The following is a 57671-nucleotide window of genomic DNA, read 5'->3' on the forward strand; positions in this document are numbered from 1 at the left end:
AGTAGGGCTTCAATTTCTCCTAATTCAATTCGGAAACCGCGAATTTTTACTTGATTGTCAATCCGTCCCAAGTATTCGATCTTACCATCGGGTAAATATCGACACAAATCACCAGTTTTATATAATTTACTTTTTCCTATTTTGTCAAACGGGTTGGGGATAAATTTTTCTTGGGTTAATTCTGGGCGGTTCAAATAACCCCGCGCTAATCCCATACCGCCAATATGTAATTCTCCTGGAACACCAATCGGGACAGATTGTAAATGGGAGTCTAAGATATAAACTTGTGTGTTGGCAATGGGACAACCAATAGTGATTGTTTCCGTCTCATCTGTCCATTTTTCTACTGTTGCACAAACGCTGGTTTCTGTCGGCCCATAAGCATTAAAGAAATTTCGACCCGTAGCCCATTGCTTGATCAATTCTTCTGAACAAGCTTCTCCTGCGACAATAATGGTTTGTAACTCTGGGATTTCTTCAAGGGGCAAAGCGGCTAAGGCTGAGGGCGGTAAAGTAATCTGGGTAATCCCATAATTTTTTAATAGCTCTGTTAATGGCAACCCAGGCATTAAAGCGTCTTTTTTGCTTAAATAAAGGGTTGCGCCTGCTCCCATTGCCATGATAATTTCCCAGATAGAAGCATCAAAATTCAGGGAGGCAAACTGGAGAATGCGAGAGTCGGAATCTAAGTTAAATGTTTTAATTTGTGCTTGGGCTAGGTTAAATAATCCCCGATGTTCCACCATCACCCCCTTGGGTTTTCCTGTTGAACCAGAGGTATAAATGAGATTAGCTAAATTATTAGCCGTTACTACTCCTGTTAGGTTATCTTGGCTATTTTGGTTAATTTCTTCCTTAACCTGCTCTAACAAGATTAGTCGTGCTTGACATTCAGGTAATTTATCTAGTAATCGCTCTTGAGTTAGCAATAATGACAGTTGGGCATCAGCGATCGCAAATTGTAGCCGTTCTTGGGGATACTCAGGATCAAGCGGTAGATAAGCCCCGCCTGCCTTGAGAATACCTAATAATCCCACCATCATCTCTAAAGAACGCTCAACACAAATTCCGACTAAAGTATCAGCTTTTACGCCTAATTTCTGTAAATAATGGGCTAATTGATTAGCACGACCATTTAACTCAGCATAGGTTAATGGTTGATTTTCAAACACCACCGCGATCGCATCGGGTGTACGTTCTGCCTGTTCCTCAAATAACTGATGAATACATTTAATTTGAGGATAATCAACTTGAGTATTATTCCACTCAATTAATAATTGCTGTTGTTCACCTTCTGTTAATAAGGGTAATTGGGAAATCTGAGCTTGGGGATTGGCCACAATTCCCCCTAATAAATTAAGAAAATGCTCTGACAATCGCTCAATAGTGACACTCTCAAACAAATCAGTATTATATTCCCAGACACCTTTTAAGCCATCATCCGTGTTAACCATCGCTAAGGTTAAATCAAACTTAGCAGTTGTATTTTCCAAGGGCAAATCTGTCACCGTTAACCCTGTCATTCCAATCTCAGACTTGGGTGTATTTTGTAGGACAAAAGCGACTTGAAAGAGAGGAGAATGGCTTAAATCTCGTTCGGGTTGCAACGCTTCGACTAACATTTCAAAGGGCAAATCTTGATGAGCATAGGCATCCATTGCCACTTCCCGAACACGGGTTAATAACTGACTAAAACTTGGATTATCGGCTAAATCCGCCCGCATTACTAAAGTATTGACAAAAAAGCCGATTAAACCCTCAATTTCACCGCGATTACGGTTAGCAATGGGAGTTCCCACCAAAATATCACTAGACCCTGTATAACGATAAAGCAACGCATCAAAAGCAGCCAATAGCGTCATAAATAATGTCGCCCCTTGTTGGCGGCTCAATTCAGTCAAGGCTTTGCTGAGTACGGGGGACAGGGAAAATTCTTGATAGGCTCCGACAAAACTCTGCACCGCAGGTCGGGGGTGGTCTGTGGGCAGAGATAATAAAGCAGGGGCATCGGCTAGTTGATTTTGCCAGTAATTTAATTGAGTTTGCAGTACATCCCCTTGTAACCATTGTCTTTGCCAGAGTGCAAAATCTGCATACTGAATCGGTAAGGGAGCTAAATTTGCGGGCTGATTTTGAGCATAGGCATTGTATAGGGTGGTCAGTTCGTGGATAAATACTTCTATTGACCAACCATCACTGATGATGTGGTGCATACACACTAGCAAGAGGTGTTCTGTCTCGGATAGCACCACTAAAGTCGCTCGGATTAAGGATTCCTGGGCTAAATCAAAGGGTTGATTGGCTTGTGTTTGCCGTAATTGCTGTGTTCTTTCTGCTTGCTCATTTAGGCTTAAATGTTGCAACTCAACTACTGATATTTTCTCTTTTGTTGTTTGAATAACCTGAGTCGGTTGTCCATCAATCGTGACAAAATTAGTCCGCAATACCTCATGGCGATCGCAAATTGACCATAAACTTCGTTCCAAGGCCCCTTGGTTGAGGTTTCCTTGTAAACGCAATACCATCGGTATATTGTACAAAGCACTATTGGGTTGCAACTGGTCTAAAAACCACAAACGCTGTTGAGCAAAGGATAGGGGCAATTCTCCATCCTTCGTTCGGGGTAAAATGGGGGGAACAGCTAAGGTGAGGTTTTGTTGCTGTAATTGTCCAATGAGATGGGCTAATTCCGCCACCGTCGCCGCCGCAAATAAGCTCCGCAAAGGCAGTTCTATTTTAAATAAACTACGAATACGGGACACCAATTGAGTTGCCAGTAAGGAATGTCCCCCAATTTCAAAGAAGTTATCATAAATTCCCACTTGCCCTACCTTTAGTACCTCTGTCCAAATTTGCACCAACATCTCTTCGATGCCATTGCGGGGTGCGACATATTGATCACGGCGATTGCCTTCTAAATTCGGTGCAGGTAAGGCACGGCGATCGACCTTGCGATTAGGGGTAAGGGGTAAGGATTCCAGAAAAACGAAAGCTTGAGGAACCATGTAAAGAGGCAAATTACCCGCCAGGAACTGACGTAGTTCACTAATCATCGGTATCCGTTCATAATGAGACACGATGTAGGCAACTAAATACTTTTGTCCTGGAAGGTCTTCCCGAATCATCACACAGGATGTCTGCACATCAAGATGTTGGTTGAGTATCGCCTCAATTTCTCCTAATTCGATACGAAAACCGCGAATTTTAACCTGATTATCAATCCGCCCAAAACATTCAATGCTACCATTCGGCAGATAACGGGCTAGGTCTCCCGTCTTATACAAACGATTGAAAGGTGCATCAGCAAAGGGATTGTCAATAAATTTTTCAGCCGTCAATTCTGGACGATTCAGATAACCCCGCGCTAAACGAAGACCGCAGAGATGCAGTTCTCCCTTAACTCCAATGGGTGCAGGTTGCAGATTTTGATCCAGTATATAAGCCTTTGTATTGGCAATGGGACGACCAATCAGAACTGAATTCATTTTTTCTGACTGAGAATCCAGCAAATCGTGAACAATCGCTGTTACAGACGCTTCTGTGGGGCCATAGACGTTAATGCATTGAACCCGTTTTCCGACCCATTGCCGCCAAATATTGACGGTTTCGGGTAACACGGCATCTCCTCCCACTGCGACGACCCGCAGACTGGATGGCACGGTTGCAGAAGATTGTGAAATGGCGATCGCCCATTCATGCCAATAGGCGGGAGTAATATTTAAGAGCGTTAGGCTTTCTTGTTCGATAAAATCGGCAAAATCTGTCAAGGTTGGGAACATTTGCGAGGGTCTTAGGACGACTGTGCCACCTTTTAACCAGGTGGGAAAAATTTCTTCCGCCGCGACATCAAAACCAAAGGACGCAAACTGTAAAACGCGATCGCTTGCCGTTAAACCAAATACTTCGCTAATGCCCCAACTATGGTTAACTAAGGCTTCGTGGGTTAACATCACTCCTTTCGGTTTACCCGTTGAACCAGAAGTGTATAACACACAGAGTAAGTTTTCTGGTACTACTTCACTGACGGGATTTTCCAGACTTTGAACTGTCAGTATCTCGGCAGATTGATCTAATACAATTACCCCTACATCTTCTACGGGTAGAGAGCTGAGTAAACTTTGTTGGGTTAGCAGTAGGGAAATTTTGGCATCTTCGGCCATGTAGGATAACCGTTGCTGGGGATAATCGGGGTCTAAAGGGACATAGGCTCCCCCTGCTTTGAGAACGGCCAATAATCCGACAATTACTAACAGCGATCGCTCTAGATAAATGCCAACTAAAACTTCTGAACCTACCCCCAAAGATTGTAAATAATGGGCTAATTGATTGGCTTGAATATTTAACTGTTGATAGGTTAATTCTTGACCTGAACATACCACTGCTACGGCATTCGGTGTTCGTTCTGCTTGTTCTTCAAATAAATGATGAACACATTGATGGAAAGGATAATCTTTTTCCGTCCCATTCCAATCTTTTAATAATTGTTGTGACTCTACCTCTGTTAACAAGGGCAGTTGGGAAATTTGCTGTTGAGGGTTAGCAACAATGGCTTCTAGCAAGGTCACAAAATTCCCCGCTAATCGTTCAATGGTGCTACGCTCAAACAGGTCTGTATTATACTCCCACACTCCCCTTAATCCTGTATTGGTATTTTCCATTCCCAACGTTAAATCAAACTTAGCCGTTGCATTTTCTGTTAACAAGGGATTGGCAGTTAATCCGATTAATTCTAACTGAGATGGAGGTTCATTTTGCAGTAAAAAGTCCACTTGAAAGAGGGGAGCATGGCTTAAATCTCGTTCTGGTTGTAGGACTTCTACTAACATCTCAAAGGGCAAATCTTGATGAGTATAAGCATCCATTGCCATTTCTCGAACGCGAATTAATAACTCATTAAAACTAGGATTCCCTGACAAGTCAGTTCGTAAAACTAAAGTATTGACAAAAAAGCCGATTAATCCTTCCAATTCACTGCGATTACGGTTAGCAATAGGCGTTCCAATTAAGATGTCTTCCTGTTCCGTATAACGATAAAGTAAGACATCAAAAGCGGTTAACAGGGTCATAAATAAGGTGACACCCTGTTCTTGAGTCAGTTGGGTGAGCTTTTGGCTTAATTCCCAGGAAAGGGTAAAGGGAAGATGAGCACCAGCAAAACTCTGTACAGCAGGTCGAGGTCGGTCTGTGGGCAGGGATAATAAGGCGGGAGCCTCTGCTAACTGTTTTTGCCAGTAATCTAATTGACGTTGCAGAATATCTCCCTGTAACCACTGTTTTTGCCAAAGAGTGTAATCACCGTAATGGATCGGTAACGGCTTTAAAGATGAGGGCTGATTTTGAATGTATGCGTTATAGAGATCGGTTAATTCCTGAAGAAATATCCCCATTGACCAGCCATCACTGACAATGTGGTGCATACAGACTAGCAAGAGGTGTTCCGTTTCAGATAACACGACTAAATTGATTCTGATTAGGGGTTCACTAGCTAGGTCAAAGGGTTGAATGGCGTGGTTTTGGGTTAACTCCTGGGAGGCAATTCCCTGTTCGCTACTAGATAAATGCTGTAAATCAACAACCGTCACTGTCCAGCTTCGTGTTTGTATAACCTGGGTAGCGATACCATCAACGGTAATGAAGTTAGTGCGTAAGGCTTCATGGCGATCGCAAATTTCCTCTAAACTCTGGATCAAAACGTCTTGATTAAGGTTTCCCTCTAAACGCAATGCTAGGGGAATATTATAAAAAGAACTATTGGACTCAAATTGATCTAAAAACCAAAGACGAGTCTGGGCAAAAGATAAAGGTAATTCTGCATCTTTTTCCCTGGGTAAAATAGGGAGTTCTGTTCGTTCTTCCTGTTCCGAAACTCGTCTTATGACCTGAGCTAATGCGGCGACGGTCGGGGCAACAAACAACTCGCGTAGGGGCATTTCTACCTGAAAAGCCTTACGGATGTGCGAAATCAGTTGAGTTGCTAATAATGAATGTCCGCCCAATTCAAAAAAGTTATCGTGAATACCCACCTGTTCAACTTTTAGGACTTTTACCCAAATAGCGGACAAAATCTCTTCAATGGGATTACGCGGCGCAACGTATTGTTCTTCGCTTTGGAAGTCTGGAGCAGGTAAAGCACGGCGATCAACTTTACCATTCGGCGTTAAGGGTAGGGATTCCAAAATGACAAAGGCACTAGGAATCATATACTCTGGTAACTGAGTTTTCAGAAACTGCCGCAATTCATTAACAGCAAGCAAACTTTGCTCTTGTTGGGCAGAAATTCCCTCTGCTTGGGGGACAATGTAGGCAACTAAACGTTTTTGCTCTGTCTCATCTTCCCTCGCAATAACAATAGCAGTTTTGACTGTGCTGTGCTGACTAAGAACGGTTTCAATTTCTCCTAATTCAATGCGGAAACCCCGAATTTTTACCTGATTATCAATCCGTCCTAAATACTCAATATTGCCATCAGGTAAATACCGACATAAATCCCCCGTTTTATACAATTTACTCCCTTTTGCCTTATCAAAGGGATTGGGAATAAATTTTTCAGCGTTCAACTGCGGACGGTTGAGATAACCTCGTGCTAAACCTGCACCACCTATGTGTAACTCCCCTTGTACACCGATTGGTACGGGTTGCATCTGGTTGTCCAGCAGATAAATCTTGGTATTTTGTACTGGCTTACCAATTGGTGTATTTCCATTGCTGATCCTTTCAGTTTTAATCGAATACAATGTTGAACAAATCGTCGTTTCTGTCGGCCCGTAACCGTTAATGATTTGCAGTCCAGAAATCCTCTGACTTATTGATATTAACAACTTCTCGTTAATTGGTTCAACTCCTACTAGCAATCTCCGTAAAGAAATATGGTTAACTGCTTGCTCTAAATAATCTGAAAAATTGTTTAGCATAAAAGGTGGAATGTAAGCACTAGAAATTTGCTCAGAATACAACCAATTAATAAATTTAAAAGCATCAGAACGAATAAATTCTGGAGTAATGTGTAGTGTAGCTCCTGATAATAATGCTGAAAAGACTTCATAGACTGAGACATCGAAATTTAAGCTAGTCCATAAACTACAGCGATCGCCAACACATAAAGGTTTTTTTGTTTGAAAATCCGTATATAGATTAACAACACCAAGATGATTACAATAAACTCCTTTAGGCTGCCCCGTAGAACCAGAGGTATAAATCACATAAGCTAAGTTGTTGGGAGTGACCGTAATGTTAAGATTATTCTCATCGGCTTGACTAATATTCTGCCAATCACTATCTAAACAGACAATATACTCCTGGTTTTGTGCTAGAAGCTTGACCAATTTATTTTGAGTCAGCAACACTTCCACCTGAGAATCTTCTAACATAAAGCTCAGGCGTTCTTGGGGATACTCAGGATCAAGCGGTACATAAGCCCCGCCTGCCTTGAGAATACCTAATAATCCCACCATCATCTCTAAAGAACGCTCAACACAAATTCCGACTAAAGTATCAGCTTTTACGCCTAGTTTTTGCAAATAATGTGCTAGTTGATTAGCACGACAATTTAACTCAGAATAGGTTAATTGTTGATTTTCAAACACCACCGCTACAGCATTAGGAGTTCGTTCAACTTGTTCCTCAAATAACTGATGAATACACTTATCAACTGGATAATCTACCTCAGTATTATGACCGTCAATCAATAACTGTTGTTGTTCAGATTTAGTTAACAAAGGTAATTGAGAAATCCGCTCACTCGGATTAGCAATAATTCCCTCAAGTAAAGTCAGAAAATGACCGTTCATTCTTTCAATAGTCTCACCATTAAATAGGTCAGTATTATATTCCCAATCTGCAGTCATTCCAGCTTCTTTTACCCGTATAAACAAACTTAGATCAAACTTAGTCTTTTTAAATTCCAAAGGCTGAGGGGTGGCTTTTATTCCCTCTAAATCCATTTCATTTAGAACTTCATTATCTAGTCCAAACATCACCTGAAATAGAGGAGTATAACCCATATTTCTTTCAGGTTGTAATGCTTCTACTAACATTTCAAAGGGTAAATCTTGATGGTCGTAAGCATCCGTTGCCGTCTTTCGTACCTGTTTTAATGCCTCGCTAAAACTGGGATTTCCTGCTAAATCTGTTCTTAAGACTAGGGTGTTGACAAAAAAGCCGATTAACCCAGCTAATTCGCTACGAGTACGGTTAGCTATGGGAGTACCAACTAAAATGTCTGTTTGTCCCGTATAGCGATAGAGTAGAACCTTAAATGCGGTCAAGAGGGTCATAAATAAGGTGACACCTTGTTCACGACTCAGCCTATTTAACCCCTGACTAAGTTCTGGGGAAAGAATACCATTGATTCGATCTCCCTCAAAACGTTGTTCTGGCGGCCTTGGACGATCTGTCGGTAGATGCAATAAGGCAGGTGCTGCTGCTAACTGTTTTTGCCAGTAATTTAACTGATTTTGGCGAATTTCTCCCTGTAAATACTCCCTCTGCCAAATTGCAAAGTCGGCATACTGGATCGGTAACTCTGGTAAATGAGGCTCTAAACCTTTAGTATAGGCATTATAAAGAGTTGTCAATTCCTGAATAAATACCCCCATTGACCAACCATCAGAGACAATATGGTGCAGACAAATCAGCAAGAAATGTTCTGTGTCTGATAACTTAAGTAGGGTTGCTCTAATTAGGGGGTCATTGGCTAAATCGAAGGGTTGATGGCTGTGAATTTCTAGCCATTTTTTGAGCGCATTATCTTCTTGATAGTTTTGGCTTTCTTTCCCGTTGACGATTGTTAATTTCCAATTGCTTTCAGGTTTGATTATTTGGACAGGGTTTCCGTCAATGGTGAGGAAATTGGTGCGGAGGGCTTCGTGACGCTGAATAATTTCTTGTAAACTTTTTTCTAGGATATCTACTTTGAGTTGTCCTTCTAAATGCAGGGCTAAGGGAATGTTATAAAAAGGACTGTTTGGTTCTAATTGATCTAAAAACCATAAACGTTGTTGGGCATAGGATAGGGGTAGTTCTTCGTAATTCATTTTCTTTTCCTCGGTAAAATAGCTGGAACGATGGGGGCTGATTTTTTCTGTTTTAATTGTTCAATCTCCTGGGCTAATTCAGCTAGGGTTGCTGAGTTGAATAACTGACGTAGGGGAAGTTCAATTTCCAAGCGATCGCGTATCTGTGCTACTAATTGAGTCGCCAGCAGGGAATGTCCTCCCAGTTCAAAGAAGTTATCATTGATGCCTACTTTCTCTACCTTTAGAACTTCTGACCAAATTGTTGCCAGTATTTCCTCCATAGGGGTACGAGGAGCAACATATTTGTCTGATGCTTCACTACCTGATTCAGGTGGCGGTAAAGCCCGACGGTCTATTTTACCATTAGCAGTGAGGGGTAAGGCTGCTAAGATAACGAAAGCATTAGGAACCATGTAATCAGGTAATTTAGCTTTCAGAAATTGGCGGATTTCGTCAATTATGATGGTTATTTCGGGCTGGGGCACGATATAGGCGACAAGACGCTTATCCCCCGTCGTATCATCCCAAACTAGCACCACCGTCTCCCAAATCTGGGGATGAGATGCCAATAATGCCTCAATTTCCCCTAATTCAATACGGAATCCTCGAATCTTAACCTGATTATCAATGCGCCCTAAATATTCTAACTCGCCATTAGGCAAATAACGGGCTAAATCCCCCGTTTTATACAATTTTGCTCCTCCTTGAGTCTTTCCCTGATTAAGGCTTGCCCCCGCCTGAGTTCCCCCCTTATCAAGGGGGGGTAGGGGGGGATCAAAAGGAATAGAAATAAACCTTTCTGTGGTCAATTCAGGACGATTGAGATAACCCCTTGTCACTCCTGCACCGCCTACATACATCTCCCCAGGCACACCAACGGGTACGGGTTGTAAATATTGATCGAGTAAATACACCTGTAAATCGGGAAGAGGGCGACCAATGACACTGGCGGTACTATTGACATCAGCCATGCTTAAGGGGCGATAGGTAACATGGACAGTAGTTTCCGTAATCCCATACATATTAACCAATTGGGGAAATTGGTCGCCGTGTCGGTCAAACCAAGGCTGTAAACTGTTGATTTCTAAAGATTCTCCCCCAAAAATCACCAAACGTAAACCTAAATCATCATCTGTGGCTGAATCCTCCCCAACCTCCCTTAATAAGGATTCTTCAGCTTGAATTAACTGACGGAAAGCGGTAGGGGTTTGATTGAGAATCGTTACTTTTTCTTGACACAATAACTCATAAAATGATTCGGGAGAACGAGTCACTAAGTAAGGGACTATTACCAGCCGTCCACCATAGAGTAAAGCCCCCCACATTTCCCACACGGAAAAGTCAAAAGCGTAAGAATGGAATAGAGTCCAGACATCTTGGGAATTGAAATGATACCAGGAGTCTGTTGCGGCAAACAGTCGCACGACATTAGCGTGATTAACTAAAACCCCTTTCGGTTTACCCGTAGAACCTGATGTATAGATTGTATAGGTTAAATTCTCTGGTTCTGACTTATTTTCAGGGTTTGACGTGATATTTTGAGCGATTTTTTCCAATTCTGTATCTAAACAGATAAGTTGTGCTTGATGTTCAGGAATAGACTCGGCTAATTTTGCTTGAGTTATTAATATTTTCACTTGAGAGTCTTCTAACATAAAGCTTAGACGTTCCTGGGGATAATCAGGGTCAAGAGAAACATAAGCACCACCTGCTTTTAATATCCCCAATAATCCTACAATCATCTCTAAAGAACGTTCAACACAAATCCCCACCAATTCATCGGGTTTAACCCCCAAAGAAAGCAAATAATGCGCTAACTGATTAGCTCGACAATTTAACTCACCATAGGTTAATTGTTGACCTTCAAATACCACCGCTACAGCATTAGGAGTCTGTTCAACCTGCTCCTCAAATAACTGATGAATACACTTATCAGCAGGATAATCTACTTGAGTATTATTCCAGTCAATTAATAACTGTTGTTGTTCAATTTTTGTTAATAAAGGTAATTGAGAAACTCGCTCCCTCGGATTAGCAATAATCCCCTCAAGTAAAGTCACAAAATGACTCAGCATCCTGTTAATTGTATCCTGCTCAAAGCGACTCCCATCATAATTCAACCTTACCGACAATTGCTCACCAGGAATAACTACAACTGTCAGAGGATAATTAGTCTGTTCAACTCCGCGAAAATTAGAAATTGTCAAATTACTATTATCTTCTAAAACTTGAGTGTCCACTGGATAATTCTCGAACACAACAATACTGTCAAATAAAGACATACCTCTCGGAATATCACTTAATCCCTGAATCTCTACCAAAGGACTATAGGCAAATTGTTCAGACTCGACCTGTTGCGTCTGTAAATCCTTCAATAAACCTAACAATTCAGTCTCAGAAGACATTTGAACTCGAACTGGCAAAGTATTAATAAACAAACCTACCATTGATTCTACACCAACCAGTTTTGAAGGACGACCAGAAACGGTTGCACCGAAAACCACATCGGCTTCCCCACTGTAGCGAGACAGTAATAATCCCCAAGTTACTTGCACCAAATTATTCAGGGTCAATTGATGCTTTTTCACAAAAGATTGAGCGGCAGCAGTTGCTGCTACTGTTAACCTAATCTCCTCTTCTCCGTAGCTAATTTCACCTCTTTCTCCTTGAGGTGAAAGTCGGTCTATCCTTAAAGGAGTTGGTGCGGTAAAACCTTGTAGTTTTTGTCGCCAAAATTCCTTAGCTGTATCTTGATTTTGCTGCTGTAGCCAAGCAATATAATGACGATAGTTAACAGTTGGTTGATAACTTAAACTGTTTCCCTGAGCTAGTGTTTGATAAAATTCTAACAGGTCTTTAAACACTAAAGGTGACGACCAACCATCAATCAATAAATGATGATGACTCCAAACAAACTGATAACTATTCCCCCCCAATCGGAAGAGATTCAAACGCATTAACGGTACTTGAGAAAGTGAGAATCCCTGTTGTCTATCAGCAGCTAGAAAATTCTCTAATTCCTGTTGTTGTTCTTCTTCAGATAACGAACACCAATCATCAATTTTAAGCGTAACATTAACCTGTTTATATACCACTTGAAGCGGCTGACTTAAAGACTCCCAGAGGAAACCAGTGCGAAAGATTGAATATTTTGTTATTATTTGTTGCCAAGATTGCTCGAAGATTGACACCTCCAGATTACCTGTAAGAGTACAAATCATTTGCTCAAAATAGACCCCTGAATCAGGCTTCAATAAACTCTCAAATAACATCCCCCCTTGCATGGGAGATAGGGGATAAATATCCTCAACATTTCGCCAGTTAGTTGTCCCCAATTCGGATTTGAGGGCTAGATTTGCTAACAATTTATCTAGTTCTAACTGGTGAATTTTTGTTAAGGGGAAATCTGTTGGTGTATAACCACCGCTTTTAGGTAATAAACAATGGGCAATTATTGCTCGCAAAGTTTCGACAAATTCTTGGGCAAGATTCTCAATAGTTTCTTGCCGATGAATATTCTTACTATATGTCCAATCTATTTGTAACTTTTCGTGAGTAATAACGGCGTTAATGTCTAATAATTGTGAACGTTCGCCCTGCAAACTACAAGTTTGACCACTGGATTCTGGAGCTAATTGTATCGCTGAAGATTGAGAAAAAACTTGATTAAATTGACCCAGATAATTGAAGCTAATTTCTGCTTCTTTCACTCTCCCTAGTTGCTGACAAATTTCCTCATCAACATTCAAATAACGCAATAAACCATAACCAATCCCTTTGTTAGGAATTGCCCGTAATTGTTCTTTAACAGCTTTTAAAATTTGACCTAAATTATCAGGAATTTGACTAAAATCATCAAGGCTATCTAGGTGAATAATTACGGGAAAAATAGTGGTAAACCAGCCAATAGTGCGGGATAAGTCCACACCTAAATCTACACCATTAATAATGTCTTCTCGCCCGTGCCCTTCTAAGTTAAATAAGACTGATTTCGAGTTAGTCCATTTGGCTAAAACTAGTACCAATGTTGTTAGTAAAACATCGTTAATCTGAGTTTTATAAGCTTGAGGAACATCTTGTAATAATGCCTGAGTTTCTGTTGCATTTAATGATACTACTATCTGAGATGCTGAGGCAATTGTGTTCACTCCTTCTGGATAGTCTACTGGTAAGCTAGGAATTGAGGAATTAGCGTTATTCAACCAATAACTTAGTTCGGATTTTAATTCCTCTGATTGAGCAAATTTTGTGAGTCGTTGTGACCAATCTTTGAAGGAGGTGGTTTTAGCTGGAAGTTGAAGGGTTTGTCCTTGATTAATAAGCTGGTAAGCTGTCTGTAAATCTTCTAATAAAATCCGCCAAGAAACACCGTCAACTACTAAGTGATGAATCACAATTAGTAACCGTGCTCCTAACTTACTTCCCAAGAAGAAATAGTCCACTTGTACCAGATTTTCTGAGAGATTTAAACTCGCTTGTAGTTGGTTAGCTGTGTTTTCAATTGCTGCTTGTTGTTCCCTTTCTGGGACTGTGCATAAGTCTATTAAGGAGAAAGCAATGCTGTCAGTTGGAGAGGAGTGAATCTGTTGCCAACCTGACTCAGTTTCCGTAAATCTTAAGCGTAAAGCATCGTGATGTTTTAGTAAGTGGCTAAAGACTTTTTCCAAGATTTCTGGTTGAAAGTGAGATGGTATTGAGAGCAAAAATGCTTGATTAAAGTGGTGTTTTGCTGCCAGTTTCTGCTCAAAAAACCAGTGTTGAATGGGGGTTAAGGGGACTGTACCTGTGACTAATCCTTGTTCTCCTCCGACGGCATTTGTTGTCCCTGTTACTGTTGCTAATTCGCCAATAGTTTGATGGGCAAATAATTGTTTAAGAGTGATTTCTAATCCAGCTTGTTTGGCTTTACTGATGATGGAAATACTGAGGATTGAATCTCCTCCTAGTTCAAAGAAGTTATCATTAATGCTTACTTGTTTGACCTTTAAAACCTCAGTCCAAATTGTTACCAGTATTTCTTCAATAGGGTTACGGGGTGCAATAAACTTATCCGTTCTTTCGTGATTTTGTTCGGGTGCAGGTAAGGCGCGACGGTCTATTTTACCATTAGGTGTTAAGGGTAATGATTCGAGCATTACGAAAGCACTGGGAATCATATATTCTGGCAGCTTTTCCTTGAGGAATTGCCGCATTTCATTGGGGGTAGGTGTTGCCTCTTTTTCGGGGAAAATATAGGCAACTAAACGTTTATTTCCTGGTGTATCTTCCCGGGCAATAATAACCGATGATTGTACTTGAGGATATTGAGTTAATACTGCTTCAATTTCCCCTAATTCAATACGGAATCCTCGTATTTTAACTTGGCTGTCAATGCGTCCTAAATATTCAATATTACCGTCAGGTAAATAACGCGCTAAGTCCCCAGTTTTGTATAATTTTGACTTTTGATTTTTGACTTTTGAATTGTCAAAAGGATTAGGAATAAATTTTTCTTGTGTTAATTCGGGACGGTTGAGATAACCTCTTGCTAATCCTGCTCCACCTATGTATAGTTCTCCTGGGATACCTATAGGTACTGGTTGTAAGTTTTGGTCTAGTATGTATAACTGTGTATTGGCAATAGGGCGACCGATAGGAATTGAACCGGAAATGTATTTCCCCATAGGTACTTGGTAAATACAACAACCTACAACTGTCTCTGTCGGTCCGTATTCATTGACTAGCAGGGTTTCTGGCGCAAATTCTTGCCAGAAAGCGATGTTTTCTCCTAACAAGTTTTCACCACCGATGATGAAGGCCATGGTTCGACTTGCTGCCTCTCGTGGCGATAATTGCTGATTAAGCAACTCTAGATGAGCAGGTGTGATTTTAACCAAGCTTAAGTGAGAATGGTGACGTAAAGAATTACTTAGAGTCTCAACATCTTGGTCTTCAGCCAGGATTTCTACTTGATTACCCACCAATAACGGCGAAAAAAGGCTAGTAATCGTCAGATCAAAACCTAGGGGAGAGTGAACGAGTGTCCCTGTTCCCTGTTCGACATTATACGCCTGCGTACACCAGCTAAGGTAGTTAACCAGTCCTTGGTGGGGAATCAAAGTCCCTTTGGGTAATCCTGTAGAACCTGAAGTATAGATTACATAGGCTAAATTTTCGGAGGTAACAGTATTAATTAAATTCGACTTACTTAACTTGGAAATAATAGTCCAGTCAGCATCTAAACAGATAAGTTGCGCTTGATGTTCAGGTAATTTATCAATCAATTCCTGTTGAGTTAGTAACACCTTAACAGCAGCATCTTCTAACATAAAACTCAAACGCTCAATCGGATAATCAGGGTCAAGAGGAACATAAGCACCACCCGCTTTTAATATCCCCAATAATCCCACAATCATCTCTAAAGAACGTTCAACACAAATCCCCACCAATTCATCAGGTTTTACTCCCAAAGATTGTAAATAATGCGCTAATTGATTAGCTCGACAATTTAACTCATTATAGGTTAATTGTTGCCCTTCAAATACTACCGCTACAGCATCAGGAGTCCGTTCAACTTGCTCCTCAAATAATTGATGAATACACTTATTTGAGGGATATTCAGCTTTAGTGTTGTTCCATTCGACTAATAGTTGATGTTGCTCTCGCTGTGTGAGTAAAGGTAACAATGACACTGGTTGCTGTGGATTTTCAACAATTGACTCTAGCAAAGTCACAAAATGCCCTGCCATGGGTGTGATGGTAGTATCCTCAAACAAGTCAGTATTGTATTGCCAGTTTAGTTGGAAGGTTTCTGCTGCTTCCATTACCATTAAACTTAGATCAAAGTCTGCACCGCGTTGATGTCCAAGTAAATAGGGAGCCATCTGTAGCATTGGTTCTTGACTGGGGGATAAGTTCTCCTTTTGTTCACACCAAGTTTGTGCTTGCCAAGTAAAACTGACTTGACAGAAAGGCGAACGGCTGGGATCGCGTTGTGGCTGGAGTTTTTCTACTAACAGAGAAAATGGGTAATCTTGATGCTTTTGAGCTTGCCTAACTATTTTGCTGACTTGAGCAAGAAGTTCCGTAAATGTGGCATTCTCCTCGACAAAAACTCTTAAAACGATCAGATTAGAAAAGTAGCCGACAATCTCTTTAAACTCTTTACCCGTCCGACCCCTCATCGGGCTGCCTATGAGGATGTCTGTTTGATTGGTATAACGATAAAGTTGGACGTAAAATGCTGTGAGCAGAACCTGATAAAGGCTGGTTCCAGATGCTAAAGCTAGATGCTTGAGTTTTTCAATTAACTGTTCATCCAGCTTAACAATGTATGAGGCTCCCTCATAAGTCTTGACTGGGGGGCGGGGTTTGTCTGGGAGCAAATTCAAAATTGGCAATTCGCCAGCTAATTGTTTTTGCCAATATTGCCACTGTTTTTCTCCTTTGGAACCCGATAGCATTTCTGACTGCCAGTGGACAAAATCTGCATAAGATTTTTTTTCACTGAGAGAATCTACTGTTTCTGGCTGCCCTTGACTAATTCGCTTGATTTCATTAGTGTATGCAGCTTGAAATTCACCCAGCAGTAAATTAAAAGACCACATATCACCAGCGATGTGGTGCATTGTGAGCAAGAGAATATGGTCTTCTGGTGAAAGAGTAAATAAATTCACCCTCAAAACTGAATCTTTTTCTAAGTTAAAAGGGGTGTCAGCTATAGCATAGATTTTCTCTCTTAAGTGGTCTTCGCTCCATTCGCTGGCATCTATTACCTCAACACTAAAATTCAGTTGTTGATTAACTTGTTGAACTGGTTTGCCTTCATGAGTGGTATATATGGTTCTCAGAATCGGGTGCTTTTCAATGATTTTTTGCCATACACGATTGACAACAGAAATCTCTAAATAAGAATAAATTTTTGCAGTAATAAATATATTATAAGCAACGTTTTCTGGAGCAATCTGGTAGATTAACCACATTGCTTCTTGACCCCGTGAAAGTCCAGATGAACTTGGGTAAATTGTTTCGATATTTCTACTCATTATTTCTACTCGTTTATGAATTGACTTTGTATTACTCAATAGGTTGGTCTAATTAATAATAAGATGTAGTGCGGGAATCTTGACTGTTACGGCTATCCACGAAATAACGTACATTACACATGAACGATCAGAAATAGCGGTTTCACGGAATTACTCTGACATCATAACCTGATGATGAGGGACAAAAAAGAAGTCAACGGGAGCAAAGAAATGGGATAATCATGGCACGCTGGTCATAGACGCACCTGCACCCAGTCATCTTATCATGGGAAAGTAGATTCGTCATCAGCAATTCCAAATTCAAAAATTCATGCCTCTGAAAGTCTTACACCAAGAGAACTTAACAATTCTTGATAATCTTGGCAATCGCTGAAACAACGCAAAATCGTTCTGAATTTATTTTTGCTGGAAATTTGGTAATCTGTGGTAGTTTGAGAAGCACACAATAGTTTTGGCTATCAAAACAACGGTTACTTGTAGTAAGATGACGACAGTTTAAAAAGCAGTAGCAGGGGTGGCGGAGAGAAACATCGCTCTATGCTAATAGATAAAGCGTAGAGAGTACCTTATCACAACTCAAGCATACGAACCTTAATCCAAAGCTTGTGGTGATTCTTTCCTTCGTCAGGATAAATTCCGCGAATCCAGCCAAAATCTAAAATTACTACCCTAAAATGCCCACAACTCAAATGTAAGTGCTATATGTCCGTCAAAGCCTCTCAAGATCACGCGACAACTAATTTTATCTCCAATGTTACCCAATTTTGGGCCAGTGTAAAGGCGATCGCGGCTCCCTATTGGTATCCGACTATGGCGGGGGGAAGAGCTTTTTCCGATGTGATTAAAGCTTGGGCGATGCTGATTTTACTCATCGAGGTAATTCTCGCCGTTGTGGGTTTAAATGCCTTCAATAGTTTTGTGAGTAATTATTTAGTTGATGTCATCATTGCCAAGGATGATTTTGATAAATTTGTCAAAACTTTGGTGGTTTTTGCTGTTGGACTGCTCTTGGTCACACTTTTGGTTGGATTGCTTAAATTTCTCAGGAAAAGAATCGCCCTGGATTGGTATGAATGGCTGAATGGCTGGATTCTAGCAAAATATTTCAGCGATCGCGCTTATTACAAAATTAATTTTAAATCCGATTTAGATAACCCAGATCAACGCCTATCCCAGGAAATTGAGCCAATTACCAGTAACGCCCTCAGTTTTTTTGCGGTTTGCCTAGAAAATGTTCTAGAGATGATCACTTTTTTAGCGATTCTCTGGTTAATTTCCCCTTTTGTTGCCATTCTTTTAGTCGTTTGGACAGTCATCGGTAACGCCATTGCTATCTATCTAAATCAAGCCTTAAATAAAATTACCCAAGAAGAATTAGAACTTAAAGCTAATTACAATTATGCTCTAACCCATGTTCGCACTCATGCGGAATCAATCGCTTTCTTTGATGGAGAAACCCAAGAATTAAGTATTATTCAGCGTAGATTTAATAATCTTTTGAACAGTGCTAAACGTAAAATTGATTGGGAGAGAGGCACAGAAATATTTAATCGGGGCTATCAGGCGGCGATCCAAGTATTTACCTTTGTCATTCTAGGGCCTTTGTATATGAATAGTGATGGCATTAGTTTCGGACAGGTCGGGCAAGCCTGTTTAGCGGCTAATTTGTTTGCTAGTGCGCTAGGGGAATTAATCAGTGAATTTGGGACTTCGGGACGATTTAGCAGTTATGTTGAACGTCTATCGGAATTTTCTCAAGCCCTAGAAGAAGTCGTTAAACAACCCGAAAATGTAAGCACGATTAAAACCATCGAAGAAAACCATTTTGCCTTTGAAAATGTAACTTTGCAAACTCCTGATTATGAACAGGTAATTGTTGAAAACCTTTCTCTTTCCGTTCAGCCTGGGCAAGGTCTATTGATTGTCGGGCCGAGTGGTCGGGGTAAAAGTTCCTTGCTTCGGGCGATCGCTGGTTTATGGAATGCAGGAACAGGCCGATTAGTGCGACCCCCCCTAGAAGAAGTATTATTTCTGCCCCAACGTCCCTATATAATATTAGGAAACTTGCGAGAACAGTTACTTTATCCCAATCGCAATCAAGAAAAAAGTGAGACAGAATTAAGAGAAGTTCTACAACAAGTCAATCTCCAAAATCTGCTCAATCGAATCAATGGTTTTGATACAGAAGAGTCTTGGGAAAACATTTTATCTCTAGGAGAGCAACAACGTTTGGCTTTTGCCAGGGTATTCATTACCCGTCCCAGTTTTACTATCCTAGATGAAGCCACCAGTGCTTTGGACTTTAAAAATGAGGGGAATTTATATCAGCAATTACAAAAAACTAACACAACTTTTATTAGTGTTGGACATCGGGAAAGTCTCTTTAACTATCATCAATGGGTTTTAGAACTCTCCGAGGATTCTCATTGGCAACTGCTCACAGTTCAGGACTATCGCCGACAAAAAGCTCAAGAAATTAGTAGTGTTCCTGACGATAATTCTCAGGCTAGAGTCGAAAACTTACTTCATCAGCAAGCCGCAATGAAACCTCAAATTAATTCTTCCAAAGAACTCCCTCTTGAATCTCCAACGACAACAATCCTGACAGAAGAAGGACTTTCCCACGCACAAATGACGAAATTAAGCAACTATTCCCTCAATAGTATTAGAAGCCTAGCCAGTCGAGGAAAAACCATTACAGGAAATGATGGACTGACCTATCACTATGATAAAGATCCTAAAATCTTAAAATGGCTAAGAGTTTAGCCGATCAGGGATAGGTAAAAACAACGTCAAACCACTACATTAATTTAGGAGCAAAAATGACTCTAACTTTGGTTAATGAAAAAGAATTATTACAAGAAGTCGTCCAAGATATTGAGCAAAATAAAATTATCGTCGCGGCCAAAAAACTGCGTCAACAGGCAGCCGATAGCCGTGAGATTCCTGCACCCTGGCTTCTGAAAACAGCAGAGGCTTTAGAAACCGATGATTGGAGCATTTTATCCGAAGATTTTATTAATCTGAATTTTATCGGCAAAAATAGTTATTTCCTAATGATTGCTCCCTATCGAATCAATCGTCAGGGAAAACAACAAGTCACTTTGAGTGCGATTTACGGAAAAATTCATGAAAATAGTGAACCTTCCATTGAACAATTAGAAAGTTTGAGTCTTGAAAAATTTGGCATTCTCAGACAACCTGTTCCTAGAAATTTGTCCTTTACTGAAATTGCTAGTTGTGGCACGGTTAGCGGTGAAAAGGGAGAGGCTTTTATCGTTCCCCATAGATGGACTTTTCCCCACAGTGTTCAGGGGCCAGCTTTAAATAATGCCAGTGAGCAAAAACGGCGGTTTACGGGTTCTAGTCACGAATGTATCCGCAAAATTTTTGAACCAAAAACGGCTAATTTACTATTAGCCCCCCTAGAGGATCAAGTTAATGGTGAACGCTATCGCCATCTTGATACGCAAGTCCACGAGGCGGGTCATGCTAACGGGGCAGGGTTTGACTTCAAACTCAAAAATAAACTGTTTCAAAACTATACCTATGCGGGAGTCGAGGAGTGGCGATCCGATAGTTTGGGCTTTGAATTTGCTTCCTGTACTTTACCTGCCGAAGAAGCGGGAAAATTGGTCGCTGTTAATTTTTGCATTCGCTTTGGTTTAGATGCTCACCGTTTAGGAGGTTTAGAAAAAGATGTGGATGTCCACGCTACTTTGATTAGTTTGGAATATCTCTTGCAAAATGATGCTATTTATCTCACTAAAAACGGTCAATTAGCTCTGCGGAATATCAGTTATTCAGGACTACTGAAAGCGGTGGAAATGCACCGAACCAAGGCTTTATCCCTAACTCGAAGGGAGTTAAATCTACATAGTCCTACAGGTCTTTTTGCTCTGTATAAAGTGGATATTCACCCCGCAACCCAATTGATTTTTCAAGGACTAATTGTGGATCGCTGTCGCGGAATTTGGTCAGAGTTACAATAGTGCCTGTACAGAATTATTTACACAAAAAAAAGTGAGTTTAAAAATGGATAAAAATGAATGGATTAGTCGGTTCGATGGTTTAATTCTGGAGCCTTCGATTCGAGAGTTTTACGGCCAAAAAGAGTTTTTTAATGTCGGTTATTGGCTTCCCCATACCTCAAATCAACAGGAAGCTTCTTCTAATCTGATGGAGAAACTTTTAGAATTTATTCCCGAAAAGCAAGGAACAATTCTTGATGTTGGCTGTGGTTTAGGCGCAACTACTCATTATCTGCTCAAATATTATCCATTGGAAGCTATTGTGGGGATTAACATTTCTCCCACACAAATTGCAAGAAGTCTCTTAAATTTTCCTGATGGTAAGTTTCTGTTAATGGATGCGGTAGAGATGAATTTTGAAGATAATTCTTTTGAGCAAATTATTTGTGTCGAGGCGGCTCTTTATTTTAATACCAGGCAAAAATTCTTACAAGAAGCGTGGCGAGTATTAAAACCAGGGGGAAAGTTAATTCTCTCAGATATGAGTTTTGCCACCACAGAACTTTTGGGAGATTGGACAGTTCCCCAGGCGAACACAGTCAAAGAGATTGCAGACTATCAAAATCTTTATCAACAGGCAGGATTTAAAGAGGTTGAATTTGTGGAGGTGACGGAGGAGTGTTGGTTCAGACATTTTCGCCATCTCAAGTCCTGGTTGACAGAGGAATTGCAATCAGAAAAATTAGACGAAGAAACCTATAATCTCAATATTACTGCTCTGGATGGTTTGCTAAGTTCCTCGGTAATAACTTATTGGTTAGTTTCTGCCCAAAAACCAGTCAATATACTGTAATCATTTAAAATTTTTCTTGAATTTTTGGAGACAAAAAAATGTTTGAGTCATTGTCAGGTAAAAAAGTCGTTATTATGGGTGCAAGCTCAGGGATTGACCTAGCGATCGCCGAAAAGATGTTGGCAGTGGGGGCAAAAGTGGTGCTTTCCCACGCTTCTCAAGAGCAATTAGATGCGGCCGTTGCCCTCATTTCAGGCGAGATTGAAGCCAAAACGGTTAATGTTTTACAAGAAGATTGTGTTAATGCTTTTTTTGAAGAAATTGGCAACTTTGACCATTTAGTGGTGACGGCTCTCGGTGACAGAAATATGCCGCGATCGCTATTAACCGAAATGACCCTAGAAACAGCCCAGGGAGGCATGGAGAAATTCTGGGGAACCTTTTTAGCGGTGCGTGGTGCGCTCAAAACTTTGGCAAAGGACGGTTCTATCACCCTGACATCCAGCGTCAGTATGTTTAAACATTCCAAAATGGGCGGAATTTCCGTCATCGCCGCCGCCAATAGTGCCGTAGCTGTATTTGGACGCGCTCTCGCCCTAGAACTCGCTCCTATTCGCGTTAATGTTGTTGCCCCTGGATTAATCGAGGACACCAGCATCTGGACTAGTCAAGGTGAGTCGGAACGCTCAGACCTTAGCAAATGGGCGATCGCTGCCTTGCCCGTCGAACATTTAGGACAACCCGAAGAAATCGCCCTGGCAGTATTGAGTTTGCTCACCAACCCCTATATGACAGGTGTAATTTTACCTGTGGAGGGTGGAGTTACCCTGATTTAATTGAGTTCGGACTTTTAGTTTAGCATTAGAACTCTTGTACAAGTCCGAAAAATTGGTAATGTTCTAGACCGATCGCCTTGATCTTTAATTCACAAAAATATCCTCAGAGGTTAGGGCTAAACCGACACTCAAGGTTGCAATTTGTTTGGCAGTTCCTAGTCCGTTTCCATCGGCATCAAATAATAAAGCTCCGTTGGTGGAGTTATAAATAAAACGCTGACTCGCGCTGGTCGCACTGGAACCAAGAATAAATTGGGTTTGGGTTAAGGGATTCCCTGCGATTAAACCACTGCCGAAGCCTTGAGCGGAGACAAAAATGGTGTCTTCGTTGGGGGTAAAGTCTGTGATGGTATCTATTCCGAGATTGGCATTAGCGAAGAAAAAGGTATCACCTCCGCTTCCTCCTGTGAGGGTATCATTTCCTGCTGCTCCTGTGAGGTAATCACTATTGCCTGCACCGTTGAGAATGTCATTACCTGTTCCTCCTGTGAGGTAGTCGCTATAGTTTTTTCCTAGTAAAACACTGTTGCCATTGGTTCCTTGTTGGTTACGAGTGTTGTCATCGTTAATGATCGTGGCGGTTTGGGTAGCTGTTGTACCGATTGTGTATTCTGTTCCACTGACGAGTTGTAGGATGACAGTTTCGTTGGGTTCTAGGGTGGTGTCCGCCGTTGGGTCAAGAGTTAATGTGGCGGTGGCTGAACCTGCCGCAAAGGTGATGGTTTTGCTTGTGCCTGGGGTTGCGCCTGTATAGTCGGTACTAAGGGCGGTTCCTGCGATGCTGTAGTTAACGGTTAGGGAATTGGTTGTGGCTCCTGTGCGGGTGAAGGTATAGATGAAATTACTGGGGCTATCTTCGCTGATGGCACTATAGTTTAATCCCAGGCTAATGGTAGGGCCATCGTCGTTGGTAATAGTTCCTGTGACGGCTGTTGTGGTTCCAATGGTGTAGCTTGTTCCTGTTGCTAGGGTTAGGACTGCGGTTTCGTTATTTTCTATTGTGGTATCGGCTGTGGGATTTACGGTAACGGTCGCTGTTGCAGAGTTGGCGGCAAAGGTAACACTGGTTCCAATCGTTGCGTAATCTGTGCCGTTGGTTGCAGTTCCTGTAATCCCGTAGTTAACGGTTAAGGCGTTGGTTGTTGCTCCTGTGCGGGTGAAGGTATAAATCAGGTTAGGGGTTCCGTCTTCTAATACACTTGTTGGGGTTATGGCTAAGGTAATACTCGGTAAGGTTGCAACATCATCGTTGGTGATGGTTCCTGTTACTGCTGTTGTGGTTCCAATGGTGTAGCCTATTCCTGTTGCTAGGGTTAGGGCTACGGTTTCGTTATTTTCGATGGTGGTATCAGCTGTGGGGTTTACGGTAACGGTTGCTATTGCAGAGTTGGCGGCAAAGGTAACACTTGTTCCAATGGTTGCATAATCTGTGCCATTGGTTGCGGTTCCTGTAATCCCATAGTTAACTGTTAGGGCGTTAGTTATTGGGCCCGTACGAGTGAAGGTATAAACTAGATTGTTGGTTCCGTCTTCTAATACACTTGTTGGTGCTACTGCTAGGGTAATACTTGGGTTTGGATTCGTAATATTGACTAAAGTTAGAGAATAGTTAGAGTTAACGTTGCTGTAGTATTGTGAAATCCCAACATAGTAGTTCCCTGCCCCTAATGTTGTGTTAATTTGAGCATTATAACCAGAGCCAGCGATATTAGAATAAAGTTCATCTCCACTATCAATCAAGCCATTATTATTGCTATCGTAATAAATTTTGGCATAAAGATAGTTTTGAGTAACTCCGCTCAACTGTAAGGTAATATCATTTGTGCCTGTCAGAGAGAATTTATAGTAATCAAAAAGATCTACACTTCCGACAAATTCTGTGATAGTTTGAGTTCCAGTCAGATTGCCAATATTGTATGCCGTGCTGAGTGTGTTACCAGGATTAGAAGCAATAGAAGCAGGTGCAGATGTGGCTGATAATTGTAGAGAATAGTTGGAGTTAACGTTGCTGTAGTATTGTGAAACGCCAATGTAGTAATTTCCTGCTCCTAATGTTGTGTTAATTTGAGCATTATAACCAGAGCCAGCGATATTAGAATAAAGTTCATCTCCACTATCAATCAAGCCATTATTATTGCTATCGTAATAAATTTTGGCATAAAGATAGTTTTGAGTAACTCCGCTCAACTGTAAGGTAATATCATTTGTGCCTGTCAGAGAGAATTTATAGTAATCAAAAAGATCTACACTTCCGACAAATTCTGTGATAGTTTGAGTTCCAGTCAGATTGCCAATATTGTATGCCGTGCTGAGTGTGTTACCAGGATTAGAAGCAATAGAAGCAGGTGCAGATGTGGCTGATAATTGTAGAGAATAGTTGGAGTTAACGTTGCTGTAGTATTGTGAAACGCCAATGTAGTAATTTCCTGCTCCTAATGTTGTGTTAATTTGAGCATTATAACCAGAGCCAGCGATATTAGAATAAAGTTCATCTCCACTATCAATCAAGCCATTATTATTGCTATCGTAATAAATTTTGGCATAAAGATAGTTTTGAGTAACTCCGCTCAACTGTAAGGTAATATCATTTGTGCCTGTCAGAGAGAATTTATAGTAATCAAAAAGATCTACACTTCCGACAAATTCTGTGATAGTTTGAGTTCCAGTCAGATTGCCAATATTGTATGCCGTGCTGAGTGTGTTACCAGGATTAGAAGCAATAGAAGCAGGTGCAGATGTGGCTGATAATTGTAGAGAATAGTTGGAGTTAACGTTGCTGTAGTATTGTGAAACGCCAATGTAGTAATTTCCTGCTCCTAATGTTGTGTTAATTTGAGCATTATAACCAGAGCCAGCGATATTAGAATAAAGTTCATCTCCACTATCAATCAAGCCATTATTATTGCTATCGTAATAAATTTTGGCATAAAGATAGTTTTGAGTAACTCCGCTCAACTGTAAGGTAATATCATTTGTGCCTGTCAGAGAGAATTTATAGTAATCAAAAAGATCTACACTTCCGACAAATTCTGTGATAGTTTGAGTTCCAGTCAGATTGCCAATATTGTATGCCGTGCTGAGTGTGTTACCAGGATTAGAAGCAATAGAAGCAGGTGCAGATGTGGCTGATAATTGTAGAGAATAGTTGGAGTTAACGTTGCTGTAGTATTGTGAAACGCCAATGTAGTAATTTCCTGCTCCTAATGTTGTGTTAATTTGAGCATTATAACCAGAGCCAGCGATATTAGAATAAAGTTCATCTCCACTATCAATCAAGCCATTATTATTGCTATCGTAATAAATTTTGGCATAAAGATAGTTTTGAGTAACTCCGCTCAACTGTAAGGTGATATTGTTTGTTCCTGTTAGGGAGAATTTGTAATAATCACTTATGTCTGTAGTGCTAATAGATTCAGTAAAAGTTCGAGTTCCCGCAAGATTCCCAATGTTATAAGCTGTGTTGAAGGTGCTGCCAGGATCAGGGGATAATGCTTGTTCGATCGCGACGTTTTTTCCCCCAATCACCACCACCGCATGATCATCTTCCGTTTTAATCCGACTCAACTCAGCCGAACTTAAACTAACTCCTCGCACCAAAGCCGAAAACAATTCCCCTTCATCCCCTGCCGTATCCGTTGCATTCACCTGAGCATCCACAAAATGCCCAAATTCCTCCAAAATCACCGCCTCCAAAGACTGCTGACTCGCCGAACTGATAAACGCATCCGACAAATAAATCTTATTCGTACTAATCGCATAAGCTCCATTCGCCGTACCCAGAACATCTCCACTGACAACTTCAATCTGGGGAAACAAACTAAAATCCCCACTTTGCCATTGCGAGCGGAAACTTGCCGCCTTTACCGAATCATAACTTGAGCCAAAAGCCGTATTAAAAAGACTCCAGAAATTGCTCAGATTAGCAAAATCCGTAAGTTGGGCATAAACAGACGCGAGACTTGAAACAGAAACGTTAGACATAAACTCCTCCTGTGTGTGAAAAATTACTTTACATTTTACAATACAACCAACTATTTTTTCAACATAGAAAAGTCATAGTTAGCACAAAATCCATCATACTGACAACCCAAATAAGCCCAAACCCCTTTCCATCAGAGGTTGTAGCGTTCTGCATCTCTCCTAATTCCAGACCCAATCGCTTGGAGAGTGAAGCATTAAGATTGCGGATTGAATCGTTCTTATTGGAAAATGCGACGTTATTATTGCAGAGTACAACATTAAGATTGCAGATTGAAACGTTCTTATTGGAGAACACCGCATTAAGATTGCGACTCGAAACATGATTATTGGAGAGTGCAACATCAAGATTGTGACTTGAAACATTCTTACTTGGCTCTAATTTTCCGTGATTGACAATTGGGCTTGTATTCTGCCGATAGACTGCTGAAAATCCTCCAGAGAATCAACCGTCACCGCCAACTTAAGCAACTCATCCAAAACCGATAAATCAGAAATTCCCATCAGATAAGTTTCTATTTCTAAGGTAAGTTCACCAAGACGAACTAGTAAAACCGCCTTAATATAGTCACGAGCTTTTTGCAATGCACCAATTTCCTTACCTCGTTCCATACCACGAAGTGACCTATTACTTAATAAAAGCATGGTTCTTTCCTCCTCAAATTGTTGACTGTATTCCTTCCAAAGACTGCCAGAAATCATCTGGAGAGTTAACAGTTGCCGCGATTGTTAGAATTTGATTTAAAATAAATAAATCGGAAATTTGGCTTAAATGACTTTCGACATCTGAAGTAACATTGCCAAGTCGAGCCTGTAAAACCGTTTTAATTGCAGCGCGAGAATTTTGTAAAGCCCCAATTTCCTTGCCAATTTCCTTGCCAATTTCCTTGCCAATTTCCTTGCCTCGTTCTAGACCACGAAGTTCCATATTACTTAATAAAGGCATGGTTCTTTCCTCCTCAAATTGTTGAATTTTAAAATCTAAACTTTCTTGTAAAAAACTAGGTAAAGTCATCATTCTGTCAATAATTTGAAACAGTTTGATAATCTTTTCCCTCGTTAAGCCCCGATCATACAACCCTCGAATCAAAGACCACTTCCAAACCTCCCTTTGTTCAGGATTGCCCGTCGTTGCCTTCGTTTTCAGGTGTGCCATCACAATCATAGCAAACGGATTCAAACTCGACTCTAATTCAGCCCAGCGTGACTCATAATCCAACAGTTTAGCGATCAAGAACTTGATTGTCACCTCAGAGCCAGCAAAACCATAACGAAAACGATTTGGTCGCCAATTAGTCCGCTCATCTCCCAGAATAGCTAAACTGACCACAGGCTTGTGATACAAATCAAAAGCACGGTAGTTGTAGATATACATTCGCCTAGAAAATTCAACATCATACTGACTTTGTACCTCGATATGAACGAGTATCCAAATGTCCTGGTTATCTAATAACCAAACTTGATAGAGCTTATCGGCAATACATTTTTCTGTATCCGAAGAAGCCGTAATTTGTTGCAACTCTTTATCTAACGATTGGGGAAGAATTGTCCAATCAATCTGTTGGTAAATTTCAGGAAAAAAGAAGAACAGAAAGTCGTCAAAATATTCGTTTAGTGCTTCTTTCCAAGATTCGTCATAGTTAGCAGTAACGGAGTTCATTAATTTCCCTTGATTGACGATTGAGCTTGTATTCTGCCGACAGACTGCCGAAAATCCTCGAGAGAATCAACCGTCACCGCCAACTTAAGCAACTCATCTAACACCGATAAATCAGAAACCTGCTCAAGCGAACTATCAACGCCGAAAGAAACCTCACCAAAGCGAACTTTTAAAACTGCCTTGATATAATCACGAGCATTTTGCAATGCACCAATTTCCTTACCAATCTCCTTACCAATCTCCTTACCAATTTCCATACCTCGTTCCATACCTCGTTCCATACCACGAAGTTCCATATTACTTAATAAAGGCATTGTTCTTTCCTCCTCAAATTGTTGAATTTTAAAATCTAAACTTTCTTGTAAAGGATTAGGTAAAGTCATCATTCTGTCAATAATTTGAAACAGCTTGATAATCTTTTCTCTCGTTAATCCCCGATCATACAACCCTCGAATTAAAGACCACTTCCAAACCTCCCGTTGCTCAGGATTTCCCGTCGTTGCCTTCGTCTTCAGGTGTGCCATCACAATCATAGCAAACGGATTCAGACTAGACTCCAATTCAGCCCAGCGCGACTCATAATCCAACAGTTTAGCGATCAAGAACTTGATTGTCACCTCAGAGCCAGCAAAACCATAGCGAAAACTATTCGGTCGCCAATTAGTCCGCTCATCTCCCAGAATAGCTAAACTGACCACAGGCTTGTGATACAAATCAAAAGCACGGTAATTGTAGATATACATTCGCCTAGAAAATTCAGCATCATACTGACTTTGTACCTCGATATGAACGAGTATCCAAATGTCCTGGTTATCTAATAACCAAACTTGATAGAGCTTATCGGCAATACATTTTTCTGTATCCGAAGAAGCCGTAATTTGTTGCAACTCTTTATCTAACGATTGGGGAAGAATTGTCCAATCAATCTGTTGGTAAATTTCAGGAAAAAAGAAGGACAGAAAGTCATCAAAATATTCGTTTAATGCTTCTTTCCATGATTCGTCATAGTTGGCAGTAAAGGAGTTCATTAATTTCCCGTGATTGACAATTGGGATTGTATCCCGCCGATAGATCGTCGAAAATCCTCTAGAGAGTTAACTGTTGCGGCTATTGTTAAGATTTGATTTAAAATAGACAAATCAGAAATTTCACTTAAAGAATTTTCAACATCTGAAGTAACACTGCCAAGTCGAGCCTGTAAAACCGTTTTAATCGCAGTGCGAGAATTTTGTAAAGCCCCAATTTCCTTACCAATTTCTTTACCTCGTTCTATACCACAAAGTGACCTATTACTTAATAAAAGCATAGTTCTTTCCTCCTCCCTAATTGATCGTAAACCGTCGTTAAAACCGTAGCAACAGAGGGGCTTGTCATGGTAAACCTGCATTCATGCGAATTTTCCGAGGATCGTAGCATAGAAACTCAGGGAAACAATACTAGATTCATTGAAAATTTGTAACGTTTGTTACTGGACAGTGCGAAGTTCTAGGAGAATCAACGAGTTTATTAGGGTTTCAGCCCCCAACGCTCCTTAAGTCCCACAATCGCTAAAACGCTTTTAAGACAAGGCTTTTAGGTGTTTTGTCAAAATGTCTGACGGAAAACTTCGCACTCACCAGTAAGTTGAAACTGTTAATTATTTAAAACGCATACAGGCAAGGAGATGATCGCCCCTTGTTACAAGACTTTCAGCAAAATCATTATGCAATCTAAATTCGTGACAGCTTAGTTGTAAAGAGTAGTTTAGACTTACTCCGTTGGTTTATCATTGTCGAGTAAATCCTGAAGAAAAGGTTCAAGATTTTTAGGGCGATAATCGGAACAAGCCTTCAATCGTTTGACCACACTATGATGAACAGTGACAACTTTGGTGTTAAAAGATCGCCATTCTTCACCCCCTAAAGCCGACAAGCCCTTAACACTGTTATCGAACTTAATTGTTGGGTCTAGTTTGATTTGGAATTCCTCACTTTCAGATTCCGTTGAGTCAAATTCCAATCCCAATTTTTTAGCCTGATTAATCATCCATTGTAACGGGTAATCGGAAAGTCCTTGATAGTCTTTTTTTCCGCCACCGATACAGCTATGTTCACCGGCAAATAAAACTTCTTTGACAACTTGCTCAGGATTTTGAGGATTGGTTTTTAGGGGAGTTGAAGGAAAGTTTTTGCGTTTTTCATCAATGGCCACAGCATGAAAGGCATTCTGAATAATGGGACTTAATTTTGTATCGCTAAATTCATATTTTTGATGATAAAACTTAGCGAGGGGAAACCAAGGGGTTAAATCAGGAATGCCAAAAGTTCCCACCGTATCCCAACAACCTAACATTTTAATGGGAATACGATGCTGAAGATATTCCTTTTCTGTATCTATTTTTTGAGCATTAGCTTCACGGAATTCCTGAGCTTTAGCACTATCAGAACGAACGGTATGGTCTCTATAAAGTTGATAAGCTTGGGGTATCTCTCCAACTTTGGAGCGTTTTAACAGTCCACATTTATCCATTAAACTGGCTAAACAACGAACGGCATAGGCTCCCCGACTAAAACCGAATAAATAGATTTCATCTTGGGTTTCAGGATTATAGTTAATGCAAAGAAAACGATAGGCATCTTGAATCATGCGATCAAGACCCCAACCAAAAGTTTCATTCTCTAAACATTTAATAAAATCATTATCTTCAGTTGTGCCATACCCTGATAAAAAGACGATTTGGGGAGTTTGATCTTCAGCAATATACTTGATAGATTGGGCAAATTTAACTACATTACTGGGATAAGTCCCCGCAGATTCCTGCCAAGAACCATCACAACAAATAATTAACCGTTTTTTCTGAATTGAGTCAGCCAGGGGAATGGATTCAGAAGTTGTAGTTTCAGGAATTGCAGTTTCAGAAATCTCCTCAATAGTTTCATTTGTTTGATCAGAAAAAGCAGTTTCTTCGGCAATGATAATTGGTTCTAAATTTTCTATGACAGAAGATTCTTGATTTTCGGGTTGAGAATCCTGCTCAAGCACTTCATCCAATTCAGTGAGCATTTCTGGTGTTTCCAAAATTAATACTTCTTGATGGTTAATGGTGATAGCCTCTGATTCAATCGGTAAGTCAGAATTTATCACCTCGGCAGCATTTTCATCGGTAGTAATAACTTCAGTCAATTCATCAGTTTCTAAAGGAGATTCTTCTTCAATGGAGTCAAAAATTTCGTTGATCATGGTTGTTCTTTTAGTCTTACTTTTAGCATGACTGTTGGTTCGAGTTTTGGATTTAGGGGCAAAGGATGATTTTGGAGGAAGACTATCTAGTTGCCAGCTTGTCCCATAGGGAATACCATTATTGTTATAGCTGGTTTGATCCTCCACATTACCATTGAGCGATAAATAAGTGACTAAGCCAATTTCATCTCCTAGAGGATATTGATACATATCTTTTTGGATTTCTTCTTGACTACGCGCTTGATTCCAAATAGACAGTTCGGTAAGATAACCTTGCCAATAATGAGAGAGCTTAACGGATGCTCCCAAGGTTATTTTTTCAATGCCTGTTAAGGTACGGTTATGACCGTTGCCACGATGCCAAATCAGACCGTTGCGATAGATCAACATTCGACCCGCGATCGCGTTTTTGACAAAGGCCCAATGAGTCCAATGATTATAATCCTTGAGCTTAACTTTTTTTTCAATCCGATCAAAACCTTCTTCATTACCTGCGTCCCAAAAAATAGAAGGAGTGACTGGATCGCCCCAGGGAAGAGTAATATGTAAAACGCGGTTATTTTCCTGATTAAAAGCCTCTAAAAGAGTCGTTTCTGTCGCTAAATTGTTTTCTCCCTTTGCCCAAAATGCAATGGTGATGCTATTATCAATATTGAAAAATCCTTGGGATAACTCGATATGATCATCTATGCCATTGAACCTTAAGACGGATCGTTGTTCAGCCATTGATTTTCTCCTGGTAATTTTCAGCGATTAAAAAATGATTAATCATGTTAGTCATCTTAAAAAATAGATTAAATTGGATGTTAAAACTTAGAAAAATTGATCAAAGTTAGGGAGGACTGGCACTTTGTTCGCCCCATTCTGCTCAATTCTAGCAGTATTTGCGGCTATTTAGCTCAAAATATTGTTCCCAAGCTTTACCCCTAGAGACTTTTATCGTAAAGTGGTGAGAGACAGTCTGGTTTATTCCAATTGTAGCCGTTTTGTTCTTCACCCAGGGAATCTCGAAAATATACTACTTTTTACGCTATGCAAACCCCCGTTGTATCTGAGCAGTCCTCCAATAATCCCTTTTCACTGTTTGGTCAATTTTGGAAAAATCTTAAAATTGTAGCTCAACCCTATTGGTATCCAACCGAGTTAAATGGACGAGCCTTTGGAGATGTGATCATTTCCTGGGGAATGTCAGCATTGATAATTCTAACCGTTTTGGCGACAGTGGGGGTGGAGGCTTTTAGTAGCTATTGGAATCGTTATGTCCTCGATATTATTATCCAAGATAGAGACCTTTCTAAATATCTAAATACCCTGTGGCTATCCAGTTTATTGATTGTGGTTGTAACAGGGTTATTTGCTTTTTCTCAGTTTATTCGTCGCAAAGTCGCTTTAGATTGGTATAAATGGCTCAGTACACAAACCGTTAAGAAATATCTCAATGACCGTGCTTATTATAACATTAATTTCACCTCAGATTTAAAAAATCCTGATCAAAGATTATCTCAAGAAATTGAACCAATTACCACCATGACCTTAAGGTTTTTAATTACCTTGGTGGAAAAAGGGTTACAAATGATTACTTTTTCAATTATTCTTTGGACAATTTCTCAGCAAATTGCCGTGTATTTAGTAATCTACACGATCGCAGGAAATTTAGTGGCGATTTATCTAACCCAGGAATTAAACAAAATTAATCAATCCGAACTTAATTATAAGGCAGATTATAGTTATGCGTTAACCCATGTTCGTAACCATGCGGAATCCATTGCTTTTTTTCAGGGAGAAGAGCAGGAAGCAAAAATGATTGAACGTCGTTTTGAACGGGTTATCCAAAGCTCAGAAAAACTCATTAATTGGGAACGGTTTAATAATCTTTTTAATCGGGGTTATCAGTCAGCGATTGGTATATTTTCAATGTTTATTTTGACACCCATGTTTATTCAAAATGAAATTGATTATGGGGAGATTAGTCAAGCCAGTTTATGTTGTTTTCTTTTTTCCAATGCCCTGGGACAATTAATTACTGAATGGGGAACATCGGGTAAAGTCTCGAATTATATTGAACGGTTAGCCGCTTTTGCCGATGCTTTAAAAGTTGCAGGTGAAGAACCGAAAAACTTAAGTCGTATTACAACCCTAGAAGATAATCGTCTGGCTTTCGAGAATTTTACCCTACAAACTCCCGATTATCAAAAGGTGATTGTGGAGAATTTATCGGTTTCTGTCCCGTTGGGAGAAAGCCTATTAATTATCGGCCCCAGTGGCAGGGGAAAAAGTTCTTTGTTACGGGCGATCGCGGGTTTATGGAAGGCGGGCAGTGGTCGTTTAGTCCGTCCTCCTTTGTCCGATATGTTATTTTTACCCCAACGCCCTTATATTATTCTTGGCACTTTACGCGAGCAATTACTTTATCCCCATGCAGATGTTCAAATCAGCGATCAAGAATTAGAAATTATCCTAAAAAAAGTCAATCTTCAACATTTATTAACTGAAAAAAATAGCTTTGATCGAGAAGTTAATTGGGAACAGGTTTTATCTCTCGGAGAACAGCAAAGATTAGCCTTTGCCCGACTATTGATTACTCGCCCTACCTTTACTATCTTAGATGAAGCAACCAGTGCCTTAGATTTACCAAACGAAGCCAGCTTATATCAACAATTACAAGAAACTGAAACCACTTTTATTAGTGTGGGTCATCGAGAAAGTTTATTTAATTACCATCAATGGGTCTTAGAGTTAACCGAAAATTCCCATTGGCAACTATCAACCGTCGCAGATTATCAGCAAAAAAAAGTTAATACCGTAGAAGTCAGATCAACAAATTTAGGAAATTCCCAGGAGGTAAAAATAGAAGAGACTTTATCCGACTTTAAAACTGAGGATCAGTCAGAAATTCAAGCAATGCCTGAAATAACAGAGGGTTTATCCCATAAACAAATGCAAGCACTCACTGATTATTCTTTAGGTAGTGTTCGGAATCGAGCTAGTTTAGGCAAAACAATTACTGCTAAGGATGGTTTTAATTATCGTTACGATAAAGACCCAAAAATCTTACAATGGGTTAGGATATAGAACTTTCTAGCTAATTTATTTGAATTTTGCCAATTTCTATATCTCAAATCAGCCGTATGTTAGGAATTTCATCAAATGAAAGCACTGGAAAAACTTGTGACGGAACGATTATATTTAGTACCCTTAAAGGTTGAACTTCTGAAAGCGGCAATCATAGGTATTGATGAATTAGCAACAACTTTGGGTGTAAAAGTTGCTCCTGACTGGGCTGATCAAGAGTTTATTCAAGTTTTTCCTGATATTGCAGATATTTTGTTGAAATTCCCTTTACAAAATGAGTGGGGATGGGGGAGTTTAATTATTCATCAAACAGAAAATACCCTTATTGGTCATGTGATGATCAAAATTATTCCTGATGCCACAGGTTTCCCAACCGATGCTGTAGAACTTGGTTATCAAGTAGCGTCGTTATATCGCCGACAAGGGTACGCATCTGAGGCGACAAAAGCCATGATGGATTGGACGCTTTCTCAACCTGGTATGCAAACAGTGACTGCTGGATGCGATCCCAATAATATAGCTTCAAAGCGAGTTTTAGAAAAAATAGGAATGGATTTGATAGAAGCACGGGAGAAAATCTTGGTGTGGAAATTGAGCAGATCAAAAATTTTATAACCGTCATGGCAACTTTAGTTCAGCAGTTCAGGGCTTTTGTATTTTTGACTACATTCTGAATTTGGAATTGTTGTAGATAGGGCTTGCCGAAAAAAAGCTGAAACCCTTACTAGACAATACTTTCAGGTATTTTGGAAAGGATCAGGTGCAAGTTTATGGCATTTGGAAGCTCAAAATCTATGCACTTTACTGGAAAATTGTGGGGTAGAACGGGAAACTGATCTCTGAAGTCACCATTTTTCGCGCCCTATGGCATCTAGGTTCGTTTTGTGGACTTATTCAGCAAGCCCTAGATAGGATGATTTAATTTTATGGTCAAATTATGGTTGACAAAGAAAAAGCAGGATGCTACAATACTTTTTAAGTTTATGACAGTTAAGGTCTTAAACCTGTTTACTCAATACCAAAAGAGGTATAACTATGACCAAAGATCAACAAGGTAAATTACTCCCCTTCTTTGCTCGTTTCTTATCCGTAAGCGAAGAAGAATCTGCCCCTGATTCTCCTTCCTTCGCAAACACAAAAAAATGGCCTTCTGACTGGGAAGAATCCTTCTAACTGGGAAGAATATTAATTCAGATGACTTGAGTAACTAAAATAACTTTAGTAATTACTCAAAAAAATAAATACTGCAACTAGTCAAGCCAAGGCAAGACTTTTTGCAGTGTTTTGTTACGTTACGATAAATAAAAACTTAAAAGCTTTAAAATAGGGTTAAAATATAGAAGTGTTTTTAACGAATTAATTGTCCTTCTTCTTTGACGAAACCTATAATTTTTATTAAGTTCCACATTCTATGAAAGAATCCCCTAACATTGTTTTATTATTGACCCATAGCGGTGATTTTTTTACCATTGACTGCGTAGCTGAAGCTATAGAAAAAAAAGGAGCCATCCCTTTTCGCTTAGATACCGATAAATTTCCCTTAGAGGTGCAACTAACAGCCCAATTTGAGGGTAAAAAAAGCTTTCACCAATTAACTTATAATAATCAATCTATTGATAGTGAACAGGTTAAATCCGTTTGGACAAGACGTATTTGGCAACCTGAATTAACGGCGGATTTAGATCCTCAGTTTCGGGAGGCTTGTTTGCGAGAATCCCAGGCGACTTTAGCAGGTTTTTGGGATAGTTTAAGATCAGCCCGTTGGCTAGACCATTTAGCCAAAATTGAGACCGCTAAAAATAAGTTATTACAGCTACGTTTAGCTTCAGAAATTGGCTTAATTATTCCCCCTACCTTAGTGACCAATAATCCTGATGCTGCAAGGGATTTTTTTTCCCAGGTTCAAGGGAAAATGGTGAGTAAATTGTTAACCGCGATCGCCCACAGTATGGAATCGCCCGAATTTTTCCTTTATACCAGTAGGGTGAAAGAAGAAGACCTCAAAGAACTGGAATCTTTACGTTATTGTCCAATGGTTTTTCAAGCCGAAATTCCTAAACAATTAGAATTAAGGATTGTAATGGTTAATGGGCAGTCGTTCGTAGGGGCTTTAGACTCTTCTCAGTATAATAAGGCGGGCGTAGATTGGCGCAGACCTGGCATTGATCCAGGGGCTTGGCAACATCACACTTTACCAGATTTATTAGTTAAGCAACTTCAGGTTTTTATGGTCAATTTAGGGTTGAATTTTGGCGCATTTGATTTGATTTTAACGCCATCAGGAGAATACGTGTTTTTAGAAGTTAATCCCGTTGGTGAGTGGGGAATGTTAGAACGTGATTTAGATTTGCCGATTTCCACGGCGATCGCTGATTTTTTAGTCTGCTAAAAATTAATTGTTAGATCGTAGAACAGGCTTCTAGCCTGTGGACAGGCAGGATGCCTATCCTACATTTTGTATTTAATTGCAACCAGCTACTTAAAAAGTATTAACTTTAAATTCTAAGGAGATTTATGACCGTTTTAATTGTTACTTTTAGTCACGACAATGAAAGTATTCCCCTAGTAATCAAAGCCCTAGAAACGATGGGCAAAAAAGCCTTTCGTTTGGACACCGATCGCTTCCCCACAGAAGTCAAAATTGATCTCTACTCAGACGATCAAAAAGCAGGAATTATTACCGATGGCGAACAACAATTAGAGCTATCCGAAGTTTCTTCTGTCTGGTATCGGCGCATGAGACAGGGGCAGAAATTACCCAATGATATGGATAGTCAATTTCGAGAAGCTTCTCTCAAGGAATGTCGGTTAAGTCTTCGAGGCATGATTGCGAGTTTACCTGGCTTTCATCTTGACCCTATTACCAATGTAGATCGCACTAATCATAAACAATTACAACTACAAGTAGCGCGACAATTAGGTTTATTAATTCCTGGGACTTTAACCTCTAATAATCCTGAAGCTGTCAAGCAATTTGCTCAGGAATTTAAAGCAACGGGAATTGTGACTAAAATGCTTTCTCAATTTGCGATTTATGATGAAAATAAACAAGAAATGGTTGTTTTTACCAGTCCTGTCACCGACGAAGACCTAGATAATTTAGAAGGCTTACAATTCTGCCCCATGACTTTTCAGGAAAATATTCCTAAAGCTTTGGAATTAAGAATAACCATCGTGGGCAAACAGCTATTTACGGCGGCTATCAATTCCCAGCAGTTAGAAGGAGCCACCTACGATTGGCGCAAAGAAGGCAGGGCTCTCCATCAACAATGGCAAGCTTACGATTTACCTCAAATTATTGAAAAGCAATTACTTGAACTCATGACATATTTTGGTCTCAATTATGGCGCGATTGATATGATTGTTACACCAGATGAACGCTATATCTTTTTAGAAATTAATCCCGTTGGCGAATTTTTCTGGCTAGAACTTTACCCACCTCATTTTCCCATTTCTCAGGCGATCGCTGAAATACTAGTCAACTCATAAAAAAGCAAAAAATTCGAGGCTGGTAATTTAAGACGAATATGATATGCTACTAGCAGTTTATGTTTTTAAAGCTGTTACTCAGAACCTAAGAGGAATAACGATGGCTTATCCCAACACCCAACAAACTAAAGCAATCCCCTTCTTTGCTCGTTTTTTATCCGTCGATCAAGAAGAAGCTCCGACACCTGAATCCCCTGATTCTCAACCCGCTCCTGTTTGGACTTGGAAGTGGCCCTCTGACTGGGAAGACAGTTAATTAAGATGGGCTTACTAATTAAAGTAACGTTTAATTAGCCCAAGCAAAAAAGCAAATGCCGCAATTAGTCAAGCCGAGGCAAGACCTTTTGCGGTATTTTTTTGTGGTTACAAATTGCTTACCCGAACTTACTCTTCAGCGATTTCAACTTCCCTGGGAGTAACGGGTTCCTTAGATGCGATTTCCACCTCAATGGCATTTTTTAGGTTAAGCTTTAGAACTTGAGAAATGGGTAAACCGTCCACTTCCTTAATGAGATATTCTTGGGTTTCTGTTTCACGACGCTTGAGATAGACTGCTTTAAGCAGAGCCTCGATACCATAACCCGTCACAATATCACCAATAATTGTAGATATACCTAGCACTCCTAGTCCACCAACTAGACCAAGAGGGCCACCTAATCCAAAAAGTGCGTAAATCGCAGGATAAGCAGTCGCACTGGACGCACTGACAGCAATAATGAAAACAATGCCAGGTAGTCCGAGAGAAGCAAGTTTTTGAACAATTTCATCAAGAGAAACTCCCCAAGAGACGAGTTTTTTGTTGATTTCTTCAGGATTAATACCCAGAAAATGATTAGGGATGTTAGCTTCAGCAGTTTCCGTCATTGATAACGCTCCTATAATTACTAAGTTGGGTTGGTTGGTCGGAATTTCAGTCAAGTGGACTGTCCATTGCTAATATAAAGTTATATAGCATCGGCTTCCTACTCAATAAGATGCCTTTGAAGGAACCTACATTGATCTTACCCTAAAGCGAGAGGCGGCTCCCGCGTTCCGGCGGTAGAAACACTTCGCTCACTTTGAATCTTACAGCCCACATTTCGCGTTTAGGTCAAGTCCACAAAGCCCGATTATATCATGGTAAGCGCAAGAAAAATAATATACTAATGTGACATACAAAAAAGGCAAGAATAGATGATTGAATATCCCTCAATCTTCCCTAACTTTCCCAGGCTTTTCCCCCGACCTCTAAACCGGCTAAAGAACTAGCATCTTCAACAATGATTTGACCTTGATGATGTCCCAGACAGCTGGGGCGATCGCGTAAAGTTAGAGATAATTGGCCCCGCAATGTTTCCCGACAACAAATTTGCAATCCCTGTTCTGTAGGGGCACGAAGTAATGTGCCGGCTAACTCCGTTGTTCCTAATAATTCCACTTCAAAATGATGATTGTGGGCTTGTAATTGCCATTGACCCCAGGGAGCAATACGCCAAGAAATCTGAGCATTCCAAGGGGCAAATTCGTAAAATTTACCCTGATAATGAATACCGATCATTCCTACTTTTTCAGAAATTCCTAACACCTTTCGTCTTCCTCCCCCTGCGGTGACAGCTAAATCTTTTTCCCGATCAAAGGCATTGCAATGAAGCCAAAACCATTGTTGAGGAAAAGAACAACCCCAGTTTTTTTCACTGTAAGCAGGAGCCTTTTCAAACTGAATTAAATCCCCATTCCATTCGATCCAACCCGTTGCTAAACCATGAGCCATTAAAATTTGCCAACCTGGTTCAAATATTGGCAAGGCTGAAAGCCAACCGGCTGTCGATCGCTGACTTTGGTGAGTATTGCCCCAGCCATAGAGCGGTTGAGTTCGATAACACCAGCGACAGGATTGGCCCGAATAGGGATTTTTTAAAGATCCCTGGTGTAAAGTGGCAGTGACTTGATAGCCCTGGGAAATCCTTTGCTCAAAAAGTGCTGAGTCCAAAAGTTGGGGAGCAATAGGCGGAGAATGCTGACCCCAATGGACTAAGGCTAAATAGTCTGGACTGGCCCAAAAACGCTGGAGATTTGGAAAGGTTCGGCAGAAATATTGATCCTGTTTACCTAAAATTTGAGCGGCTCCTCCCGATTTTCCCGTTTGACCCAGGGGATCTTCAATGGAATACATAAAAGCGAAGGATTCTTGCAGTTGTGGTAACGTTATCCGAAAATACCAGCCTTCAAAGAAATCGGCACTTTTGCCATCCCAATGATAACCACTATGGGGAGTTTGTAGAGGATTATACCAATCTTTATCCGTCATTTTTAAGCGTCTTTATTCTTCTAGGTTGGGATAAAAAAGGCGAGCGGAAATAGTAGATATTCTAGAAAAAAGAGTTTCCAAATAAATTGATAGAAGGCAGCGATCTCCGTTTTGTCTTCTAAGTTAAGATACTGACTTTGCCACCAAAGTAAAATCAACAGGAAACTATGATAACCAACCAAAAAGTAGGTATTAGCATTGGGTAAAAAGGTTAAACCGGCAATCATCATGATCACATAGGCCAAGGTAATCACACCACGAGTAATCTGTAAAACCGTTCCTTTGCCTAGAATTAAGGTAAAAGTTTGGATCTGAAATTTTTGATCTCCTTCTGTATCTGGCACATCTTTAAAAAGGGCGATCGCAATACTAAAAATAAGAATAAATAAAGTTAAGACAATGAGACTAGGGGGAAATATGACCTGATTAGTTAGAGTCTGGGTGAAATAACCAAAAAGTCCCACATTCACAACCAAACCGCGCACACTTAAAATGCAGATTGCGGCCAATAAAGAAAAACGTTTGAGACGAAGGGGAGGAACAGAATAGGCAGATCCAATGACTAAACTAATGCCTACTGTCGCCAATAACCAAGGACTTAAAATAGCTGCTAAAATCATTGCCAAAATACCGGCTATGGCAACAATCCATTGTCCTTGTTGAAGGGAAAACTCACCACTTGCTAAGGGTAAATGGGGCTTATTAACACGATCAATCTCCACATCATAAAGTTGATTAAGTCCTACAATATAAACATTGCCACCCAGACAAGCAATCCAGGCTCCCAATAAGATTCCTAAACTAGAAAAGATGAAATTTAAGTTTAAGCTGGAGTTTAAATTTGGCTCAATTGTTGCTAAAGCCAAGCAGTAGAGCGCGATCGCACTTAGGCTAGTGCCAATAATAGTATGGGGACGAGAAAACTGCCAAAGTTGAGTCACAAATAATTGAAATTTGTCCATGAAAAATATACTCTCTGCTCTGAGATGATTAAGGCTTGGGTATTGTAAAATTTTCCTAAATTTGGCGATCGCTTTTTAGGGAATTGGTAAGGGGTGATCACAGTTTAGAGATTAGGCATAAACCCAAAAAATTTAGCCGCGCCTGCTATCAGAGCGATGATGAGAGCCGTCAAGATTCCCCTATTCACAAATTCCTGATTCTCCAGTCGTTTCCCAAAGCCTGTTACTTTCTCGTCAAGGGTTTTAATTTGTCCTGAGAGTCTTTCGTCAAGGGTTTTAATTTGTCCTGAGAGCTTTTCGTCAAGGGCTTTAACCTGTCCTGAGAATTTTTCGTCAAAGGCTTTAACCTGTCCTGAGAGTTTTTCGTCAAGGGCTTTAACATCGCCTCGGATTTCTGATTGGGATACCTTAATATCGGTTAACTCATTCTCAATGCGTTCTAACCGATTGTCAATTTTGGCTAGGACATCTTCTAACTTGGTTTCAACGATGGTTGGAGGCATAGGTTATCATTCCTTTAGATTTTAGGAAGAGACAGGGAGAAGGTCGCACCTTTTCTCTTTTTAGGGTAACGGATTGCTGGGCAGATGATGATCTCCATTCCCCTTATCCTAACAAGTGATCGCTTTTTTATCTTGAGTTAGGGGTGATCGCGGTTGTAAACATTGATAATGTTCTGAATCTGTGGCTACTAGCTCTCTCTCTAATGGGCAAACTGACTACAATTCAGAAAATCGATCCACAGGTGATAATGTTCTGAATCTGTGGCTACTAGCTCTCTCTCTAATGGGCAAACTGACTACAATTCAGAAAATCGATCCACAGGTTTACAACATCACCTGTTTAGAGATTAAGTTAATTATTAATTAGTCAGTAAATTTGTCTATTTTGAATTTTTGTCCAGTTTTCCGATAAAATTAAAGTAATTATTTTTTTTTGATTCTTTGATCTTTATCCATGACCCTAGAGCAGTTACGCATTTTTTTGGCGGTTGCCGATCATTTACATTTTACGAATGCGGCAGATGCTCTTTATATTACCCAACCGGCCGTCAGTGCAGCCATTCAAAATTTAGAATCGGAATATGGCGTTAAATTATTTCATCGGATTGGGCGGCGCATTGAAATCACAGCGGCTGGGAAAATGTTACAAATTGAAGCGCAGAAAATTTTAGAACAAGTGATATTAACAGAGCGAGGATTACGAGAACTTAATAATTTACAACGGGGAGAGTTAAATCTTGGTTCTAGTTTTACGGTGGGTAACTACTGGCTGCCGGAACGTATTAGTCAGTTTAAATGTAAATATCCTGGCATTGTGGTTAATTGTACTTTGGCTAATGCAGATGATATTTGTGGAGGGACAGCCACTGGTCTATTTGATTTGGGTATTATTGCTGGGGAAGTTAAGATACCTTTGCAAAAAACCTTAACATCGGAAGTTGTTGGCAGCGATCGCCTGAAAATTGTGGTCGGAAAATCCCATCCTTGGTTTACAAAAGAAGTCATTCAAGTCGAAGATTTATTAACGACAACCTGGGTAATGCGAGAAGCGGGATCGGGAACCCAACAAATGTTTGAACAGGCATTACAAAACTGGGGAATTAAACCTCAAGATTTAGAGATTATTTTAGTCTTTAATAGTAGTGAAATGGTGAAAGCGGTAGTAGAAAGTGGTGTCGGGGCAACAGCTTTACCGGAACTTATGGTCAAAAAAGAAATTAAATTAAATACGCTTCGAGCAATTAATGTACTTGAAGTCAACAGCAAAACCCCGGCCGAAATTGTCCGTCCTGTCTTAAAACTTAAGCATTATCAACGTTTCCAAACCCGCATCTCTCAAGCCTTTGAAGAAATTCTGGCAAACCATTCTTGTCAAGAATCATAAACTTAATCAATAGGATTGAGAATATTGAGAATACTTAATTAACTCATTAATATCTAAAATTTTTTGACTGCCACTATCCACAATTAAGGGTAAGTGACCATTCCACTTTTTGAGGGTTTGTCTTTGTAAAATTTCTGGGGTTAAGGATGCTTGAATTAAACGATTTGCTTCAGCCTCTCCTTTTGCTAGATTGACTTTTGCCTCTGCTTTTTTCAGTGCTTTTTGAGCAATAAAGCCAGCCCGTCTAGCCTCTTGTTCAGCAATTTGTTTTGCTTCGACCGCTTCTTGAAAACGATCAGAAAAATGAATATTGAGGAAAGATAGATCATCCATTAAGATATGGTAAATTTTTAGGCGATCGCGGAGTTTGGTATCGACTTCCGTTTTAACCTGACTGCGTTGTGTGATCATTTCTTCGGCAGTATATTGAGCCGTAACAGACTTAATTACTTCTGAAAGTGAGGGATTAATAATTTTATCGATAATCTGATTTTGATTGCCAATTTGCTGAAAAATGAGATAAATTTTGTTTGCATCCAGATGCCAATTCAGGGCCACCTCTAGAGAAATATTCTGAAGATCTTGGCAAGCTGCTTGGACAATAATTTCCTGTTTTTGTACCCTAACGCTCAGTTTTTCAACCGTATTAACGACAGGAATAAGGGGATGTAAACCCTCCGCTAAGATCACCTCTTTGACCTGACCAAACTCCATCAAAACGCCTCGTTTTCCGGCGGGAATGACGACAAAAAAGGTGGAGATAATCGCTAAAATAAGCAAAGTCAAAATGATACGTCCTGCAATAGAAGTATCCCTGTTGCGAGAAGCTGTCTTGGGACTTGATGGACGATCAGAGGGGTGCGACCTTTAGTTGATAAAAGCTGTTGTAATCAGGGTTCTACAGGGAACCCATATTGATCAAGTTTTGCCCAAAATTGACTCCATCGTTCCTTGGTCAATACCAAAGCTCGTAGGCTCAAAATAATTCCTGCTCCTTTTTCCTTCCATCGCATCCCTGAACAACATAATCGTTGTTTGACCAACGTCTTACAAGCTGCTTCCGTAACACCTGAACCAATCGGATACTTTTTCTCTAAGTATTCAGCATAATCCATTTGATGCTGATGATTCTCGTAATAAGTAATCGCCGCTTGTAGTTTCTCGGTAAGATTCTTAGAATGACTTTTTTCTTCTTTGACTTCTTTCATCAGATTTAGCAGTTCTCCTGCTTTTCCTTTTTCATGCTTGAGTTCTCGACAATTTTCAGTCAACCATTCTTTTTGTTTTGACACTGTATTCGGATGCAACGCTTCTGCCAAGGCACCTAAGTAACCAGAGGCATGATAGAAATCTAATATCTGTTCTTCCGTTTGCTTTTCTAAAAACTTCCAATTTGATTCTGCCCCGTCTGCTATCCCGACCAATGTTGCCTCTGGATAACGTTTTTTCGCTCGCTCAATTTCTCTTTCTAATCTTTCTAGAAAACTCTTTTTTCCATACTCTGGTGCCGCACCTAGATAGATTGTATGTTGACGTTCTCCCTCACTATCGTATAGGGAAACGGTTCCCACCATTGCTTCACGGTAGCCATCCTCACACATCAGCATACAGGTTCCATCTAATCCTATTCCCACTGTTGCAATTTGGCTATCCTCCTTGGGCGGGGCATAACTCCACGCTTCTTCTTTTGCCTGTACCACACTTCCTACTGCTTCACTCAATCTTTGGATATAGGATAGCGCTACTTTTCTACCATGATTTTCTAATAAATCATTTTTCACCTCTTTGCCTGCCATCCCTGACATTTTTGAGGATACCTGTTTTGCCAATAATGGCGTTGATGTTATGATTATCCTTGCTTCTCTTTCTAAGGGGCAATACGTTTTTCCTCCTACTGAACGCTGATATACATGACGATTCACTATAACCTCACCATAAGGTGTTTGATATTCTTTCGGTTGCTCTCCCTTACTCTTCCAGATTTCTTCACCGATTTTTAAGGGTGAACCATCTGTATCTAAATATTTCAAGGCTTCTTTGCTGGCGATGCAACCTACTTCGTTTAAGCCTTTTTGAATATTTATTTCTGTATCCAACATTGAACGACTTAGTTCTAATGTTAGTTCTATTTTTATCTTTGAACCCTCTACATTAATTAGTTTTGCTGTCATCATTGTTTCCTCTTTGTCACTTTTCATCTCATGTTAACACTTTTCTTTTCCTTCATCAACTAAAAGTCGCACCCGATCAGAGAAGGGAATTTCCATAGACAAAGATTAGGCAACCTCGCTAAAAAACCGAGTTTCTAAGGGTTTTACAAAAATTTGTTGACCGACCTTTATGCTCAAATCGTTAAACTGATGGCGATTCAAATGCACATCAAAATCGATTCCTTCGGGGTCGGCTAACTGTAGCTGAATTTCCGCTCCCAAAAAGGTAATACGTTGAACTACGGCCGGAACCGTCTGGGGAATAGACTCCGTTAAGATTTGAATTTGGCGAGGACGAACAAATACGGGTTTAGTTGTCGGTCGTTCTAAGGTTTCTTGAACTAAACGGGCTGTGGGTGGTAAGACATTGACCGCGCCAATAAAGCCCATCACAAAAGCACTAGCCGGATTGTCGTAAATTTCGGCGGTTGTACCGACCTGTTCAATTGCACCCTTATTCATAATTACAATTTCATTCGCGACTTCCATTGCTTCTTCTTGATCGTGAGTTACGAAAACCGTTGTGACCGGAAGTTCCTCATGAAGTCGGCGCAACCAGTGTCTTAATTCTTTGCGAATTTTGGCATCCAAAGCACCAAAGGGTTCATCTAACAGTAAAACTTCCGGTTGAACAGCTAAAGCTCTAGCTAAGGCGACCCGTTGGCGTTGTCCTCCCGATAGTTGATTGGGATAGCGATCGCCGAGACCCTGTAATTGAATTAAATCGAGTAAATCTCCTACCCGTTTTTTCGCCTGGGAGCGCGATATTTTACGAATTTCTAGGCCAAAGGCAATATTTTCCCAAATGGTCATCTCTTTAAAGAGGGCATAGTGCTGAAAAACAAAGCCAATATTGCGTTTTCTGACATCTAGATAAGTTGTGTCTTGACCATGAATCAGAATTTGTCCACTGTCAGGGGGTTCCAAACCGGCGATCGCTCTCAGTAGGGTAGATTTCCCTGAACCGGAGGGCCCCAACAAGGCGACCAGTGAACCCTCTTTAACCTCAAGATTTACCTTCTTAAGCGCGTGGAATTGACCAAAATGCTTAGAAACTTCTTTAATTAGAATCCCCATACTACCTCTGACGTTATCCACTGGACTTAGGCCATTTGGGCCAGTTTGACTAATCTCGCCATCATGGCAAGCTCACCATAACACACCTTTCCGTGAAAACCAATAGTAATTTAATTTAATTTAATTTTTGAATAATTTGCAAATGAATTAAAATTCAAGTAGAATGCAGTCCAGTTCTATTATAAGGATATTAACCATGAAGCAGATACCTGTCTGGAGTAATCGACTGAACCCAAAAATGCTGGGCCAAATTTTGGCGGGAGTGTTATTGGTTGTTAGTTTGCTGATCATTAATTTCCCTGCTCAAGCCCTCACTATTAATGAGTCCCCTAACCAACCTGTTACTTCGACAACAACAGCAAATATCAGTGAACCCACTACTACTGCGCCAGAATCTTTAGCCCCTAGCCCTCTTCCCAAATCCAAATGGGTGACAAAAACTCAGCTTACTTTCGATAAAGCTCTTACCAAAACCAAAACGGCGATCGCTGACCTGGCCAGCCAACTGGAAGAAGCCGCTACAACTACCGATGTCGTTGTGCAGAAACAAATTAAAAAGTCTCTAGAAAATAAACAGGATGATCTGGAGAATGCTGCCGATAAAATTGATGACCTGGTAGAAAAATTGCAAAAGGCGAACAAAAAACTGGCCGCGACTGTGGGTGATGCTCCCAATGAACTGCAAAGTCAGCTACAAATCCAGGCACAAAATCTTCAACAATCTTTAGATGCTGCTGTTCAGACGATTAATACTCTGGCCGATAGCACCGAAAAAGCCAAGAAAAATACCACAGAGGCCTTCCGTACTCAAATCAATAACCAGATCGAGGCAGTTAATCAGGGTGTGACCTTTAGTTGATGAAGGAAAAGAAAAGTGTTAACATGGGATGAAAAGTGACAAAGAGGAAACAATGATGACAGCAAAACTAATTAATGTAGAGGGTTCAAAGATAAAAATAGAACTAACATTAGAACTAAGTCGTTCAATGTTGGATACAGAAATAAATATTCAAAAAGGCTTAAACGAAGTAGGTTGCATCGCCAGCAAAGAAGCCTTGAAATATTTAGATACAGATGGTTCACCCTTAAAAATCGGTGAAGAAATCTGGAAGAGTAAGGGAGAGCAACCGAAAGAATATCAAACACCTTATGGTGAGGTTATAGTGAATCGTCATGTATATCAGCGTTCACCTTTGAGGAAAAACGTATTGCCCCTTAGAAAGAGAAGCAAGGATAATCATAACATCAACGCCATTATTGGCAAAACAGGTATCCTCAAAAATGTCAGGGATGGCAGGCAAAGAGGTGAAAAATGATTTATTAGAAAATCATGGTAGAAAAGTAGCGCTATCCTATATCCAAAGATTGAGTGAAGCAGTAGGAAGTGTGGTACAGGCAAAAGAAGAAGCGTGGAGTTATGCCCCGCCCAAGGAGGATAGCCAAATTGCAACAGTGGGAATAGGATTAGATGGAACCTGTATGCTGATGTGTGAGGATGGCTACCGTGAAGCAATGGTGGGAACCGTTTCCCTATACGATAGTGAAGGCGAACGTCAACCTACAATCTATCTAGGTGCGGCACCAGAGTATGGAAAAAAGAGTTTTCTAGAAAGGGTGCGACCTTTAGTTGATAAAAGCTGTTGTAATCAGGGTTCTACAGGGAACCCATATTGATCAAGTTTTGCCCAAAATTGACTCCATCGTTCCTTGGTCAATACCAAAGCTCGTAGGCTCAAAATAATTCCTGCTCCTTTTTCCTTCCATCGCATCCCTGAACAACATAATCGTTGTTTGACCAACGTCTTACAAGCTGCTTCCGTAACACCTGAACCAATCGGATACTTTTTCTCTATGTATTCAGCATAATCCATTTGATGCTGATGATTCTCGTAATAAGTAATCGCCGCTTGTAGTTTCTCGGTAAGATTCTTAGAATGACTTTTTTCTTCTTTGACTTCTTTCATCAGATTTAGCAGTTCTCCTGCTTTTCCTTTTTCATGCTTGAGTTCTCGACAATTTTCAGTCAACCATTCTTTTTGTTTTGACACGGTATTCGGATGCAACGCTTCTGCCAAGGCACCTAAGTAACCAGAGGCATGATAGAAATCTAATATCTGTTCTTCCGTTTGCTTTTCTAAAAACTTCCAATTTGATTCTGCCCCGTCTGCTATCCCGACCAATGTTGCCTCTGGATAACGGTTTTTCGCTCGCTCAATTTCTCTTTCTAATCTTTCTAGAAAACTCTTTTTTCCATACTCTGGTGCCGCACCTAGATAGATTGTATGTTGACGTTCGCCTTCACTATCGTATAGGGAAACGGTTCCCACCATTGCTTCACGGTAGCCATCCTCACACATCAGCATACAGGTTCCATCTAATCCTATTCCCACTGTTGCAATTTGGCTATCCTCCTTGGGCGGGGCATAACTCCACGCTTCTTCTTTTGCCTGTACCACACTTCCTACTGCTTCACTCAATCTTTGGATATAGGATAGCGCTACTTTTCTACCATGATTTTCTAATAAATCATTTTTCACCTCTTTGCCTGCCATCCCTGACATTTTTGAGGATACCTGTTTTGCCAATAATGGCGTTGATGTTATGATTATCCTTGCTTCTCTTTCTAAGGGGCAATACGTTTTTCCTCAAAGGTGAACGCTGATATACATGACGATTCACTATAACCTCACCATAAGGTGTTTGATATTCTTTCGGTTGCTCTCCCTTACTCTTCCAGATTTCTTCACCGATTTTTAAGGGTGAACCATCTGTATCTAAATATTTCAAGGCTTCTTTGCTGGCGATGCAACCTACTTCGTTTAAGCCTTTTTGAATATTTATTTCTGTATCCAACATTGAACGACTGAGTTCTAATGTTAGTTCTATTTTTATCTTTGAACCCTCTACATTAATTAGTTTTGCTGTCATCATTGTTTCCTCTTTGTCACTTTTCATCCCATGTTAACACTTTTCTTTTCCTTCATCAACTAAAGGTCACACCCCATCTAATCCTATTCCCACTGTTGCAATTTGGCTATCCTCCTTGGGCGGGGCATAACTCCACGCTTCTTCTTTTGCCTGTACCACACTTCCTACTGCTTCACTCAATCTTTGGATATAGGATAGCGCTACTTTTCTACCATGATTTTCTAATAAATCATTTTTCACCTCTTTGCCTGGGCACTGGTATCGTCTAGCTAGAAGCTACAAACGTTGCAATACGAGAGGTTCAAGAAATCAGGCGAATTTGGAGTAAGTCCTCCCAAGTTAACCCTTTTTCAATTATACCGAGAGCTACAGCAGGAACTTCTCTAGTCGTAAAATGGCTGCGAACAAAGTTATGAACCATCCTGAAAATATCTAGGACTCGCTGTAATCCCACAACAGATTTAGCATAAGTATTTGTACGACGACGAAAGGCGGCTAAATAGCGTCGGATAGCACTATTAAATGCCTCAACGTGGTTGGCATGGACGTCCTTTTCTTCTGGTTTTTCTGTTGTCTCTGGATGTTCTGGTTTCGGAGTTTCTACTTTCTTTAGTTTACCCTCAGAATCTCGACGTTTACTACTCTTATTTTTTAGTCTTACTACAAGACCCTTCGGTAATACTTTGGTGGGACGACCTCGCTTTCCAATCCTTAATACTTCGTGACAAATATTAAATAGCAGTTGACTATATCGCTTTTCTCCATCTGTAAATAACTGGAGAGATTCTGCACTCCTTTCAAATAATTCCGTTACCGTCATCATTGCTTCTAGAAATAATTTCTGCTCTTTTCGACCACATTTTAAATGCCAAATAAAGCGGCTAGCCCTGTCCATGAGCACGATTGTCCACCCCTCAGAGGCACTTGCTTCTTTATTTTTTCCAACTTTTGTGTATAGTTCATCCCCTTCTATTACTAATTTAACAAATTCATTCACTAAGGCGTATAAAAATAATGTCTCTTGTAATCCTGATAATTTCTTTTCCCAATTCAATATTGTTGTTTTCGCGTAGCCGAATACTCGGGCTGCTGCATTTAATCCTATTCCTTCCATTCTGGCTTTTAATACTTTTACAATTTCACTTAATGGGGTTTCTAAGCCAGCGATTACGCTACCATAAGTCTCAGCAAAACAAGAACTACATTCTTGACAAATGAACATTTTACGTTCCCCATTACCTTTCGTTTGATAATGAGAATGTATTTTTACGTTTTCACTATAGCAATGAGGGCAGTTTTTCTGAAATAAGGCTTCCTCTTTCTCTTGGGGTAAGCCAATATCACTTAGGAGGTCAATTGAGCTTTTATTCAATGTTGACATTGCTTTCTGTTTTCCCTTTCTTTAATATAATGACAATAATAATAGTATAACAAAAACGGGAATATGTCCAGTCGTAAGTTATTTTCTATTTTCTCAAACTCTTACACCATAACTTTTTCTAGCTTTGATCACACGATACCAGTACCTTGCTGTCATCATTGTTTCCTCTTTGTCACTTTTCATCTCATGTTAACACTTTTCTTTTCCTTCATCAACTAAAGGTCACACCCTCTAGAAAGATTAGAAAGAGAAATTGAGCGAGCGAAAAACCGTTATCCAGAGGCAACATTGGTCGGGATAGCAGACGGGGCAGAATCAAATTGGAAGTTTTTAGAAAAGCAAACGGAAGAACAGATATTAGATTTCTATCATGCCTCTGGTTACTTAGGTGCCTTGGCAGAAGCGTTGCATCCGAATACCGTGTCAAAACAAAAAGAATGGTTGACTGAAAATTGTCGAGAACTCAAGCATGAAAAAGGAAAAGCAGGAGAACTGCTAAATCTGATGAAAGAAGTCAAAGAAGAAAAAAGTCATTCTAAGAATCTTACCGAGAAACTACAAGCGGCGATTACTTATTACGAGAATCATCAGCATCAAATGGATTATGCTGAATACTTAGAGAAAAAGTATCCGATTGGTTCAGGTGTTACGGAAGCAGCTTGTAAGACGTTGGTCAAACAACGATTATGTTGTTCAGGGATGCGATGGAAGGAAAAAGGAGCAGGAATTATTTTGAGCCTACGAGCTTTGGTATTGACCAAGGAACGATGGAGTCAATTTTGGGCAAAACTTGATCAATATGGGTTCCCTGTAGAACCCTGATTACAACAGCTTTTATCAACTAAAGGTCGCACCCGTTAATCAAGCCTTAGAAAAAGCCCAACAGGCCATTCAAGGTCTGGGCCAATCGCCTGCTTAATCCCCCATAAGTCAAGGCGATCGCCTCATATTGCCTCATACTGTACTGCTTAGATCTAGGACTTTTCAAGATGCGTATTGCCGAAAATATTACCCAACTGGTGGGACGAACTCCCTTGATCCAACTCAATACCATTCCCGCTTTAGAAGGTGTGGTAGCCCAAATCGTCGTCAAGTTAGAAGGAATGAATCCAACGGCTTCGGTAAAGGATCGCATTAGCATCAGTATGGTTGAAGTGGCTGAATCAGAGGGCCTCATTGAACCAGATAAAACGATTCTTGTTGAGCCAACTTCTGGTAATACGGGGATTGCCCTGGCAATGGTAGCCGCCGCCAAGGGTTACAAACTGATTCTCACCATGCCCGATACCATGAGTGTAGAACGACGGGCCATGCTCAAAGCTTTTGGGGCGCGGGTGGAATTAACCCCTGGTGTTCAGGGAATGCGAGGAGCGATCGCGCGAGCAGAAGAAATTGTGGCCGCAACCCCTAACGCTTTTATGCTGCAACAGTTTTATAACTCTGCTAATCCGAAGATCCATCGAGAAACTACGGCGGCGGAAATTTGGGAAGATACGGACGGTCAAGTGGACATAGTTGTGGCGGGTGTTGGCACGGGGGGAACCATCACCGGCATTGCCGAAGCCCTTAAACCCCGTAAATCCAGTTTTCAGGCGATCGCCGTTGAACCGAGCACTAGTTCCGTTCTTTCGGGTGGTTCTCCTGGCCCCCATAAAATTCAGGGAATTGGGGCCGGTTTTATTCCCCCAGTTTTGCGCCTAGATCTAATTGACGAAATAATTCAAATTAGCGATGAAGTGGCCATTAAATATAGTCGCCATCTTGCTCGTCTAGAAGGACTGTTATCGGGGATTTCTACCGGAGCCGCCCTGGCTGCTGCCATCGAAGTGGGAAAAAGACCTGAAAATACAGACAAACTGATTGTCGTTATTCAACCGAGTTTTGGGGAACGTTATCTGAGTACATCGCTATTTCAAACGCCTGATCGGGAAGAAGTTCCTTTGGATGAATGGGATTTAGCCGAGGGATTTGCGACGCTCCAGACTAGCCCGAACCGGATAGGTTGAGTTCTGACGACAAACCCTGGCCCATTTGAGGACTTGTTCATATAAAAACAAACTGCCTAATCCCACGAGGGTTAAAAGCAATATTCCCGAAACGGTTGTATAGGCATAAGCCTGCCACCAAAGACGCTGAAGTCCTTGCGGTTGCAAAGGGTAAAGAGAAACTGCTGGTCGAGATTGATTCCAATTTGCGATCGCCATAGACAAAATACACCAAGTCGATAGGATTTTAGTTTGTTCACTATCCCATAGGACATTGGAAAAGGCAAGAAAAAGGGACTGAATTTGTAACAGATGTATCTTTTTTTCTAAACATTAATCCTTTTTTCCTTTCATTGCGATGGCACTTTTTAAGCAAAACCCCCTACTCTTGCTCGCTTTCTTGACAAGTTAATCCAGTAAAAATATTTTTTACTTGCCAAAAAGACAACACTCCGATATAATTACTGTAGTTTACAGAGAGAGCACATTTAACAACCCATGTGGAACCAGGCTAAGACAGCAACCCAACCAACGTTATTACCTTCCTTTCCGTCCCTGACCCAACGACTCCAATCCCCAACAGCGATCGTGGCAGGCACTTTAATTGTGGGTCTGGGCATCGGTGGATTAATGTCCTATCCTGCTCTGAGTCAACAAAAAGCGAAGGACGTACAAATCACTTTGGTGTCTTACGCGGTTACTCGTGCCGCCTACGACAAAATTATTCCCAAATTTGTAGCGAAATGGCAGAAAGAGAAAAATCAAACCGTGACATTTAAGCAAAGTTATGGGGGGTCAGGTTCTCAAACTCGTGCCGTTCTAGATGGTTTAGAAGCCGATGTTGTTCAGTTAGCTTTAGCCTCTGATGTCGATAAAATTCAGAAAGGTGGATTAATCAATGCTGGCTGGCAAAAAGAAGTTCCCAATAATGGCATTGTCACTAAATCTGTTGTTGCTTTAGTTACCCGTCCTGGCAATCCCAAAAAAGTTAAAGATTGGCGTGATTTAGCCCGTCCTGAGATAAAAACGATTACCGCTAATCCCAAAACCTCTGGAGTTGCTCGCTGGAATTTTCTCGGTTTATGGGGATCGGTCACGCAAACAGGGGGAAGTGAAGCGAAAGCAAGGGAATTTACCACCAAGGTTTACAATAACGTTCCCGTTTTACCCAAAGATGCCCGTGAATCCACCGATGTTTTTTATAAACAGGGTCAAGGCGACGTACTTTTAAACTATGAAAATGAAGTGTTGTTAGGAAAGCAAAAGGGTGAAAACCTTCCCTATATTTTGCCGCCGGTTAATATTTCCATTGATGCGCCTGTTGCGGTGGTGGATAAAAATGTGGATAAACATGGTACTCGTGAAGTTGCGACTGCTTTTGTGAAGTATCTTTTCACCCCTGAAGCCCAAACAGAATTTGCTAAAACAGGTTTCCGTCCCGTTAATCCCACTGTAGCAAAACAGTTTGCCAAAACCTATCCAACCATTCCTAAACTCTTTACAATTAGCACTTTTGGGGGATGGGAAACGGCTCAGAAAAAATTCTTTAGTGATGGAGGTATTTTTGATCAAGTCTTTAAGGCCAATTAGTCTTAGAGTGTAACTCTTGGGCATACCGAGAGTGAGATTGTCCTGCTATAATCAGGGGAGCAAATTTTTATTTTCTCCCTTGTCTTTTATAAAAAAATCTTGATCTTATTGTTAATGTAGCTGGCGTTAAAAATGCGATCGCGTCCCGTACAGGAGCAGGGAAATAGCCTTTCTGGTTCAAAGCATGACCTAAAATATTAATACTGCCCGTTTTTCGGGGTAAAATCCCTAGAATTGCCTGAATCAGTGTACTTTTTCCCGCACCATTGGGGCCAATAATTGCCATATCCGTCCCCGCTTCCAAACAAAAAGAGACATCCTGCACTGCCGCCCGATTTTCACGATAAACCGTTAAGCCTTCAACCCCTAAGATGATTTTTGACAAGCCATACCCCCTAAAAACTAAGCCGCAAAGATTGGGGCTGTATCATCAATAATGTTCTTGGAGAAATGATTGGCAACAACGACTGCTGGGTTTGACCCGAAAAAGCGGATTCTAGATTTTGAAGATTCTGACGCATGGTAGTTAGGTAATAATCAGGCCTTAATGCTTCCCCATTACTGGTTTCTAACGGATCGAAAGTGCTAACTTTTACCTTTAAATCCTTCGCCAAAGCCGCAAAAGGACTACCTACAGCCTGGGATTCAGTAAGCAGAGTTTTAAGGTTAGATTGCTTGGCCGCATTAATAACCCGTTTAACATCCTCTGGAGAAGCATTTTCTTCAGGAACATCCACCAAAAATTCTGCCTTGAGATTATAGCTTTGGGCAAAATAAGGGGCGAAGTCATGGTAGGTGACAAAGGTTTTTCCCGCAAAGGGTTGCAGTTTTTGAGCAATTTCACCATCTAGTTGTTTGAGTTTTTCGATATAAGCGGTGGCATTGGTGTTATAGGTTGTTTTACCTTCTGGATCAGCCGCAATTAGTCCATCTCGAATATTTTCTACCTGTTTGATGGCTCGTTTGGGGTCTAAATAAATATGGGGGTTAAAGGCTCCATGATTATGTCCTGCTTCCGAAGTTTTTTCATGGTCATGATCATGCTTTTCTTCATTGGCGATGGGTTGAATATCCTTACTAGAATCAATCAGTTTCAGATTAGCATTCCCCGCATTTTTAAGTAAATCTCCTAAAAATTCTTCCATACCCAGACCATTTTTGACTAAGACATTTCCCCTGGCGAGCTTTTGAACATCTTCTGGTTTTGCCTGATAATCGTGGGGCCCGACATTGGTAGGCAATAGTTGGGTCACTTCAGCGCGATCGCCCGCCACAGCCTTCGTAAAGTTGGTAACGGGAATAAACGTTGTAATCACTTTTAAGCGTTGGGTTTCTTCGCTAGGAGAAGCAGAAATAATGGGAGAACCCGTTCCACATCCTCCTAGACCGATAGCAGTTAAGGAGACAAGCAACAAAGAACAGCGACGAAGATAACGGGAAGTTTTGAGGGCCGACATATTTAAGCTCGGATAATTTATGATGGAATAAAATGAGAATGATTATCATTCCAATTATCTTACAACGAATCGCCACTTTTAATCATTTTGTTGAACCTTGTTTTGTCCTCTTTTAACTATGTCTGATTTCCCTTTAAATCTGCCAGAAGCCATTGATTTGGCGGTTATTGGTGCTGGGCCCCAAGCTCTAACGCTAGTCACTCACTTACTCCAAAAGAAAAAATCCCTCCATCGAAAAATTTTGGTTTTTGATGCCAGTGGTGTCTGGATGAGTCGTTGGCATCATCAGTTTGCCGCTTTAGAAATTCCCCATTTGCGATCGCCCGCCGTACATCATCCCGATCCTGATGCCTATGCCTTGCGTCGTTTTGCTGAATTGCGTCCCCAGGAGTTATATCCTCCCTACTCGCTACCAGGAACGACTTTATTCAAGGAATTCTGTCAGGATGTGGTCAAACGTTGGCAACTTCAAGATCGCCTTGTCCCCTTGGCAGTGGAGGAGTTAGAGCCGATTGTTCATCATTCCCGCAAACGCTTTCTGCTGGGTTTAAAAGATGGGCGATCGCTGTTGGCTCGGCGTGTTGTTTTGGCCGCTGGGAGTCATCAGCCTAATCTTCCTGAGTGGGTAAAAGAAATTCCTGCTAATTTTCCGAAAGACCGTCTTCTTCATGCTAATCAGATTGATTTACGGACTTTACACCTTAAAAACGAGCGAATATTGATTGTGGGCGGTGGTTTGACCAGTGGACATCTGGCATTAGGAGCTTTAGCGCGGGGAGCAAAAGTCGTATTAACCCATCGCCGTCAGTTCCGAGAAAAATTGTTTGATTCTGATCCAGGCTGGTTAGGCCCAAAATATCTTAAGGCGTTTTGGGATGAACCCCATTGGGGCGATCGCTGGGAAATGATCCAGGCAGCGCGGGATGGTGGCTCTCTGACGATGGCCGTGATGACTCAATTACGACGGGCCAATCATTGTCAACAATTAAGCTTTCAAGAATGTTGTCGGGTGGTACAGGCTCAATGGCAAGAATTTTACTGGCAGGTGCAGTGTGATAATGGTACAACCCAAGAATTTGATCGCATTTGGTTAGCGACTGGCACTCGTTTAAATGCCGAGACAGAACCCCTATTATCTACCATGAATAAAGTCTTTCCCCTTCCTCTGGTCAATGGCTTACCCGTTCTCGAAAAGGATTTACGGTGGGGAAAAAGTGATTTATTTTTAATGGGAGGATTAACCGCCTTAAGGGTGGGGCCAGCCGCTCGTAATTTGTCGGGGGGAAGAATGGCTAGTCGCTGTATTGTGCCTGCTTTAACCTGAACTGGCGATCACTTTAAAAACTGTCCAAGGGAACGAGATCAGCAGAGCGAATAAACTTTGTCTTGATCCTATCGATTTTCTTGGTCAATAGAAAACTGTCTTGAACTGAACCGTATCTGTGGCGGGATTGTACAAAACATAATTGCCCTGACCCTTTGTCCGTCCCACGTTACCCACTCCCACAATACGTCGGGGGGATTTTCCTTGCTCCTGGAGAGTTTGGGGGCCATCCAGGGTAGTGATTTGGGACTGTAATTGTTTCGGCTCCACCCAACATTCAAAAACTAACCCTGATCGTCCACAGAAGAGGTTATTGGCATCAGCCCGTATTAGGCGATCGCAAAGTTGAATGGCGGGGGTATCCAGGGTCAGTTCATCGGCATAGCTGACCGTACTACCGTGGATGAGTAGGCAATCCAACTCATGGAAACCAAAATGGAGCGTTCTCAACCATTGTACTAATTCCCAGTCGATACTTTCCCAGAGCAATTTAGCCCCATCAGTACCTACCTTAGCGACCAATTCTG

At 40.7% G+C, this 57671-nt stretch carries 39 protein-coding genes and 1 pseudogene (2 of these 40 running past the window's edge); 18 read left to right on the forward strand and 22 right to left on the reverse strand.

Annotated features, from left to right (window positions below; all coding sequences use genetic code 11):
- Both KA717_23180 and KA717_23185 read right to left on the reverse strand, forming a co-directional pair.
- On the reverse strand, positions 1 to 9032 hold the 5' portion of the coding sequence (locus KA717_23180; protein UXE58892.1) for a non-ribosomal peptide synthase/polyketide synthase. Its footprint begins 5047 nt before the window's first position; 9032 of the gene's 14079 nt are visible here — the first part of the coding sequence; the start codon lies at positions 9030 to 9032; its stop codon lies beyond the left edge, outside the window.
- Positions 9029 to 17038, reverse strand: a complete 8010-nt coding sequence (locus KA717_23185; GenBank protein ID UXE58893.1) for an amino acid adenylation domain-containing protein — start codon at positions 17036 to 17038, stop codon at positions 9029 to 9031. Before KA717_23185 ends, KA717_23180 begins: the two co-directional genes overlap by 4 nt.
- 702 nt (positions 17039 to 17740) lie before the next feature.
- On the opposite strand from KA717_23185, the gene KA717_23190 reads away from it, so the two are divergent.
- The 4 genes from KA717_23190 (at position 17741) to KA717_23205 (ending at position 22638) form a co-directional block, all read left to right on the forward strand.
- Entirely contained in the window at positions 17741 to 19804 is a 2064-nt protein-coding gene (locus KA717_23190) for an ATP-binding cassette domain-containing protein (protein ID UXE58894.1), read from the forward strand.
- A gap of 56 nt (positions 19805 to 19860) precedes the next feature.
- Positions 19861 to 21030 carry a DUF6014 family protein gene (locus KA717_23195; GenBank protein ID UXE58895.1) on the forward strand — a complete coding sequence of 390 codons (1170 nt, stop codon included), beginning with the start codon at positions 19861 to 19863 and terminating at the stop codon, positions 21028 to 21030.
- A gap of 43 nt (positions 21031 to 21073) precedes the next feature.
- Entirely contained in the window at positions 21074 to 21862 is a 789-nt protein-coding gene (locus tag KA717_23200; protein UXE58896.1) for a class I SAM-dependent methyltransferase, read from the forward strand.
- A 74-nt stretch (positions 21863 to 21936) separates the two neighbouring features.
- The gene (locus KA717_23205) at positions 21937 to 22638 is read left to right on the forward strand and encodes an SDR family oxidoreductase (GenBank protein ID UXE58897.1); all 702 of its coding nucleotides are present in this window, start codon (positions 21937 to 21939) and stop codon (positions 22636 to 22638) included.
- An 84-nt stretch (positions 22639 to 22722) separates the two neighbouring features.
- Here KA717_23205 and KA717_23210 read toward each other — a convergent pair whose 3' ends face one another.
- From KA717_23210 to KA717_23235, 6 genes are all read right to left on the reverse strand, one after another.
- The gene (locus tag KA717_23210; protein UXE58898.1) at positions 22723 to 26619 is read right to left on the reverse strand and encodes a hypothetical protein; all 3897 of its coding nucleotides are present in this window, start codon (positions 26617 to 26619) and stop codon (positions 22723 to 22725) included.
- Between the two features lie 375 nt (positions 26620 to 26994).
- The gene (locus tag KA717_23215; GenBank protein UXE58899.1) at positions 26995 to 27261 is read right to left on the reverse strand and encodes a hypothetical protein; all 267 of its coding nucleotides are present in this window, start codon (positions 27259 to 27261) and stop codon (positions 26995 to 26997) included.
- A 13-nt stretch (positions 27262 to 27274) separates the two neighbouring features.
- The gene (locus KA717_23220; GenBank protein UXE58900.1) at positions 27275 to 28276 is read right to left on the reverse strand and encodes a hypothetical protein; all 1002 of its coding nucleotides are present in this window, start codon (positions 28274 to 28276) and stop codon (positions 27275 to 27277) included.
- Positions 28276 to 29304 carry a hypothetical protein gene (locus KA717_23225; GenBank protein UXE58901.1) on the reverse strand — a complete coding sequence of 343 codons (1029 nt, stop codon included), beginning with the start codon at positions 29302 to 29304 and terminating at the stop codon, positions 28276 to 28278. Before KA717_23225 ends, KA717_23220 begins: the two co-directional genes overlap by 1 nt.
- Positions 29304 to 29582 (reverse strand): hypothetical protein, encoded by a 279-nt coding sequence (locus KA717_23230; GenBank protein ID UXE58902.1) that lies wholly within the window; start codon positions 29580 to 29582, stop codon positions 29304 to 29306. The genes KA717_23225 and KA717_23230 overlap by 1 nt, the downstream gene beginning before the upstream one ends.
- A 443-nt stretch (positions 29583 to 30025) precedes the next feature.
- Positions 30026 to 32221: a DUF2235 domain-containing protein gene (locus KA717_23235; GenBank protein UXE58903.1), complete on the reverse strand. Its 2196-nt coding sequence runs from the start codon at positions 32219 to 32221 to the stop codon at positions 30026 to 30028.
- Positions 32222 to 32527: 306 nt separating this feature from the next.
- Between KA717_23235 and KA717_23240 the strand changes: the two genes are divergently transcribed.
- From KA717_23240 to KA717_23265, 6 genes are all read left to right on the forward strand, one after another.
- Positions 32528 to 34567, forward strand: coding sequence for an ATP-binding cassette domain-containing protein (locus KA717_23240; GenBank protein UXE58904.1), 2040 nt, complete (start codon positions 32528 to 32530; stop codon positions 34565 to 34567).
- Between the two features lie 75 nt (positions 34568 to 34642).
- Positions 34643 to 35182, forward strand: a complete 540-nt coding sequence (locus KA717_23245) for a GNAT family N-acetyltransferase (GenBank protein UXE58905.1) — start codon at positions 34643 to 34645, stop codon at positions 35180 to 35182.
- A 420-nt stretch (positions 35183 to 35602) separates the two neighbouring features.
- The gene (locus KA717_23250) at positions 35603 to 35740 is read left to right on the forward strand and encodes a microviridin/marinostatin family tricyclic proteinase inhibitor (protein ID UXE58906.1); all 138 of its coding nucleotides are present in this window, start codon (positions 35603 to 35605) and stop codon (positions 35738 to 35740) included.
- Positions 35741 to 35978: 238 nt separating this feature from the next.
- Entirely contained in the window at positions 35979 to 36956 is a 978-nt protein-coding gene (locus KA717_23255; protein ID UXE58907.1) for an MvdC family ATP-grasp ribosomal peptide maturase, read from the forward strand.
- Between the two features lie 125 nt (positions 36957 to 37081).
- Positions 37082 to 38056: an MvdD family ATP-grasp ribosomal peptide maturase gene (locus tag KA717_23260; protein ID UXE58908.1), complete on the forward strand. Its 975-nt coding sequence runs from the start codon at positions 37082 to 37084 to the stop codon at positions 38054 to 38056.
- A 100-nt stretch (positions 38057 to 38156) separates the two neighbouring features.
- Positions 38157 to 38312, forward strand: a complete 156-nt coding sequence (locus tag KA717_23265) for a microviridin/marinostatin family tricyclic proteinase inhibitor (protein ID UXE58909.1) — start codon at positions 38157 to 38159, stop codon at positions 38310 to 38312.
- Between the two features lie 128 nt (positions 38313 to 38440).
- Here KA717_23265 and KA717_23270 read toward each other — a convergent pair whose 3' ends face one another.
- The 4 genes from KA717_23270 to KA717_23285 all read right to left on the reverse strand — a co-directional run bounded on the left by KA717_23270 (position 38441) and on the right by KA717_23285 (position 41808).
- The gene (locus KA717_23270) at positions 38441 to 38920 is read right to left on the reverse strand and encodes a hypothetical protein (GenBank protein ID UXE58910.1); all 480 of its coding nucleotides are present in this window, start codon (positions 38918 to 38920) and stop codon (positions 38441 to 38443) included.
- Between the two features lie 334 nt (positions 38921 to 39254).
- Positions 39255 to 40343, reverse strand: coding sequence for a tocopherol cyclase family protein (locus tag KA717_23275; GenBank protein UXE58911.1), 1089 nt, complete (start codon positions 40341 to 40343; stop codon positions 39255 to 39257).
- Positions 40344 to 40363: 20 nt separating this feature from the next.
- Positions 40364 to 41305 (reverse strand): homogentisate phytyltransferase, encoded by a 942-nt coding sequence (locus tag KA717_23280; GenBank protein ID UXE58912.1) that lies wholly within the window; start codon positions 41303 to 41305, stop codon positions 40364 to 40366.
- Between the two features lie 104 nt (positions 41306 to 41409).
- Positions 41410 to 41808 carry a hypothetical protein gene (locus KA717_23285; protein ID UXE58913.1) on the reverse strand — a complete coding sequence of 133 codons (399 nt, stop codon included), beginning with the start codon at positions 41806 to 41808 and terminating at the stop codon, positions 41410 to 41412.
- A 481-nt stretch (positions 41809 to 42289) separates the two neighbouring features.
- Between KA717_23285 and KA717_23290 the strand changes: the two genes are divergently transcribed.
- A complete protein-coding gene (locus tag KA717_23290; GenBank protein ID UXE58914.1) occupies positions 42290 to 43192 on the forward strand; it encodes a LysR substrate-binding domain-containing protein in 903 nt (300 codons plus the stop codon).
- A gap of 6 nt (positions 43193 to 43198) precedes the next feature.
- Here KA717_23290 and KA717_23295 read toward each other — a convergent pair whose 3' ends face one another.
- The 3 genes from KA717_23295 to KA717_23305 all read right to left on the reverse strand — a co-directional run bounded on the left by KA717_23295 (position 43199) and on the right by KA717_23305 (position 46479).
- Positions 43199 to 43978 (reverse strand): prohibitin family protein, encoded by a 780-nt coding sequence (locus tag KA717_23295; GenBank protein ID UXE58915.1) that lies wholly within the window; start codon positions 43976 to 43978, stop codon positions 43199 to 43201.
- Between the two features lie 104 nt (positions 43979 to 44082).
- The gene (locus KA717_23300; protein UXE64758.1) at positions 44083 to 45363 is read right to left on the reverse strand and encodes an ISKra4 family transposase; all 1281 of its coding nucleotides are present in this window, start codon (positions 45361 to 45363) and stop codon (positions 44083 to 44085) included.
- Between the two features lie 105 nt (positions 45364 to 45468).
- On the reverse strand, positions 45469 to 46479 hold the full coding sequence (locus tag KA717_23305) for a sulfate ABC transporter ATP-binding protein (protein ID UXE58916.1): 1011 nt from the start codon (positions 46477 to 46479) through the stop codon (positions 45469 to 45471).
- A gap of 163 nt (positions 46480 to 46642) precedes the next feature.
- Between KA717_23305 and KA717_23310 the strand changes: the two genes are divergently transcribed.
- The 3 genes from KA717_23310 to KA717_23320 are packed head-to-tail and all read left to right on the forward strand — an operon-like array spanning position 46643 to position 48153.
- Positions 46643 to 47338 (forward strand): hypothetical protein, encoded by a 696-nt coding sequence (locus tag KA717_23310; GenBank protein UXE58917.1) that lies wholly within the window; start codon positions 46643 to 46645, stop codon positions 47336 to 47338.
- A 28-nt stretch (positions 47339 to 47366) separates the two neighbouring features.
- Complete coding sequence (locus tag KA717_23315) at positions 47367 to 47795, forward strand: hypothetical protein (GenBank protein UXE58918.1); 429 nt, start codon at positions 47367 to 47369, stop codon at positions 47793 to 47795.
- Positions 47761 to 48153 (forward strand): hypothetical protein, encoded by a 393-nt coding sequence (locus KA717_23320; GenBank protein UXE58919.1) that lies wholly within the window; start codon positions 47761 to 47763, stop codon positions 48151 to 48153. The genes KA717_23315 and KA717_23320 overlap by 35 nt, the downstream gene beginning before the upstream one ends.
- Here KA717_23320 and KA717_23325 read toward each other — a convergent pair.
- The 3 genes and pseudogenes from KA717_23325 to KA717_23335 form a co-directional block, all read right to left on the reverse strand.
- Positions 48126 to 49407 (reverse strand): annotated as a pseudogene (locus tag KA717_23325) (ISKra4 family transposase). The gene KA717_23320 and the pseudogene KA717_23325 sit on opposite strands and share 28 nt — an antisense overlap.
- A 66-nt stretch (positions 49408 to 49473) precedes the next feature.
- Positions 49474 to 49647 carry a hypothetical protein gene (locus KA717_23330; GenBank protein UXE58920.1) on the reverse strand — a complete coding sequence of 58 codons (174 nt, stop codon included), beginning with the start codon at positions 49645 to 49647 and terminating at the stop codon, positions 49474 to 49476.
- A gap of 61 nt (positions 49648 to 49708) precedes the next feature.
- Positions 49709 to 50788, reverse strand: coding sequence for an IS1 family transposase (locus KA717_23335; protein ID UXE58921.1), 1080 nt, complete (start codon positions 50786 to 50788; stop codon positions 49709 to 49711).
- 288 nt (positions 50789 to 51076) lie between these two features.
- Here KA717_23335 and KA717_23340 point away from each other — a divergent pair, with 288 nt between their 5' ends.
- Together KA717_23340 and cysK are read left to right on the forward strand one after the other, a co-directional pair.
- Positions 51077 to 51610 carry a hypothetical protein gene (locus KA717_23340; GenBank protein UXE58922.1) on the forward strand — a complete coding sequence of 178 codons (534 nt, stop codon included), beginning with the start codon at positions 51077 to 51079 and terminating at the stop codon, positions 51608 to 51610.
- 167 nt (positions 51611 to 51777) lie between these two features.
- Positions 51778 to 52794: a cysteine synthase A gene (cysK, locus tag KA717_23345; GenBank protein ID UXE58923.1), complete on the forward strand. Its 1017-nt coding sequence runs from the start codon at positions 51778 to 51780 to the stop codon at positions 52792 to 52794.
- Here cysK and KA717_23350 read toward each other — a convergent pair.
- A complete protein-coding gene (locus KA717_23350; protein UXE58924.1) occupies positions 52744 to 52998 on the reverse strand; it encodes a hypothetical protein in 255 nt (84 codons plus the stop codon). The genes cysK and KA717_23350 overlap by 51 nt on opposite strands.
- Positions 52999 to 53403: 405 nt before the next feature.
- On the opposite strand from KA717_23350, the gene KA717_23355 reads away from it, so the two are divergent.
- The gene (locus tag KA717_23355) at positions 53404 to 54363 is read left to right on the forward strand and encodes a sulfate ABC transporter substrate-binding protein (GenBank protein UXE64759.1); all 960 of its coding nucleotides are present in this window, start codon (positions 53404 to 53406) and stop codon (positions 54361 to 54363) included.
- 67 nt (positions 54364 to 54430) lie between these two features.
- Here KA717_23355 and KA717_23360 read toward each other — a convergent pair whose 3' ends face one another.
- Positions 54431 to 54748 carry an ATP-binding cassette domain-containing protein gene (locus KA717_23360; GenBank protein UXE58925.1) on the reverse strand — a complete coding sequence of 106 codons (318 nt, stop codon included), beginning with the start codon at positions 54746 to 54748 and terminating at the stop codon, positions 54431 to 54433.
- Between the two features lie 10 nt (positions 54749 to 54758).
- Complete coding sequence (locus tag KA717_23365) at positions 54759 to 55820, reverse strand: zinc ABC transporter substrate-binding protein (GenBank protein ID UXE58926.1); 1062 nt, start codon at positions 55818 to 55820, stop codon at positions 54759 to 54761.
- A 118-nt stretch (positions 55821 to 55938) separates the two neighbouring features.
- Here KA717_23365 and KA717_23370 point away from each other — a divergent pair, with 118 nt between their 5' ends.
- Positions 55939 to 57144 (forward strand): lysine N(6)-hydroxylase/L-ornithine N(5)-oxygenase family protein, encoded by a 1206-nt coding sequence (locus KA717_23370; GenBank protein ID UXE58927.1) that lies wholly within the window; start codon positions 55939 to 55941, stop codon positions 57142 to 57144.
- A gap of 84 nt (positions 57145 to 57228) precedes the next feature.
- On the opposite strand, the gene KA717_23375 is transcribed toward KA717_23370, so the two are convergent.
- Positions 57229 to 57671, reverse strand: partial view of a metallophosphatase gene (locus KA717_23375; GenBank protein ID UXE58928.1) — the 3' portion only. The gene runs 268 nt beyond the window's last position; the window shows 443 of its 711 coding nt (coding positions 269-711); its start codon lies off the right edge, out of view — the gene reads right to left on this strand; the stop codon is at positions 57229 to 57231.

It is taken from the genome of Woronichinia naegeliana WA131, from assembly GCA_025370055.1.
Classification (GTDB): Bacteria; Cyanobacteriota; Cyanobacteriia; order Cyanobacteriales; family Microcystaceae; genus Woronichinia; species Woronichinia naegeliana.

Bases quoted from the DNA above. Each gene is read 5' to 3' on its own strand.
- KA717_23185 (UXE58893.1), bottom strand. From the start codon at position 17,038: ATGAGTAGAAATATCGAAACAATTTACCCAAGTTCATCTGGACTTTCA.
- KA717_23190 (UXE58894.1), top strand. From the start codon at position 17,741: ATGTCCGTCAAAGCCTCTCAAGATCACGCGACAACTAATTTTATCTCC.
- KA717_23195 (UXE58895.1), top strand. From the start codon at position 19,861: ATGACTCTAACTTTGGTTAATGAAAAAGAATTATTACAAGAAGTCGTC.
- KA717_23200 (UXE58896.1), top strand. From the start codon at position 21,074: ATGGATAAAAATGAATGGATTAGTCGGTTCGATGGTTTAATTCTGGAG.
- KA717_23205 (UXE58897.1), top strand. From the start codon at position 21,937: ATGGGTGCAAGCTCAGGGATTGACCTAGCGATCGCCGAAAAGATGTTG.
- KA717_23210 (UXE58898.1), bottom strand. From the start codon at position 26,619: ATGTCTAACGTTTCTGTTTCAAGTCTCGCGTCTGTTTATGCCCAACTT.
- KA717_23215 (UXE58899.1), bottom strand. From the start codon at position 27,261: ATGCTTTTATTAAGTAATAGGTCACTTCGTGGTATGGAACGAGGTAAG.
- KA717_23220 (UXE58900.1), bottom strand. From the start codon at position 28,276: ATGAACTCCGTTACTGCTAACTATGACGAATCTTGGAAAGAAGCACTA.
- KA717_23225 (UXE58901.1), bottom strand. From the start codon at position 29,304: ATGAACTCCTTTACTGCCAACTATGACGAATCATGGAAAGAAGCATTA.
- KA717_23230 (UXE58902.1), bottom strand. From the start codon at position 29,582: ATGCTTTTATTAAGTAATAGGTCACTTTGTGGTATAGAACGAGGTAAA.
- KA717_23235 (UXE58903.1), bottom strand. From the start codon at position 32,221: ATGGCTGAACAACGATCCGTCTTAAGGTTCAATGGCATAGATGATCAT.
- KA717_23240 (UXE58904.1), top strand. From the start codon at position 32,528: ATGCAAACCCCCGTTGTATCTGAGCAGTCCTCCAATAATCCCTTTTCA.
- KA717_23245 (UXE58905.1), top strand. From the start codon at position 34,643: ATGAAAGCACTGGAAAAACTTGTGACGGAACGATTATATTTAGTACCC.
- KA717_23250 (UXE58906.1), top strand. From the start codon at position 35,603: ATGACCAAAGATCAACAAGGTAAATTACTCCCCTTCTTTGCTCGTTTC.
- KA717_23255 (UXE58907.1), top strand. From the start codon at position 35,979: ATGAAAGAATCCCCTAACATTGTTTTATTATTGACCCATAGCGGTGAT.
- KA717_23260 (UXE58908.1), top strand. From the start codon at position 37,082: ATGACCGTTTTAATTGTTACTTTTAGTCACGACAATGAAAGTATTCCC.
- KA717_23265 (UXE58909.1), top strand. From the start codon at position 38,157: ATGGCTTATCCCAACACCCAACAAACTAAAGCAATCCCCTTCTTTGCT.
- KA717_23270 (UXE58910.1), bottom strand. From the start codon at position 38,920: ATGACGGAAACTGCTGAAGCTAACATCCCTAATCATTTTCTGGGTATT.
- KA717_23275 (UXE58911.1), bottom strand. From the start codon at position 40,343: ATGACGGATAAAGATTGGTATAATCCTCTACAAACTCCCCATAGTGGT.
- KA717_23280 (UXE58912.1), bottom strand. From the start codon at position 41,305: ATGGACAAATTTCAATTATTTGTGACTCAACTTTGGCAGTTTTCTCGT.
- KA717_23285 (UXE58913.1), bottom strand. From the start codon at position 41,808: ATGCCTCCAACCATCGTTGAAACCAAGTTAGAAGATGTCCTAGCCAAA.
- KA717_23300 (UXE64758.1), bottom strand. From the start codon at position 45,363: ATGACAGCAAAACTAATTAATGTAGAGGGTTCAAAGATAAAAATAGAA.
- KA717_23305 (UXE58916.1), bottom strand. From the start codon at position 46,479: ATGGGGATTCTAATTAAAGAAGTTTCTAAGCATTTTGGTCAATTCCAC.
- KA717_23310 (UXE58917.1), top strand. From the start codon at position 46,643: ATGCAGTCCAGTTCTATTATAAGGATATTAACCATGAAGCAGATACCT.
- KA717_23315 (UXE58918.1), top strand. From the start codon at position 47,367: ATGAAAAGTGACAAAGAGGAAACAATGATGACAGCAAAACTAATTAAT.
- KA717_23320 (UXE58919.1), top strand. From the start codon at position 47,761: ATGTCAGGGATGGCAGGCAAAGAGGTGAAAAATGATTTATTAGAAAAT.
- KA717_23335 (UXE58921.1), bottom strand. From the start codon at position 50,788: ATGTCAACATTGAATAAAAGCTCAATTGACCTCCTAAGTGATATTGGC.
- cysK (UXE58923.1), top strand. From the start codon at position 51,778: ATGCGTATTGCCGAAAATATTACCCAACTGGTGGGACGAACTCCCTTG.
- KA717_23355 (UXE64759.1), top strand. From the start codon at position 53,404: ATGTCCTATCCTGCTCTGAGTCAACAAAAAGCGAAGGACGTACAAATC.
- KA717_23365 (UXE58926.1), bottom strand. From the start codon at position 55,820: ATGTCGGCCCTCAAAACTTCCCGTTATCTTCGTCGCTGTTCTTTGTTG.
- KA717_23370 (UXE58927.1), top strand. From the start codon at position 55,939: ATGTCTGATTTCCCTTTAAATCTGCCAGAAGCCATTGATTTGGCGGTT.